This is a genomic window from Brenneria nigrifluens DSM 30175 = ATCC 13028, assembly GCF_005484965.1.
GTDB classification, from domain to species: Bacteria; Pseudomonadota; Gammaproteobacteria; order Enterobacterales; family Enterobacteriaceae; genus Brenneria; species Brenneria nigrifluens.
Genome location: NZ_CP034036.1, coordinates 1779210 through 1836880 on the forward strand (window position 1 = coordinate 1779210; position 57671 = coordinate 1836880).

The following is a 57671-nucleotide window of genomic DNA, read 5'->3' on the forward strand; positions in this document are numbered from 1 at the left end:
CTATCATGTATACAATCATTTTAGTGCCGGTTGATATTGAAGAAGACGAATTGACAAGCAACGCGCTTATCCATGTGGTAAGGCTGGCAAAAATATCCGGGGCGACGGTGCATCTTTTTCATGCGCTTCCGGATGCATCGGCATTCTTATCCGCGTATTCTTTCGGCATAAAAGAGTTTGAAAATGAGGCGGTAGTTAAAGCCAATGACAAACTGAAAGCCCTTGCTGAAACTATCGATCTTCCTTCATCCCGTTTGTCATTCAGCGTGAGTTTTGGTACGCCAAGAGATGAAGTGCTGCAGTTGGCTGAGGAAATCAATGCCGACCTGATCGTCGTGGGCTCACGTCGGCCCGATGTCAAAACCTATCTTCTTGGATCGAATGCCGCGGCTATTGTGCGGCATGCTAAAACATCCGTGTTGGTTGTTCGCTAGGCAGTACCATGCGGCTTATTCCCGTTACCTGGAATAAGCCGGTGGGTTATCTCAGTTGGCTGTCTTTACTCCCGCGCCGGTTATAACCGCTATTCCGCAGGTTTTTTTTATCGATTTCTTCCTGACACTGGATGCAATATCGCACGCCGGATAAGGCCTTGCGACGGGCCTGCGGAATTTGAACGCCACATTCATCACAGTACCGCGCGCTTTCCCCATTATTTAACTGACTACGGGCATGTGCGACGGCATCATCCACGGTAGCGTCGATTTGATCCTGAACCGCCCCGTCATTTGCCCAGCCACTCGCCATGATTACCTCCAGAGAAGAGTGAATCTTTGCTTAGTATTGGGGGTATTTTGGCCGATTCAAGGCCGTACGACCAGGCGTGGAGCAAATTATCTTCGGCGATCGCGCCGCGGCTAGAAAATAGAGAACAGCAAAACGACGGGAAAGCTCAGCGGCCAGGTTAGCCCTATCAGCAAAGATGCCAGGAGACGAATAGTCAGCGACTTATCTTTGCTTAGCAGAAACGTAACCACTAATGAAATAGTAAAACCGATGAAGTAAATGAGTTTGATTAACTCCCACAGGGGTTGATGCGGCACGTTTATTTCCTTTTTTCTTATGCGGCGGTATTCTATGCCGTTAGTATTTCATGATCAATTATTTAACCCGGAGTTTGGGAGAAGCGGAATTTGAAAATAGATACCGCTCCGCCGCCGGCGCTCACATGACGAAAATATTAAATTTTTGTTACGCTATAGACATTGTCTGAGGACTATCATAGCTTGGTATTTTATTCTATGAGAAAGGTAATAAAATGAGTGAGATATCTAGCCTGTCGTTGAAAATCCCCTTGGATTTGAAAGAGAAGATTAAAGCCGCGGCACTGGAACATGAGATTTCAATCAGTGCTGAAGTGACCGCACGGCTGCAGCGAAGTTTTGATGAGGATAACAAAGCGCCCACGCCGGCAACGGTCGATAATCAGCATACCGTAGAGGAGGTTGCGGACCGGTTGACTCAGAAAGAAATAAAGAAAATCAGAGCATTACTTAAAGACAAGACCAAAGGCTCGTCCAGAAAAAAATAGCGCCTATCTTTATAGCATGTTATGTCATGACAATCATGGTGTTAATGGGTTGTGATATAGCAATGCTATTTGCCGTTAGCTAACGGCAAAATCTGCGATATCGATCAGTAAGGTTTCCTGCATTTTTGCCGATAATGATTATTCATATCATTTGGGGAGGCAATTATGTTAATGGGAACTCTTAAAGAAACGCTGGTTTTTGTACAAGATGATAATGTTAGACTTCATCGGTATGAGATCTATAAGAGTGACTATAAAGAAGGATATTTTGCCGTTATCTATACTCAGCAGACCGTCTTTTCTCATGATGTCGCCGTGGTTACCTGGGGTATTGATAATCCATACTGGCGTTTAAAATCACATTATATTCCTAATGCCCGTATGGAATGCGAAGCTCATTGGAAAAAAACATACTTGACTTTAATCGCCTGACATAAAAAAGAATGACATAGATCATTATGTCATTCTTTTTTATCTTTGAATAATATTCCCCCCTTTTGAATTTTGATTTCAGAATTATATGTCTCATCAGACAAAAATTTTTTTAGTTATTAATAAATCTACGATTTATTATTTCCTCTTTTATTTTCATTTAATAACCTCATCTATCTTGTAAATGGGTAAGTTATAAAAAACCGATCGATTAAATAGATATGCGAGCAATGGAATATAGCCGGGAGAGATATAAAGATTATTGTCAGCGTGCCGATACACTTTTGGGTGACATTAGGATTATGGAGATTGGCAGTTTGCTCTGGCCGGCCCCGCTTCCTGTTTTCACCGTTACAAGCGTTGTTTAACGGTATAGCATCTTGGCGTGTTCTTTAGGTTTATCATTGCTTAATAAATACTCTATCCAGGGTTCATATCTTTTTTAAATATGATAAGTAAATTGGAACTATCGGTGTTTGGGGGTTGGTTATATTTTGCTCGGTCTTGCATAAGACCGAGTGGCGGCCATTGTTCCAAATACAGATGGAAAGGATGAATAAAGGAGATTTTAATGAGTTTATCCAACTGGCGTATAGGATATCGATTAGGGGCGGGGTTTTCTTTCCTGGTTTTAATGCTTCTGATTGTGGGTAGCGTTGCAATAATTAAGCTGACTGATTTTAACAATAAAATGGATGATATTGTCAAGCGGGATTATCCATTGACGGTGACAAGCAATCAGCTGATTGATGAGTTAAATGCTTTTCTCAATAATCAACAGTTGCTGCTATTGCTGAAGTCAGAAGCAGAAGTTAACCAGCAATTGGCACTTACCAAAGCAAGTTCAGTAAAAGTATCCCAATTAATGGAGTATCTGCACAAACATGTGGATGACGCTAGGTCGCTGGCGATATTGAGTTCTATCGGAGACATCCGCAGTGACTTCCTCGCCTCGGCCAATAAGCTGTCGGGGTTTGCGGTTGCGGGCGACTTGGCCGGCGCAACGGCTGAGTATTTCGATGTTACCCGCGTCGTCCAGCAGAAGTATAAGGATAAGATCGCCGAGTTGATTGAATCGCAAGATGCCAAAATGGCGGCGTCGGCGCAGGATGTCGCCGATAGCTACCGGGAAACCCGGACCCTTATGGCAATCGTCATCATTGCCAGCATCATCGCCGGGCTGATTATTGCCTCGCTGATCACCCGCAGCGTTACGTATCCGATACAGGAGGCATTGGTTATTGCGGAGAATGTCGCCAAAGGCGATTTAACCTCGCAAATCCACATCACCCGTAAAGACGAAGCCGGGATGTTGCTGACGGCGTTGCAGAATATGAATACCAGCCTGCGGCAAATCGTCAGCCAGGTGCGGGACGGTGCGGAGACGATTTCAAGCGCGGCATCGCAGATTGCGGCCGGTAACCAGGATCTTTCCGCCAGAACGGAGGAGCAGGCCAGTTCGCTGGAGGAAACGGCGTCGTCGATGGAACAGTTGACATCAACGATAAAAAATACCGCCGACAATACGCTGCAGGCCACCGAACTGGCCGCGGACACCTCGGAAACCGTGAAAAAAAGCGGCGCAATGATGCAGAAGGTGACGCAGGAGATGCGCGGCATCCGGGATTCGTCGCAGCGTATGGCCGAAATTATCGGCGTGATTGACGGTATCGCTTTTCAGACGAATATCCTGGCATTGAATGCCGCGGTAGAAGCGGCTCGGGCGGGCGAGCAGGGGCGGGGATTCGCCGTCGTCGCCAGCGAGGTTCGCGCTTTGGCACAAAGAAGCGCTACCGCCGCCAAAGAGATTAAAGAATTGATTGATGATTCCTTCAAAAAGGTTCAGGACGGTATGGGGCTGGTAGAGGAAACCGGCGTTACGATGAATTCACTGGTAAGCAATGTTCAGGGCGTTAACGGTATCATCAGTGAAATTGCTCAGGCGAGTCGTGAACAGAGCGACGGCATTAACCAGATTAACCTGGCCGTGGGGCAGATTGACACCACGACTCAGCAAAACGCGGCATTAGTTGAAGAGTCTGCCGCGGCGGCGCTCTCTCTACAGGATCAGGCGCATAGCCTCACCCAAACGGTCAGCGTGTTTAAACTGGGTGCGGCGTATATGGGAGCGGTATCAGGCAGAAAAGCGGCAACGGCGGTTCTTCCTTCTCCGGAAGAGAGCGCTCCCGTTAAAGAGAAGAAAGCGGGGGAACTGGCGGATTGGGCGGCGTTTTAAGCTAATTCGGCATTATTCCTTACCATTACTGACCGCCATTGCATAATCCAATGGCGGGTTTTTCCTGCCTGCCGCCTTTAAGGCGCTCACCGACGGCGTTTAAACGCTTTTTAATCAAGCGCCTTTTGACGCTACCGTCCGACTCCGCTGCCAGCGAATGACGTCAATCAATATAAAGAGCAGCAAACTGACGCCCATCACCGGCAAGCATACCGCCAGCAGGCAACTGATGACTGCCAGCAGCACCCTGGAGAAAAAACGCACCTGCAGGAACGCGCCGGTGAGCGTGTTAAGCGGATTATTGCCGCCCCTATGCCGTGGCCGTCGCAGCCACCACATCCGGTATCCCCAGACAATCATGGCACAGAGGCCAAGGCCGAAAGCGGCCAATAGAATCTGATTCGGTAAACCGAACAATACGCCCATATGGGCATCAACCCCCCAGCGGGTCAGTTTGGCGGCCAGCGGAAAGGTGGTGAAATCCGTTTTGTCGACGATCTCCAGCGTCGCGGGATTAATGGCAACCGCATCAACCTGTGTCGGCCAGGCGCGGTCAATTTCTGAAACTGTCCACGCCTGACCGGGTCTGGCCGCGGGTTTGATTTCGATTTTTTGGGCGTCGATACCCGCCTCTCTGGCTAGGGTCCATACCCGATCAAACATTTCAGGGGGATTATCGACGGCATGAGGCATCGGCATCGGAGCGTGATGTTCCGCGTGCTCATCCGCGGGCATCGGGTGGCTATCGGCGCCATGGTGATGGGCCGGTAGCGTCATGGGTTCGCTGATAAGCTGGGTTTGGAGCGCCGGGGTTTGCCAGCCTAGCAGGCTGCGCGCCAGCGAAATATTGCTGCCGGCCCATTTTGACCAGGTCAGGCCGGTAGCGGAGAAAAACAGCAGTCCAAGTAGCAGGCATAGCCCCATGCCGGTATGCCGGCGGCGCAAACGCCGCTTTTGCGCCGCCGGCGTCCGAGGCGCTTTTTTATTACGCCGTCTGTCCGTGGTCGTCGAATGCCGGGTTGCTCCCCAGATTAACACCCCGCCCAACGCCGCAACCCATAGCCAGGAGGCGGCAAGTTCACTGTAACTTCGTCCGATATCACCGAGTAATAATCCCCGATGCAGGTAATCAAGCCAGGTACGGAAAGGCAGGATACCGCTGGTGCCATAGACGGTTTCATCGCCGCGAATTTCCAGCGATACGGGATCGATAAAAATAGCCCGGCTTTCCGATGGCCCCAGTTCAGGGGAGGCAAACATAACCCGGGTGGTTTCGCCGGGCGCGGGCGCGGGGCGCAGGGCGGTTAATCGCGCCTGATGGTGATGCCCCAGTACCGACTGGGCGGCCAGGATCTGCGCTTCCAGCGGTTGGGGCGCGCCATGACTTTGCGTAAAAAGCTGATGCGCGTAAAGCCGGTTTTCAATTTGCGGCGTCAGCACATATAGCGTACCGGTAAGCGCGGCAATGAAAATAAAAGGCCCGACAAAAATACCGATATAAAAATGAAGACGGATAAATAAGGCGATCATCGCGACGCGCGGTGATACGGCATCTGACGGCATTATCCCGGATAACGCAGCCGCGTGGGGGGATGCCTGAGTTTTGGAATGCGGCATAAAACCTTCTGAAATCGGTTGGCAGGAAAACGACCAGAACCAACGCGATACCTGAAAAGGTATCGTTACCTGGTTTACGAGATAAATGCCCGAAGGCTTATTGACATATACTCAGCATGGGGGGGCGCGTGGCGCGGGCGAGACACATCGCGTTAGCGGGATGATGCGGGAGAAGAAGGCTATCGCCCGGGTACGGGACATATTCGGCGTTAGCGCAAGGATAATGCCGCCGACATCAGCCAACGCCGGGGTGTAAGAAAAGAGAACACAATAGCCACAGGCCGCATGATCCATCGTGGATGCGGGCAGGGGGTGGAGAGAGGGAGACGTTTGACCATGGTGCATGCCGGAGATTTGATGTCCGGCGTGATGATGATCTGCAAAAGCCGTTGCTATGCTTAAGGTCTGACTGGTATCGCGATCGCGGTGCGTCAGCATTTGTGAAATCACTGGCGCAATGGAAATGGTCAGCGTGGCGAAGATAGCGAGCCAGGCCGGAAAACGTCGCCGCAACAGGGACAAAAGCATAGCGAGATGATGTAAGCCGTATCGAATTCAGTGGCGGATACTGTACCTTAATCCGCGCGGTTTTGGTTACACAAATGTTTGTTTGCCGCTTATTCCCTGTGAATAAATAGCGGCGCGTGTTATTACATGAATATGGTCTGTCCCGTTTCATCCGTTCATGTGGCGTGAATGGATCAATTACCCGGCGCGACAAACGGAATATTCCTGCAGCCGGATAGTACGGATATCCGATATTTTATGGATAGGCATGCTTAAAAATTATTAGGACTTTTCTTAAGCAGGGCATCGGGGAGTCAGTTTTCAATTTTTTCAAGCAATAAAGTTTTACTGATGCTGTCCGGATTGAGGGATGGGTTGCTCTTTGCGAAGACGCGGGACCGGTTTATCATCGATTGGCGCTTTCGTTGCTTAAACGCTGACCTATTATGATGAACCATGCCTTTATCAAGTTGTCGGAAAGCTAACTTATCCATTAATATGGATTTAATTTGAAGCACACGTACAGGGGGAGTTGTGCTGGTTAATAAATGTGGGTTTAAAAAGCGGGCCGTCGGCCTTCGCTGGCTTTCAGCGGTCGTCGTGTTGTCGTTAAGCGCCGCGCCGGTTTGGGCATTTTCCATTGACGATGTTGCTCAACAGGCGGAGAAGTTGGCGGCGAAAGGCTTCGAGGCGCCGAAAAGCAATCTCCCGGCACCGCTCCGTGATATGAAGTTTGCCGACTATCAGCAAATTGTATTCAATCACGAAAAATCATACTGGAATACGTTGCAGACGCCGTTCAAATTGCAGTTCTATCATCAAGGGATGTATTTTGATACGCCGGTTAAAATTAATGAAGTGACTGCCACAACGGTAAAAGAGATTAAATATTCAGCAGATTACTTTAATTTTGGCCCGGTCAATCACGATCCCGAAACGGTGAAAAACCTTGGTTTCGCCGGTTTTAAAGTGCTCTATCCGATTAATAAAGCGGATAAAGACGATGAAATCGTCAGTATGCTGGGCGCCAGTTATTTCCGTGTGGTCGGTAAAGGTCAGGTTTACGGCCTGTCTGCGCGCGGGCTGGCTATTGATACCGCGCTGCCTTCCGGGGAAGAGTTTCCGCGCTTTCGCGAGTTCTGGATCGAACAGCCGAAACCGAACGATAAACACCTGGTGATCTTCGCATTGCTTGATTCGCCGCGCGCGACGGGGGCCTATCGCTTTGTGGTCTATCCGGGGGGCGACAGCGTTATTGCCGTTCAGGCTAAAGTCTTCCTGCGGGACAAAGTCGGTAAGCTGGGCGTGGCGCCGCTTACCAGCATGTATTTGTTCGGACCGAATCAGCCTGCGTCAACGCTGAACTACCGCCCGGCGCTGCATGATTCAAACGGCTTGTCGATTCACGCCGGCAACGGCGAGTGGATTTGGCGACCGTTAAATAATCCCCGGCATCTGGCGGTGAGTACCTATGCGGTAGAAAATCCGCAAGGATTTGGTTTGCTGCAGCGCGGCCGCGCTTTCTCCGCTTATGAAGATCTTGACGATCGCTACGATCTGCGTCCCAGCGGCTGGATTGAACCGAAAGGCGAGTGGGGTAAAGGTAAAGTCGAGCTGGTTGAAATTCCGACGGCGGATGAAACCAACGATAATATCGTCGCTTTCTGGACCCCGGACGTGTTGCCTGAAACCGGTAAGCCTTTGGAACTGAGCTATCTCCTGCGTTTCACCCGCGATGAAGAGAAACTGCATTCGCCGGATGTCGCCTATGTTCAGCAGACCCGTCGTTCCACCGGGGATGTAAAACAGTCGAACCTGATTCGTCAGCCCGATGGCACTACCGCTTTTATCGTCGACTTTGTCGGACCGACGCTAAAAGCGCTGAATGAGGAAACCTCCGTTACCTCTCAGGTCAGTATCGGCGAAAACGGCGAGATTGTTGAAAGCAGCGTTCGTTATAACCCGGTGACTCAGGGCTGGCGCTTGACGCTGCGTTTGCGTGTGAAAGACAATAAACAGCCAACAGAAATGCGGGCTGCGCTGATTAATGGTGAAACACCATTGACTGAAACCTGGAGTTATCAGCTACCTGCCAATGAATAAGTCAACTTCCCCCCTCGATTACATCGGGAAATTGCCCTTGCCTGCCGAGCAGGCGAGGGTTCTGCGCGAAAAGCTGTCACCGGCAGAGATTATCGATCAGTCGGCATTGCATCAGGCATTGGCCGGCGACGGCCAGGTCAAGACTCAGACGGAAGAAGATGCCGCGCTGAGTTCGGTTCAGACGCGTCTGGAAATGGCCTGGCCCGACGGCTTGAATAACGGCGGTCAACTGGGCAAGGATACGCAAGGGCGGATCGCATTGAAGGCGATGCCGACGATCGCGCGTTCCTCCATGTTTCCCGATGTCTGGCGTACTAATCCGCTGGTTCGCTGGTGGGAAAGTTTACTGGGCCGGACGGTGCCGCCTCGCCATCACACCACCCCTGAAGAAACCATCGCTGAAAACCGATGGCGCATAGTGGGGACGGTGCGGCGTTATATCCTGCTGATTCTGACGCTTTTTCAGACGGCGATTGCCACCTGGTATATGAAAACCATCCTACCTTATCAAGGCTGGGCGCTGATCGACCCATTTGAAATGGCCGGTCAGCCGTTGATGCAATCCTTCCTGCAACTGCTGCCGTATGTATTGCAGAGCGGCATTCTTGTGCTGTTCGCGGTACTGTTCTGCTGGGTTTCCGCCGGTTTCTGGACTGCCCTGATGGGGTTTCTGCAACTGCTGATCGGACGGGATAAGTACAGCATCTCTTCCACCACGGTTGGCGATGAGCCGCTCAATCCGGAACACCGTACCGCGCTTATCATGCCTATCTGCAACGAGGATGTCGCGCGCGTTTTTGCCGGCCTGCGCGCCACCTATGAATCCGTGGCCGCCACCGGGATGCTCGATCACTTCGATATTTATGTGTTGAGCGATAGTAACGATGCGGATACCTGCATCGCCGAGCAGAAAGCCTGGATGGAGCTTTGCCGGGATGTGGACGGGGCGGGACGAATCTTTTACCGCCGCCGCCGCCGCCGGGTAAAACGCAAGAGCGGCAACATTGATGATTTCTGCCGTCGCTGGGGCAGTCAGTACAGCTATATGGTTATTCTGGATGCGGACAGCGTGATGAGCGGCGAATGTCTGACCTCTCTCGTCCGACTGATGGAAGCGAACCCGAACGCGGGGATTATCCAGTCCTCGCCGAAAGCGTCGGGCATGGATACGCTGTATGCGCGTTGCCAACAGTTCGCCACCCGCGTCTACGGTCCGTTATTTACCGCCGGGCTGCATTTTTGGCAACTGGGCGAATCCCATTATTGGGGCCACAACGCCATTATCCGGGTGAAACCCTTTATCGAGCACTGCGCGCTGGCGCCGTTGCCGGGCGAGGGGTCGTTCGCCGGAGCCATTCTTTCCCATGATTTTGTCGAAGCGGCATTGATGCGCCGCGCCGGATGGGGGGTGTGGATCGCCTATGATCTGCCGGGCAGCTATGAGGAGTTGCCGCCTAACCTGCTGGATGAGCTGAAACGCGATCGCCGCTGGTGTCACGGCAACTTGATGAACTTCCGGCTGTTTCTGGTTAAAGGCATGCACCCGGTTCACCGGGCGGTATTTCTGACCGGGGTGATGTCTTACCTGTCGGCGCCGCTATGGTTTATGTTCCTGATGCTGTCGACGGCTTTGCAGGTGGTGCATACCCTGATGGAGCCGCAGTACTTTCTGCAACCCAGACAGTTATTTCCCGTATGGCCGCAGTGGCGTCCGGAGCTGGCTATCGCGCTATTCTCCACCACGCTGGTGCTGCTGTTTTTACCGAAATTATTAAGCGTGATCCTGATTTGCGCCAAAGGCGCGAAGGCCTATGGCGGCGCTTGCCGGCTGTTTATTTCCCTGCTGATAGAGATGCTGTTCTCCGTACTGCTGGCGCCGGTCAGAATGCTGTTTCATACCGTCTTTGTGGTTAGCGCTTTCCTTGGGTGGTCGGTACAGTGGAAATCGCCGCAGCGTGACGACGACGCTACCCCCTGGAAGGAAGCCTTTATTCGCCACGGTTCCCAATTAACCCTGGGACTGGTTTGGGCGATAGGGATGGCGTGGTTGGATCTGCGTTTCCTGTGGTGGCTTTCGCCGATCGTGTTCTCATTGATTCTTTCACCGTTTGTTTCGGTTTATTCCAGCCGCGCCACGCTGGGGCTGGCTTGTAAACGCGCCAAACTGTTGCTGATCCCTGAGGAATATGAGCCGCCGCGCGAACTTGTGGCCACCGATGAGTATTGTCGGTTGAATCGTCAGCGCAAGCTGGAGCATGGTTTTATTCAGGCGGTTTTTGATCCGTCAATCAATGCGCTGGCCAGCGCGATGGCCACTGCCCGCCATCGTTTCAGCCAGGCGATTGAAGCGGTACGCGAACAGAATGTCAACGATGCGCTGGGTCGCACGCCGCAGGATGTCGGCAATAACCAGCGCTTGGCGCTGTTAAGCGATCCGGTAACGATATCCCGTCTCCATTACCGTGTATGGCAGCAGCCGGAACGGTATGCCGCGTGGTCCGACTATTACCGCGAATTGCCGCCGCCGGTAATCAAGGGGTAATCGCCTTAAAACGCATAAAAAGCAACGGTGGCGCCGTTGCTTTTTTTTGCGTGTAATTTAATCGTCGATAAATTGTCAGGAACCAATGGGATACTAACAACGTCCAGCCTGCCGGGTTAATCTCCCGGCAGCTCAATTCTTGAGGAGCGGCGCTGTAGGCTTCTCCAGGAGTAAATCACGTTGAGCATCACCACCAACGCGGTAACGATAAATACCGCCCGGAAACCGTAGGTCGCGGAGATGGATGCGCCTATCACCGGGCCCGCCACATTTCCCACATCGCGAAACGACTGGTTATAACTGAATATCCGTCCGGCGACATGATTGGAGGAATGATAAATCAGCAATGTCTGCACCGCCGGCAGTAACGCCCCGTCCGCCGCGCCCAGCAGGAAACGAAGCACGCCCAGTTGCCAGGGGGACTGAACAAAGGCCATTGGAATCAATAATAAAACCGACACCACCAGCATGGCGATCAGAATGCGCTCCGGGCCGATTTTGTCGCCTAACTTGCCCAATCTCGGCGCGCTGATAAGCGCGGATACGCCGGGAATGGCGGCGATCATTCCGCTGATAAAGGCCAAGTTTTGCGTATGCCCGGCCAAATCGCGCACGAATAGCGTGAGTATCGGCGATACCGATCCCGTGGCGACCTGGATAATCAACGTAGTAATAAACAGACTTAATACCAGCCTGGGGTTTTTCAGCGAGGTCATCACCTGACGGCCGCTAAGCATATCTTTTTTACGGATGGTGGTAAAACGTTCCCGAATGTAGATCAGGGTGATCAGAAAGCAGATAAACAGCACCGCGGCGGTGATGAAAAACACCGGGCGTAAGCCATAGGTATCCGCCAGATAGCCGCCGATCAGAGGGCCGATAAGCGCACCGCTTACGGCGCCGGTTGACAGCGTTCCCAGCGCCCATCCGCTTTTATTGCGCGGAACCTGAGTGGCGATTAATGCATTGGCGTTAGGAACAAAACCGCCCAGAATACCTAGGGCGGCCCGCAGGAACAGGAATTGCCATATATTTTGCGCCAGACCCATAAGTATCATAACGATGCACATACCCAGCGCGGAGCGTAGCAGCATCAGCTTACGCCCCTTGCGGTCGGCGAGTCGTCCCCAAAAAGGAGAGGCGATGGCGGAGAAGAGAAAGGTAATGCTGAAAACCACGCCGGACCACATATTCAGCGCTTCGTGGCCGGTGACGCCAAGCTGTTCAACGTAGAGCGGAAGAAAAGGCATGACCAGACTGAATGCGGCTCCAGTGAAAAAACAGCCTAACCAGGCAACATAAAGATTACGCTTCCAATCAATAGGCTCCGTTTCTGCTGTCATAAGTTTCCGTTAACGTATTGCTGTTTTTATGGGAGAGGGCTGGCAAAAAAAGGTAAAAATCAGTTATTGCATAACAGGCTATCTATTAAGTATGAGCCGCTTAAAGGATATCGGCAAGATAATCATTATAAGCTGCTAAGAATACGACTGTTTTTCAAGAGGGCGAACGTCAGACGGGGAAGATCATCCACGCCGGCCGCCGCGGATGGTCTCTTTATCAGGGTTAATAGAGCGATGCTTCGCCGTCCGGGCGGGTTTTAAAACGGCGATGCAACCACATATACTGGTCGGGCGCCAACAGGATATTTCGCTCTACGAGCTTATTCATCCAGGTCGCGGCGGCGGCTTCGCTGGCGAGAGGTATGTCCGATTCAACCGGCTGAATCAGCAGCTCATAGCCTCTGCCTTGCGGCAGGCGGCGCGGCACAAAAGGCACAATGGCCGGTCTGGCCGCTTTGGCCAGCATATAGCTTCCCACCGTGGTGGCGGCTTTATCAACGGCAAACAGCGGTACGAATACGCTGCTGCGCGGACCATAATCATGATCGGGCGCATACCAGATAATTTCACCCTGTTTAAGCGCCCGGATCATGCCTTTCACGTCCTTCCGGTCGAGCATCGATTTGTTGGAGCGCATTCTTCCCCAGGTCTGCAACCAGTCAAGCAATTTGTTATCGTTAGGACGATAGACGCCAATGCCGGCATTATGAATACCAAAGATGCGGGCGCCCAGTTCCAGCGTCAGAAAATGCAGACCGATCAGCAATATTCCCTGCTTTTCCTCACGTAACCGCCGGATATGTTCAAGGCCTTTTACCGTAAACCAGCGCTCTATACGCCAGTCGGGCCAGAACCAGGCCATGCCGGTTTCAAGTATCCCCATCCCCACGGCTTCAAAGTTTTTTCTGACCAACTCCCTGCGTTCGGCCGGCGGCATATCCGGAAAACATAGCTCAAGATTCCGGGTGGTGATTTCAACACGGCGCGGCAGCAGGCGTATCGACAGGTGACCGAGACCGGTGCCGATACGATAAAGCAGAGGATAAGGCAGAAACACCACCAGATAAAGGATGCCGATGCCCAGCCAGGTTAACCAATAACGCGGGTGCAATAATGAACGATTAAAAACAGGGAGTTGTGTCATGGTCTCAGTATCAAATTCTGGTGCGTACAGGCACTCATACTTGCAAAAGAATAAATGGAATTTCCACTCGACAGGATAGAGTATTGCGGCACTTTCATGGGAAAACAAATTTCTGAGGCGCTCTAGCCTGATTTTCATAAAAAATAAGTGAATATATAATGATATCATCAACAACCGGCGGTTGGTAAGCGTTGACGGCATCAAGACGGATAGGCCCGGTCACCCGCTGATTCCGGACCCCGTATCTATTCGGACTCGGTATTTTAACTTCACCGTTTAAATACGCCCTGGGCGTAACGCGGTTCACTGCGCCAGTACTGGGGCGGCGCCTTTACCTGCTCCCCCAGTCTGGCCGCCGCATGCCACGGCCAGCGAGGATTAAAGAGAATGGCGCGGGCCAGGGCGACGGCGTCGGCTTCGCCGGTAGCCACAATCGCTTCAGCCTGTTCGGGTTCGGTAATCAACCCGACGGCAATGGTGGCAATGCCGACTTCCTGTTTGATGCGCTGGGCATAGGGTACCTGATAGTTTGGTCCCGGCTGGATTTGCTGCTCTGCGGACAGGCCGCCGCTGGAGACATGAATAAAGTCGCAGCCTGATGCATGTAAAGCCTCGGCGAGTTGAACGGATTGTTCCATATCCCAGCCGCAGGCTACGCCATCCGTGGCCGAGATGCGCACGCCGACCGCTTTATGCGCCGGAAATACCCGCCGAACCGCGTTATAAACGGCTAAAACCAGGCGCATGCGGTTCTGCAATGAACCGCCGTATTCATCCGTGCGGTAATTTGCCAGGGGGGACAGAAACTGGTGCAGTAAATAGCCATGCGCGGCATGAAGCTCTATCAAATCAAAGCCAAGGCGGTCCGCCCGCTTGGCTGAGTCGACGAAGGATGCGATCAGCTGGTTGATTTGCCGGGTGGTCATTGCCAGCGGGGCCGGGTCTTTTTCATTGTAGGGAATATCCGATGGCGCGACCGTCTGCCATCCTCCCCGTTCGGGGCTCAGCAGGGCGCGCCCGCTCCACGGCACGTCGCTTGACGCTTTGCGACCGGCATGGGCCAGTTGGATCCCCAGGGGAATAGCCGAGTATTTTTTTATCGCCTGAATAACGGAGCCAAGGGCCTCTTCGGTGTCCTGATCCCATAAGCCCAGGTCGTGGGATGAAATCCGGCCTTCCGGCGCCACGGCGGTGGCTTCCAGAATTAACAGCCCGGCGCCGGAATGGGAGAGATTGCCCAAATGCATGGTATGCCAGTCGGTCGCTTTGCCATCCTCCGCCGAGTATTGGCACATGGGGGCAATGATGATGCGGTTAGGGAGTGTGAGTTTACCGAGCGACAAGGGAGAGAATAGCTGACTCATACGACGACCTTGGTTGGTGATTTTCCGATGAAATCCGGAAAGCGACGATCCGGATTAATATAGAGCAATAATCTTCTAACTATAAGCGCACTATTTCATATCCCACTATCAATTTCACCTCCTGACAGCGATTGCGCTATCAGGTATGATGCCGGGCTGTTGCGCCGGTCAGGATAAATCCGGCGCTGAGCGGTAACGATTAACCTCAATGAAGACAGGAAAGTACACCATGCCAGTGTTACATAACCGGGTTTCCAATGAGGAGCTGAAAGCGCGCATGCTGGCTGAAACCGAGCCGCGTACTACAGTCTCTTTCTATAAATATTTCACGCTTGACGATCCCAAAGCGTTTCGCGATCGCCTGTATACCCGGTTTGCGCCACTCAAGGTATTTGGTCGCATCTATATCGCGGCGGAAGGTATCAATGCGCAGATCAGCGTGCCGAATAACCAGTTCGCCGCCTTTAAAAGCGTTTTGTTCTCCGCCCATCCCGCGCTTGACCAGATTCGGCTGAATATTGCGTTGGACGATGATGGAAAATCATTCTGGGTTCTGCGCATGAAAGTTCGTGACCGCATTGTGGCCGACGGCATCGATGACCCAACCTTTAATCCGGCGCAAGTCGGGCAGTATCTGCAAGCCGAACAGGTGAACGCCATGGCGGACGACCCCGATACGTTATTTGTCGATATGCGTAATCATTATGAATACGAGGTCGGACACTTTGAAAATGCGCTGGAAATCCCCTCGGATACCTTCCGCGAGCAGCTCCCGATGGCGGTGGAGATGCTCAATCATCAGCGGGATAAAAATATCGTCATGTACTGTACCGGGGGGATCCGCTGCGAGAAAGCGAGCGCTTATATGCTCCATCACGGTTTTAAACATGTTTACCATGTTGAAGGCGGTATTATCGAGTATGCCCGTCAGGCTAAAGCGCAGGGGCTGCCGCTGAAGTTTATCGGCAAAAACTTTGTCTTTGATGAACGGATGGGCGAACGAATTTCCGATGAGGTGATCGCCCATTGTCATCAGTGCGGCGCCGCTTGCGACAGCCATACCAACTGCCGTAATGAAGGCTGCCATCTGTTGTTTATCCAGTGCCCGACGTGTGCGGAAAAATATGCCGGCTGCTGTAGCGCGGCCTGTCAGCAAGAGCGGCAACTACCGCTGGAAGAGCAACGCGCCCGCCGCAGCGGCCGTGAAAACGGCATGAAGATTTTTAATAAATCGAAAGGATTGTTGCAATCCACATTAGGTATTCCTTCACCGCCCGCCGAGGGTGAGGAAAAGTAATGATAGTAAAAAGCCCTTTCATCTGTTGAAAGGGCTTTAATCGGACGTGGCGATGTTCGCTTATTTCTGACGTACGCCTTCGACGGAAATTATCAATTCAACCTCTTGAGACGCGGGCCCCAGGTCGTTGGTGATATTAAAGTCTTTCAGCTTGATGGTCCCTTCCGCTTCAAAACCGGCGCGATAGTTGCCCCAGGGATCGTTGCCCTGACCGATCAGTTTAGCGTCCAGCTTAACCGGTTTGGTTACGCCGTTTAAGGTCAGGTTTCCGGTGATATCGTACTCATCACCGTCTTTTTTCACCTCAGTAGAGGTGAAGGTGGCTTGCGGGAACTTGGACACATTCAGGAAGTCGGCGCTGCGGATATGCTTGTCGCGTTCGGCGTGGTTGGTATCGACGCTGTTGGTGTTGATGGTAACATTCACCTTATCAGCCGCGGGGTTCTTTTCATCGAAAGTAAAAGTCCCGTCAAAATCGTTAAAGCCGCCATAAATCCAGCTATAGCCCAAATGGTTGATGCGGAATTGAATAAACGCGTGCTGACCTTCCTTATCGAACTTGTAATCGGCGGCCAGGGCCGATCCGGCGGAGGCCAGCAGGGAAAAGGCCGTCAGGCCCAGTAATGTTTTTTTCAGCATTGGTATTTCTCCATAAATCCAGAAAGTTAAGGGATGTTGCGACCCAACATCCGTTTCAACGTCGAATCACCATCTATAAAGTGGTGCTTTAATGCGGCTAAACCGTGCAGTACTGACAGAACTACCACTACCCAGGCAAGATAAAGATGCACGGTGCCGGCAATATCGGCCTGGTCCGTCAGGCCGCTTACTGTAGCCGGAATAGAAAACCAGCCAAAAACTGAAATCGATTGTCCCTCTGCCGTGGATATCAGATAACCGCTGATAAGTATCGCAAACAGCACGACATAGAGGGTAATGTGCGCCAGCGCTGCGCCGATGCGGGTAAAGGTTGAATAACTGCTTAACGGCCGCGGCGGGGGAGAAATGAAACGCCAGACAACCCGGAAGATTATAACGGCAAAGAGCAATATCCCGATGCTTTTATGGATTTCGGGCGCGCGGTGATACCACACATCATAATATCCCAACGTTACCATCCATAGCCCTAGCGCAAACATGCCGTAAATGGTCAGCGCGGATGCCCAATGGAGAAGAATGCTGATATGACCGTAACGCGATGAGGTATTACGCCAAAGCATGTTGATGACTCCTTATCAGGTAACGTGAGTACTCGGCAAAATTAAACAGGTAGAGACACAAAATCAATATAAAAGTGCCAATCATAACAATAGCGTAACTTTGAACAGTTTTTTTGAATTTAAATTCATATCTTATTCAATCTGATTATTGTAATTAAGAAAGAAAATAAAAACAGGATGGCCTGATTTTTCAATAGCGATAGCGTGCGAGATTGCGGCGGACAGAAATATCAATGTTCACCATGTATTTTATTTGCTGAATAATTATGTAACGGGTAACTATCGGCGGCGGGCGTGAGTTCTTGGTTTAAATGGCTGGTCTGGGACAAAAAAAGGACAAATTGGCGGTTGGCGCTTAAAATAACAACACCGTCGGAAAGACGGTGTTGTTATGGGCGGTTGTGAAGCAAAAAATCGGTAAATCTGGTATGAAATAATAATATTAACAGCAATATCAATAGTTAATGCTTGCGATAATCAAGCGCCTGACTGTCTGTTGATTCAATCTTGGCGATGCCGGCTTCAAGTATGTATATAAGCTGTCTGGCTACATCCGTCGTTAACCATAACGTCCGGTCAACTTGCGCTTCATCTGGAGCCTGATCCGAGGTGGACAAATAGTGTAAACGGATCATCATGGCGTCATAACTGTCAACGGTACTGATGTCCCAACCTACAAGAGGATGTGTCTGAATAACTTCATTTTTTCTATCCATAAATACCCCTTATTGACTAGTTACCAACATGAGTGACTAACGAGGTTTAAGGCGGCTCCTTATTTAGAAGAGCTTTATCAGTATATCGCCGCTTATTTAATTTATGGGAAATATTTTCAAAAAAACTGCAAAAAAAAACATTGTGCGATAATTAAACAGTCCGGAACGAGCATTCATTTGTCCCAGACTGGGGTGATAAATAGGGGAAGATAACAGCGCTATTCGCTATTTAAACCGGCATTTTTCTCCAGCGTGGCGGCGAAGCGGGCAAGATGTTTTTTCATCAAGGGATCCCGATTCTCATTTTGTGATTCCAGCTTCAGATTGTGGATCAGCAACTGGTTTGCTTTTTCATCAAGACAGAAGACCAGAGATGAAAATGCAAGCTCCAATGCGTCAATTTTTCGCTGTTGTGCGCCGATCAACTCCAGCAGCTCACCGAATGTCATTGCTTCTTCTGGTTTTTCTACTGCCATAATAGCTATCCTCAGTCGTGACTAACACGGTGGTGAAATGCCCGATACCAATGGTTATTACCGTGTATAACCAAATCTTTCAACAGACTACACAACATGCCAGAACGCGACGCATAAAGCGAGAGCCGACCTTGCGGAAATATTTATGCTTCAGGTATAAACCAGTCGTCCGCGCTTTCCCAGGTTTCTTGCAAAATTTCAGATATACGCTCTTTGTCATCTTTACCGGCGCCCAGCACGGTAAGGCTATTGCCCGCCGCGTAACGAACCTGAACCGGGATATCGGGGTACTGCCGATGAATACGCCGCCCCAGTTCAGTGGTCAGCGCCTCAATGGCGCCTGCCGGCAAAGGGGATGACTTTGCTATGGTAATTTCTACACGCATCATTGCCTCCGATATTTAACTGTTTATTTATACAGTTATTAGAAAGAAAGAACAAGCGGTGAAGAAAAATTCATAGCTGATCGAATCAGGTTATACCCTAAGCGCTGCGAACGGACCAGCCAAGGCGTTGTCCGGCGAGAAAGGGAATCAATGATTCATTTCCCAGTGAAATTTCTTCCGGGAAGGTCACCGGACTGCGGTAGAGTTCAAGCCACTCCTCATTCACCGGCAAACCATAAAAATTCGGGCCGTTCAATGAACAAAATGCCGCCAGTTTGTCCAACGCATTTATTTCATCAAAAACGGTCGCGTAGGCGCTTAATGCCGCCTGGGCATTAAACACTCCGGCACAGCCGCAGGCGGATTCTTTACGGTGTCTGGCATGGGGGGCGGAGTCGGTGCCGAGAAAAAGCCGGTTACAGCCGCTGGCGACGGCATCACGCAGCGCCTGCTGGTGAGTATTTCTTTTGAGAATGGGCAGGCAGAACAGATGTGGGCGAATCCCGCCGACCAGCATATGGTTGCGGTTGAACATTAAATGCTGGGGGGTAATGGTGGCGGCAAGATACCGATTGCCGGAGACGACATACTGAGCGGCTTCTTTGGTGGTAATGTGCTCGAAGACCACTTTCAACTCGGGAAACCGCCGGCGCAGCGGTTCCATCACTGACTCGATAAATCGGGCTTCCCGATCAAAAATATCTACCGCGGGATCGGTCACTTCGCCATGAATCAACAGCGGCATGCCAATTTTTTGCATCTTTTCCAGTATCGGGTGGATAGTGGCGATGTCGGTTACGCCGTGGCTGGAGTTGGTGGTGGCATTGGCGGGATATAATTTTGCCGCGGTGAAAACGCCTTGCTCAAAGCCGCTGGCAATCTCTGCGGCGTCCAGCGAGTCGGTCAGGTAGCAGGTCATCAACGGCTGAAAATTATCCCCCTCGGGGATTGCCGCAAGAATACGCCGCCGATAGGCGATGGCGCTTGCCACGCTGGTGATTGGCGGCGTCAGATTGGGCATCACGATAGCGCGGCCGAAAAAACGACTGGTGTACGGAAGAACGGTTTCCAGCATCCTATCGTCACGTAAATGAAGGTGCCAGTCGTCAGGGCGGGGGATTTTCAAAGTATCGTGCAGTGCGGTCATGAAATGTGGCTCCGGCGGTCAGTGGGTTTAGGGACTGATACGGCGGGGAACAAGAATAAGGGCAAAGCTTCCTGAATGCATCCGTTTGTTGATGAATGCTTGAAATTAACTACGGATAGGCATTTCATACCTTATCTTTTGTAAATCAAATAAGGACTACCATGGAAATCCGCATCGTTGCCAGTTTACAGGCTAAAGCCGAGTTTATTGAAGAGGTTGGCGCCGCAGTGAAGCAAGTTGTGGCGCCCAGCCGTCGGGAGTCGGGTAACTTGCAATACGATCTGCATGCAGAGATCGGCAAGCCGGGGGCCTTTGTCTTTTTTGAGCGCTGGAAAAGTCAGGCGCAGCTGACCGAGCATGAACAGAGCGAGCACTTTCAGCGTCTGGTGTCCCGGCTTGCAGGGAAAACCAGCGCGATGGAGATAAAGCTGCTGCAATATCTGGACTGATAAAAAGGGAGATACGTTCAGCAAGCGCCATAATAAAACACCCGCCGAGTGGCGGGTGTTTTGCGTTGGCGACGCGGCGGATTATTCGCTTATTGCGGGCGGTTTGGTCGCCGGCGCCGTAGCCTGATTAACGGCCGCGTGGCCGCCGGCGGCGCCTTTGCCGGCAAACTGATACACTGGACGCTGCCAGTCGCTTTGACGCGCCGGTTCCGTCTGGTTGTCCGGGGCCGGGGCTTTCGTCATCGGCGCCGTCGCGTGAAGCTTATAGCGAGGCGCAGCGGAAGCGCCGGCGTCGGCCTGAGTTGGCTGAGCGGCCGCCTCGGCAGACGACTCGACCGCGGGGCTTGCCGCCGCCGTATCGCGCGTCGGGGAACTTGCCTCAGCTTCAGCCGCCGGCGTTTTTTCCTCCTCGACTGCCTGCGACAGAGAAATCACTGTATCCGCCGGCGTCTCCGAGGCTATTTCGACAGCCGCATCCGCCGTGCTAGCGTTAATCGGCGCCTCTGCAGCAGAAATTTCCTCGGTTGCGTCGGTTGCCGCAACGGTGGCGTCATTCTCAGCCGCCGTCTCACTAACCGTGGTTTCAACAACCGGCGTGTCCGTTGTTCGCTCCGCGGCTGATGATTCTTCCTCGGCCTGAGGCGCGGACTCTTGCGCTGCCGGCGGCACGATTTCTTCCGCCTGATCCTCTTTAGCCGCCGCGGTAATCGTCTCATCATACGCTGCGCTCGCCGGCCCCGCTTCAACCGTCGGCGTTTGCTGTGTTACGGTCTCAATAACCGGGACGGCGGCATCCACGACGGCCGGCAGCAGAGGCGTGGCGGCAGAAACGATATTCTCATCCGCTACTTGCTCCTCGGCCTGCTCCAACTGCGGGGATTGCGCGACAGGATAGCTAATCCATACTTTGCCCGACGCGATTTCCGGCGAAGCGGAGGCGTATTCCAATGATATCGGCGACTGCAATGGATAGCGTTCATCACGGTAACGACGACGACGCTGACCGCTTACGCGCAGATGACGCGGCGAACGGCGCGAACGGCGCGGCATTCCGCCATTTTCGGCGTTGTCGCCGCGGTTGGCGTCAAAGGCCGAGGTATTTTCCGCATCGTCGTTGTCAGCGATAATCTGCTCATCGACGGGATTGGACTGCGCCGGCGCCGTTTCAAACGCCAGTGCCGGCGTCGCCTTTTCAACCGCTTCATCGCTTGCAGATTGCACACGCACTTTCTGCGTCAGTTGGCGACGCTGGCGGCGCGGCATAACCTGCGCGGGCTTATCCTGTTCGGCGATGTTCTCTTCCGGTGCGTCGATCGCTGCCTCAATAACCGCGTTTTGCGCCTTCGCTTCCTGCTGCTGGCGTTTTTCATCCGGACGACGACGCTGACGTTCCGCGCGCGGTTCACGACGCGGCTGTTCGTCGATGGCGGCTTTTTCAGTTGCCTCTACCGCCGGTGTTTCAGCGACGGCTTCGGTCTGCTGACGTTTATTGCGGCGTTGATCTTCGCGTGGTTCACGATTGTCCCGTGTCCCGCGGTCGCGGCGGTTGTTGCCTTGACGGCGCGCAGGACGACGTTCCTGACGTTGCGCATCACCGGCGTTAGCCGACTCGTTTTTCTGCTCATCCGCTTTATCTACGGTTTCCACAGCCGGTTCGGCGGCGAAAATGCCTTTCAGGGCGCCGAGGAAACGGCTGACAATGCTCGGCTGGGCAGGGGCCCCTTGAGCCACAGGAGCGGCTTTTTCCACTTCCGGCACTGTCTCTTCCGTCGGCATGTCAGGCATGGTGAAGGTGGCCAGCGCCGGCTGTTCGGGCTGTTTACGTTCGACCGTCTGTTCTTCCTGCAGTTGCTGCGCTTCGGTTTCCAGCAACTGCGGCAACAGATAGCTGAGCGAGGGTTTCTCTTCGCCCTTACGCACGCGCACCACGGAGTAGTGCGGCGTTTGCATACCGTCATGGGGAACGATGATGGCGCGAACGCCGCCCTGACGGGTTTCGATGGCGTTGACCGCATCACGCTTCTCGTTCAGCAGATAAGAGGCAATCTGCACCGGAACGATGGCGTGAACTTCTTTGGTGTTTTCCTTCAGCGCTTCTTCTTCAATCAGGCGCAGAATAGACAGAGAAAGCGATTCGTTATCGCGCACGGTGCCGGTGCCGCCGCAGCGCGGGCAGACGTGGTGGCTAGATTCGCCCAGCGACGGGCTGAGGCGCTGGCGGGACATCTCCAGCAGGCCGAAACGTGAAATCCGGCCGATTTGAATGCGGGCGCGATCCTGGCGTACGGAATCCCGCAGGCGGTTTTCCACTTCACGCTGGTGGCGCACCGGCGTCATATCGATAAAGTCGATGACGATCAAGCCGCCCAGGTCGCGCAGCCGCAGCTGGCGGGCGATTTCATCCGCCGCTTCCAGGTTGGTATTGAACGCCGTTTCTTCAATATCGCCGCCGCGCGTCGCGCGCGCCGAGTTGATATCGATCGCCGTCAGGGCTTCCGTGGTGTCGATAACGATGGAGCCGCCCGAAGGCAGGCGCACTTCGCGCTGGAAGGCGGATTCAATCTGGGACTCAATCTGATAGTGGCTGAACAGCGGGATTTCACCGCTGTAAAGTTTGATTTTACTGCTGAAATCGGGGCGGCCCAGGGCGGCGATATGCTCTTTGGCGCGTTCGAGGATCTTGGGGTTGTCGATCAGAATTTCGCCGATATCCGGGCGTAGATAGTCGCGGAAAGCGCGCACAATCACGTTGCTTTCCTGGTGAATCAGGAACGGAGCCGGACGGCCTTCCGCCGCTTTTTTGATGGCTTCCCAGTGTTTCAGACGGAAAGCCAGATCCCATTGCAGCGCCTCGGCGGATTTACCCACGCCGGCGGTACGCACAATCAACCCCATGCCGTCGGGCAACTGTAAAGAGCCTAGCGCCTCTTTCAGTTCGGTTCGATCGTCCCCCTCGATACGGCGTGAAATACCGCCGGCGCGGGGGTTGTTCGGCATCAGGACCAGATAGCTGCCGGCCAGGCTGATAAAAGTCGTCAGCGCCGCGCCTTTGTTGCCTCGCTCTTCTTTATCTACCTGAACAATGACTTCCTGGCCTTCACGCAATACATCTTTGATGTTGGGACGACCATGAGAGGAGTAGTTGCTGGGAAAATATTCGCGAGCGATCTCTTTGAGAGGGAGAAAACCGTGTCTTTCGGCGCCATAATCGACAAAAGCGGCTTCAAGGCTGGGTTCAATACGGGTGATTTTACCTTTGTAGATATTCGCTTTCTTCTGTTCATGACCGGGACTTTCGATGTCCAGATCGTACAGTCGTTGACCATCAACCAAGGCAACACGCAACTCTTCCTGTTGAGTCGCGTTAATCAACATTCTCTTCATCTTTAACTTACTCGTTATTTTTACGTACATTATTGATAGAGCTGCGGACAAAAGAACCGCATGACCGGAGTGAACCGATGGCCTCGTGGCTTATCGCAGGGACGTCAACCTCCCGGTTGTCGCCTGCATGGAGGCGCATTTTTCGGTAGCCTGTATTTCCTGATGGAAAACAGCGCGTTTACTGAGGGAACAGCTTCTGAATAATGTCGCCAGATCTGATTCCATTTGCCGGCCAAGCTGCAATCCGCAGCCCGCTAACTGCTTGATATCACATTACGTCTTACGCCATTGCTGCGTGTCTGCGTCATCAGGCAAACTTAATAATTCCGCAATTTCCCTTGTTTAACTGCAAATCAGCACGGAAAACGCGAAAAGCATTATTCCATTGCTGACACTATTATAGCAAGGTGACTTTGCCCGCCAGTATAAAAGATAGTGTGCGAACCGGCGGCGGCTGAGACTGATTTCTGCCAAACCTGTGGGTGCAACGCTATCTTCATCGGTCAGACTGACAGTTAAGCACAGAAAAAGAAGTGGCGCTATCCAAGCGCTCTATTTAGAATCGCGCATCATGAAAACAGACAATCCCACAGTACAATTCGTGACGATATCCGCCGATGAGGCCGGACAACGCATTGATAACTTTCTGCATACCCGCTTAAAAGGTGTGCCTAAAAGCATGGTTTATCGCATCCTGCGCAAAGGCGAGGTGCGGGTAAATAAGAAACGGGTCAAGCCGGAATATAAATTGCTGGGCGGGGATGAAATCCGCATTCCCCCGGTCAGACAGGCCGAACGCGACGACGCGCCCGTTTCGGCCAGCCTGGGGAAAGTCGCCGCCCTGGCCGATTGCATCCTCTATGAAGATGACCACCTGCTGGTGCTCAACAAGCCTTCCGGCACCGCGGTACACGGCGGCAGCGGGCTGAGTTTCGGCGTGATTGAGGGGCTGCGCGCCCTGCGACCGGAAGCGCGTTTTCTGGAGCTTGTTCACCGCCTCGATCGCGATACGTCCGGGGTGCTGCTGGTGGCCAAAAAGCGTTCGGCGCTGCGTTCGCTGCATGAACAATTGCGCCTTAAAGAGATGCAGAAAGACTATCTGGCGCTGGTGCGCGGAGAGTGGCAGTCCCATTGCAAGGTGGTGCAGGCGCCGTTGCTTAAGAATATTCTGCAAAGCGGCGAGCGTATCGTGCGGGTCAATAGCGAAGGTAAGCCTTCCGAGACGCGTTTTAAGGTAGAAGAACGTTTTGAGATGGCGACCTTGGTCCGCGCCAGTCCGGTAACCGGCAGAACCCATCAGATCCGGGTACATACCCTGCATGCGGGCCATCCGATCGCCTTTGACGACCGTTACGGCGATCGCGACTTTGATCGTCAACTGGCGGGAACGGGGCTGAAACGCCTGTTTTTGCACGCACTGGCGTTACGCTTCGCACATCCCAATAGCGGGGAAACGCTGCGCATCGAGGCGCCGCTGGACAATCAACTGCGTCACTGCCTGCAAATACTGCGCAAGTCAAAGGCGTAGCGGGGCGATCCTTTCCGGGATAGCGGCAGGCGCGCTATCCCGTCCGCGGGTTATATCGTCAGCGGATTAATCCCTTCAACCCGCAGCATGTGCGTCAGCGCGATTAAAGGAAGGCCGACCAGCGTATTGGGATCGCGCCCCGATAATTTATCGAACAGCGTAATACCCAGCCCCTCGCTCTTAAAACTGCCGGCGCAGTTCCAGGGCCGCTCTTTTTCCAGATAGCCCTCAATTTCCTCCGGCGTCAGAGTACGAAAATGGACCTCAAAGGGTTCGACCACCTGCTGTATCCGCTGGCTTGCGCTATTGAATAGCGCCAAACCGGTAAAAAAAGTGACGCGCCGCCCGCTGGCCTGCTGCAGTTGCCGTACGGCGTTGCCCTTGTTATGCGGTTTCCCGGTAATCACGTCATTTAAGACGCAAATCTGATCGGCGCCGATAATCAGGTGATTGGGGTAGTGCGCCGCCAGCGCGCGCGCCTTGCTTGCGGCCAGTCGGGCAACCAATGTTACGGCGTCTTCGCCGGGGTACGGGGTTTCATCCACCTCCGGGGCCGCGCAGGTAAAAGGTATATTGAGTTTTTCCAGCAGCGACTTGCGGTAGGCCGAGGTTGACGCGAGAACGATCTGATACATAATTTTTTTATAAACCGTAGCGTAATGATGAAAGGCATTTTAAACTGTGCGCCGCTCCGGAAGCGAATATTGGTGAAAGGTGGTGCTTCACCGCCTTTTTCTTTGACTCTATGTCGTTACGACGTTAATATGCGCGCCCTATGCAAAAGGTAAAATTACCCCTAACCCTTGATGCGGTTCGCACTGCTCAAAAGCGTTTAGATTATGTCGGTATCTATACGCCCGAACAGGTGATGCGTGTTGCCGAGTCAGTGGTGAGTGTGGACGGTGATGTTCAGGCGTCTTTGTCTTTCAATATCGATAATCAACGCCTGGCGGTGATTGACGGTAGCGCGGATGTGAATGTCACATTAATGTGTCAGCGCTGCGGAAAGCCATTTGAGCATCAGGTCCATGCGACGTTTTGTTTTAGCCCGGTCATCAATGATGAACAGGCCGAAGCTTTACCGGAAGCGTACGAGCCGATCGAAGTTGATGAGTTTGGCGAAATCGATCTGCTGGCAATGATTGAAGATGAAATCATCCTGACCTTGCCTATCGCTCCGGTACATGATTCTGAACACTGTGAAGTGTCCGAAGCGGACATGGTGTTCGGCGAGCTGCCTGCAGAGGCGGAAAAGCCGAATCCGTTTGCCGTATTAGCCAGTTTAAAGCGTAAGTAATTTAAGGAGTAAGGTCCATGGCCGTACAACAAAACAAACCTAGCCGTTCCAAACGTGGTATGCGTCGTGCTCACGATGCGCTGACCACTTCTTCCGTATCCGTAGATAAAGTTTCCGGCGAAACTCACCTGCGTCACCACATCACTGCGGACGGTTACTACCGCGGTCGCAAGGTCATTGCCAAGTAATTCTTGCGAATTATCAGCAAGGCAATACCTTGACACGCCTAACTCTGGCGTTAGATGCGATGGGCGGGGATTTCGGTCCCTGCGTAACAGTGCCTGCTGCATTGCAGGCACTGGCTTCTAATCCAAATCTCAAGCTGATACTCGTTGGCGATCCCGCTGCGATTACTCCATTACTTGCCAAAGTCGATTCTGATTTGCGCTCCCGGTTAGAAATTCTTCCGGCCGAATCGGTTATTGCCAGTGATGCAAGGCCATCGCAGGCCATCCGCGCCAGCCGCGGAACGTCGATGCGCGTAGCGCTTGAACTGATTAAAGACGGAAAAGCGCAGGCTTGCGTCAGCGCGGGCAATACCGGCGCGTTGATGGGGCTGGCGAAGCTGCTTATCAAACCGCTTGACGGCATTGAACGGCCGGCACTGGTGTCCGTATTACCTCATCAGCAGCACGGGAAAACCGTGGTGCTGGATTTAGGCGCCAACGTCGCATGCGACAGCACCATGCTGGTTCAATTCGCGGTTATGGGGTCGGTAATGGCGGAGGAAGTGCTCGGGCTGCAAAACCCTCGGGTGGCGTTGCTGAACATCGGCGAAGAAGAGAGCAAAGGGTTGGATAACATCCGCGATGCGGCGGCCAAATTAAGAAATACGCCGTCGATTAACTATATTGGTTATCTCGAAGGTAACGAATTGCTGACCGGGAAGACGGATGTCATGGTCTGTGACGGCTTTGTGGGCAACGTCACGTTAAAGACCATGGAGGGGGTGGTCAGAATGTTTCTGTCGCTATTGAAACCTTCCTCTTCCGGCAGTGAGCGCGGGAAAAAGCAGTCCTGGTGGCTACGATGGCTGGGACGTTTGTTACAAAAACGTCTGGCCAGACGTTTCGGTCATTTGAATCCTGACCAATATAATGGTGCTTGTCTGTTAGGATTGCGGGGAACCGTAATTAAAAGTCACGGAGCCGCAAACCAACGGGCGTTTGCGGCTGCCATCGCACAGGCGGCGCAGGCGGTACAACGGCAACTTCCCGAGCAAATTGCCGTCCGCTTGAAAGCTGTATTACCCAAGAGTGATTGAGCGTACATGTATACAAAAATAATCGGAACGGGCAGTTATCTGCCTGCGCAAATCAGGACCAACGCTGATTTAGAGAAGATGGTGGATACGTCCCACGAGTGGATCGTCACGCGAACCGGGATCCGTGAGCGGCGCATCGCCGCCCCGGATGAAAATGTGGCGACGATGGGTTACCATGCCGCGCAAAAAGCGCTGGAAATGGCGGATATTGATAAATCGCAGGTCGGTTTACTGATCGTCGCCACCACATCCGCAACGCATGCTTTCCCCAGCGCGGCCTGCGAGGTTCAACGGCTGCTCGGAATTAAAGATACCATCGCCTTTGATCTGGCCGCGGCCTGCGCGGGTTTTACCTACGCTCTCAGCGTTGCCGATCAGTACGTCAAAAATGGCGCGGTGGATTATGCTTTGGTTATCGGTTCTGATACCTTGTCCCGCACGCTGGACCCTGAAGATCGCGGTACGCTGATTCTGTTCGGCGACGGCGCGGGCGCCGTTTTATTGTCCGCGTCCGAGCAGCCCGGCATTTTATCCACCCATCTGCATGCGGATGGGCGCTACGGCGAGCTGTTGACGCTGCCGCACCCCGATCGCGAGCGTCCGGAAAATCCGGCCTATCTGACGATGGCCGGCAATGAAGTGTTTAAAGTCGCCGTGACCGAGCTGGCGCATATCGTTGAAGAAACGCTGCGCGCGTCTCAACTGGAGAAAAGCGAGTTAGACTGGTTGGTGCCTCATCAGGCTAATTTACGCATTATCAGCGCCACGGCCAAAAAATTAGGCATGGGAATGGATAAGGTTGTGGTGACGCTGGATCGTCATGGCAATACATCGGCGGCTTCCGTTCCCGCCGCGCTGGATGAAGCGGTGCGCGACGGCCGGATTAAACCGGGGCAGTTGGTTCTGCTGGAAGCATTCGGCGGCGGTTTTACCTGGGGTTCCGCGCTGGTTCGTTTTTGATTAAACAGGATTTTTAAAATGACGCAATTTGCAATGGTATTCCCGGGCCAGGGATCGCAAACCGTTGGCATGCTGGCCGAACTGGCGGCGGAATACCCGGTGGTGACCGAGACGTTTGCTCAGGCTTCCGCCGTTTTAGGTTATGATCTGTGGCAGCTTACCCAGCAGGGTCCGGTTGAAGAACTGAATAAAACCTGGCAGACCCAGCCCGCGTTGTTGACGGCATCCGTCGCCCTCTGGCGCGTCTGGCAACAGCAGAACGGGGAAACCCCCGCGCTGATGGCCGGGCATAGTCTGGGTGAGTACTCCGCTCTGGTTTGCGCCGGCGTGCTGGATTTCCAGCAGGCGGTTCGCCTGGTTGAATTGCGCGGCAAACTTATGCAGGAAGCGGTGCCGGAAGGCGCCGGGGCGATGTACGCGATCATCGGCCTGGATAATGACGCCATCGTTAAAGCCTGTGACGAATCCGCACAAGGGCAGGTGGTGTCGCCGGTAAATTTTAATTCTCCGGGACAGGTGGTGATTGCCGGGAATAAAGAAGCGGTCGAGCGCGCCGGCGCGGCCTGTAAAGCGGCGGGCGCCAAACGCGCGCTGCCATTGCCGGTAAGCGTTCCTTCGCACTGCGCGTTAATGGAGCCGGCGGCGAAAAAGCTGGCGGTGGCGCTGGAGTCGGTAGATTTCAATGAACCGGCAATTCCCGTGGTCAATAACGTCGATGCGCGGATTGAAACCTCGCCGGAAGCGATTCGCAGCGCGCTGGTGCGCCAGCTTTATCGTCCGGTGCGCTGGACCGAGTGCGTCGAATTTATTGCCTCTCAGGGCGTTGAATCGCTATTGGAAATCGGGCCGGGTAAAGTCCTTACCGGTTTGACTAAACGAATCGTTGCTACCCTGACAGCGGCCGCGGTGAACGATCCTGCTTCTCTGTCGGCGGCGCTTGAAAAATAACCATGGAGAAGACAATGGGTTTTGAAGGAAAAATTGCGCTGGTAACGGGCGCAAGCCGCGGAATAGGGCGGGCTATCGCTGAGACGTTAGTCGCTCGCGGGGCAAAAGTCATTGGCACCGCAACCAGCGATAAGGGCGCTGAGGCAATCAGCGACTGGCTGGGCGAGAACGGTAAGGGTTATCGGCTGAACGTTGTCGATGTGGCTTCGGTGGAAGAAACGTTGGCGCAGATGCGCGCCGAGTTTGGCGAAATCGATATTTTGATCAATAACGCCGGCATTACCCGCGATAATCTGCTGATGCGGATGAAAGAAGACGAATGGCAGGATATTCTGGATACCAATTTGACATCGGTGTTCCGACTGTCTAAAGCTGTAATGCGCGCTATGATGAAAAAACGTTTTGGCCGTATCATTACCATCGGCTCGGTGATTGGAACGATGGGTAATGCCGGGCAGGCGAACTACGCGGCGGCAAAGGCCGGGCTGATTGGTTTCAGCAAGTCTCTTGCGCGTGAAGTCGCCTCCCGTGGTATTACGGTTAACGTTGTCGCGCCGGGGTTTATCGAAACAGATATGACTCAGACGTTGACAGAAGAACAGCGAACAGGCATTTTGAGCCAGGTTCCCGCTAACCGGCTTGGTGCCGCTAAAGAAATCGCCAGTGCTGTTGCATTTTTAGCCTCTGATGAGGCGGGTTACATTACTGGCGAAACATTGCATGTCAATGGCGGCATGTATATGATCTAAAAAGCACGACAATTATTTGCGTTATTTGCGGCGATAACCGCAAAATAGCACAAAATCGTGGTTCGACCAGCCGGGATTTTGTTGCATCTTTTTCAACATTTTATACACTACGAAAACCATCGCGAAAGCGAGTTTTGATAGGAAATTTAAGAGTATGAGCACTATCGAAGAACGCGTTAAGAAAATCATCGTTGAACAGCTTGGTGTTAAGCAGGAAGAAGTCGTAAACAATGCTTCTTTCGTAGACGACCTCGGCGCTGATTCTCTTGACACCGTTGAGCTGGTAATGGCGCTGGAAGAAGAATTTGATACAGAAATTCCAGACGAAGAAGCTGAAAAAATCACGACTGTTCAGGCAGCCATTGATTTCATTCAGGCTAACCAGCAGTAAGCGAACATATCTAGGCGGTCATTCGACCGCCTAAGTTTTTTGTCCCGCGGCGTCATATTTTCCCTCCCTGGAGGACAAGCGTGTCTAAGCGTCGAGTAGTTGTGACCGGACTGGGCCTGTTATCTCCTGTCGGCAATACGGTTGAGTCCACCTGGAGTGCTCTTCTTGCCGGTCAGAGTGGCATCAGCCCGATCGACCATTTCGATACCAGTGCCTATGCAACCCGTTTTGCCGGGCTGGTAAAGGATTTTAACTGTGAGGAATTCATTTCGCGCAAAGAAGCGCGCAAGATGGATGCCTTTATCCAATACGGCATCGCCGCCGGCATTCAGGCCATGTGCGATTCCGGTCTTGAAGTAACGGAAGAGAACGCGCCGCGCATCGGTGCGGCGATCGGTTCCGGCATTGGCGGCCTGGGTCTTATTGAAGAGAACCACAGTTCGCTGGTGAAGGGCGGTCCGCGTAAAATCAGTCCGTTCTTCGTGCCTTCAACCATCGTCAACATGGTTGCCGGGCATCTCACCATTATGTACAGATTGCGTGGCCCAAGTATTTCCATCGCCACCGCCTGTACCTCGGGTGTGCATAACATCGGCCATGCGGCGCGTATCATTGCCTATAACGACGCCGACGTCATGGTCGCCGGCGGGGCGGAAAAAGCCAGTACGCCGCTCGGCGTGGGTGGTTTTGGCGCGGCGCGCGCGCTGTCGACCCGTAACGATAACCCGCAGGCGGCAAGCCGTCCGTGGGATAAAGACCGCGATGGTTTCGTGCTGGGCGACGGTGCGGGTATCATGGTGCTGGAGGAGTACGAACACGCCAAAAAACGCGGCGCCAGAATTTATGCGGAAATCGTCGGCTTCGGCATGAGCAGCGACGCCTATCATATGACGTCGCCGCCGGCGGATGGCGCCGGGGCGGCGTTGGCGATGAAAAATACGCTGCGCGATGCGGGCGTTTCCGCATCCCAAATCGGTTATATCAACGCGCACGGCACATCCACCGCAGCGGGCGACCTGGCCGAGACGCAGGCGGTCAAATCCGTGTTTGGCGCTGATGCCGGCCGGGTATTGGTCAGCTCGACGAAATCGATGACCGGGCATTTACTGGGGGCGGCCGGGGCGATCGAGTCGATCTTCAGCATCCTGGCGCTACGCGATCAGGCTATTCCCCCGACCATCAATCTGGATAACCCGGATGAAGGCTGCGATCTGGATTTCGTCCCCCACGAGGCGCGTCAGGTCAGCAATCTGGAGTATACGTTGTGTAACTCCTTCGGTTTCGGCGGCACCAACGGTTCGCTGTTATTCCGTAAGGTGTGATCGTCAACGTCTTGTAAAAAACCCGGTTTCCGGGTTTTTTTTTGTGTTGTGACGAACCATTCGTGGTTGCCCCCCTTACCTGCGTAAAATCGGACTGGGTGACTTGTGTGCCCCTCCCGTTTGCTGGCAAGCTGACGGCATTTAGCCGAAAGGAAGAAATAGATGCAGTGGATTAATGGTCGCATACAGGAACAGTTAGCGGTATCTGATCGCGGCACCCAGTTTGGCGACGGGTGTTTTACCACCGCCAGAGTACGCGGTGGCGAGATCGTCTGGCTTGACAGGCATCAGGCTCGCTTACGGCAGGCGGCGGAACGTTTGATGCTGCCCGCCATTGACTGGCCGTTATTGCGGCAGGAGATGAACCTGGCGGCGCAAGGTCGCAGTGAAGGCATCGTTAAAGTCATGCTTACCCGGGGATCGGGCGGACGGGGATATGGCATTCAGGGCTGCGATAGCCCGACGCGGATCGTGATGCAGGCTGACTATCCCGCTCATTATTCCCATTGGCGCGAGCAGGGTATCAGCCTGCGCCTCAGTTCGGTTACATTAGCCAGAAGTCGGTTGCTGGCGGGTATAAAGCATCTGAATCGCCTGGAACAGGTTCTGATTCGTATCGATCTAGAACAGCGCGCGGCCGATGAGGTCTTGGTGCTTGACACCGCCGGGACGCTAGTGGAATGCTGTGCGGCTAATTTGTTCTGGCGCAAGGGAAATCGCGTGTATACGCCGGATTTATCCTATGCCGGGGTGGATGGCGTAGCCAGGCAACACGTCATTTCACTGCTGGCGGATTCCGCGTTCGAGCTGCATGTCGTCACCGAGCCGGTAGACACGCTGGCGGATGCGGATGAGGTGATTATTTGCAACGCATTAATGCCGATTGTTCCCGTAAACCAGGCCGAGACCTGGCGTTATCGCTCCAGAGATCTGTATCGGTTCCTGAGCACTGACCGTTAGCCTTTGGTTGATTTATGAACAGAAAGAAGATTACCATTCTGCTGCCGGCGCTATTGCTGCTGGCCCTGTTGCTGCTGTGGCAGAAAATACAGCAATTTGCCGCTTCGCCGCTGGCCATCAAACAGGAAACCATTTTTACCCTTCCGGCCGGCACCGGCCGTGAGGGATTGGAAAAATTACTGCTGGACCAGCAGGCGATCGCCGACGGAGCCCTGTTTCCCTGGCTGCTGCGCATTGAGCCGGAGCTGGCGAACTTCAAGGCGGGAACCTACCGTTTTACGCCGGCGATGACGGTGCGCGAAATGCTGGCGCTGTTATCCAGCGGCAAAGAGGCGCAGTTCGCCATTCGCTTTGTTGAGGGTTCCCGCCTGAAGGAATGGCTCGAAACGCTGCGCCAGTCTCCCTATATTAAACATACGCTGGCGGATAAAAACGTGCGCGAGATTGCCGAACAGCTGGGGATAAGGGATAAACCCAATCCGGAAGGATGGTTCTATCCCGATACCTATATGTACACCGCCAATACTGCCGACGGCGCCTTGCTGCAACGCGCCCATCAGCGCATGAAGAAAACGGTGGACGAGGTATGGAAAGGGCGTGAGGATGGGTTACCCTATAAAACGCCCGATGAACTGTTAACCATGGCATCGGTCATCGAAAAGGAGACGGCGATCGGTGCAGAACGTCCGCAGGTGGCGTCCGTTTTCATCAACCGCCTGCGCGTCGGTATGCGTTTGCAAACCGATCCGACGGTTATTTACGGCATGGGTGACGCCTATACGGGCGTGATTACCCGCAAGGCGCTGGATACGCCGACGCCCTACAATACCTACGTGATTCCCGGTTTACCGCCGACGCCGATAGCCATGCCGGGAAAAGCGTCGCTGGATGCGGCCGCTCATCCGGCTAAAACGTCGTACCTTTACTTTGTAGCCGATGGCAAAGGCGGACACAGCTTCACTACCAACCTTGCAGACCATAATCGCGCTGTAAGGCAATACCGCTCAGCGTTAAAGGAACGGGATGGACAACAGTAAATTTATCGTCTTGGAAGGTTTGGAAGGCGCAGGGAAAACCAGCGCGCGCAACGTGGTGGTCGAGACGCTGGGCGAGTACGGCGTTGATAAGGTGATTTTTACCCGTGAACCCGGCGGTACGCCGCTGGCGGAAAAGCTGCGTGAGTTGATCAAGCAGGGGACGGCCGACGAGAAGGTAACGGATAAAGCCGAAATTCTGATGCTGTATGCCGCCCGCGTCCAACTGGTGGAAAATGTGATCAAGCCGGCGCTGGCTCAGGGGAACTGGGTGATTGGAGATCGCCACGATCTCTCCTCCCAGGCCTATCAGGGGGGAGGGCGCGGCATCGACCCGCAGCTGCTGCTATCGCTGCGCGACGCGGTGCTGGGGGATTTCCGCCCGGATCTGACGCTGTATCTCGACCTGCCGCCGGCGCTGGGGCTGCAACGCGCCCGCCAGCGCGGGGAATTGGACCGCATCGAGCAGGAGTCGTTCGCCTTTTTTGAGCGAACCCGCGCGCGCTATCGGGCGTTGGCGGCGCAGGATCGCAGCATCCTCACCATCGATGCGTCGCAGCCGCTGGCAAACGTCCGCGCCGACATTCAGGCGGTATTACGCCAGTGGCTGCAAAATCAGGGATTACACCCGCGGGATGGCGTCTGATGGACTGGTATCCTTGGCTTAATGCGTCATACCGCCAGTTGATCGGCCAATACCAGGCGGGGCGGGGACACCACGCCATATTGCTGCATGCTTTATCCGGCATGGGTGAGGACTCGCTGGTTTATGCACTGAGCCGCTGGCTGATGTGCCAGCATCCGGAAGGGATGAAAAGTTGCGGCAAGTGCCATTCCTGTCATCTGATGATCGCCGGGACGCATCCTGACTGGTATGTGCTGAGCCCGGAAAAAGGCAAACAGAGCCTGGGGATCGACCCGGTGCGGGAAGTGCTGGATAAGCTGTATCAGCACGCCCGACAGGGCGGCGCGAAAGTGATATGGCTGCCGTCGGCGGAGCAGCTTACCGAAGCGGCGGCCAATGCGCTGCTTAAAACGCTGGAAGAACCGCCGCAGGGAACCTATTTTTTGTTTGGCTGCCGTGAACCCGCCCGTCTGTTGGCGACGCTGCGCAGCCGTTGCCTGTATCATTATCTGGGCGTTCCGGATGAAACGCACGGCATCCTGTGGCTGAATTCGCGCCATCGGCATGATAAGCAGGCGTTGCGCACCGCGTTAAGATTGCAGGCCGGCGCCCCGCTGGCGGCGGAGAAACTGTTGCAAGCGGAACGATGGCAGCAGCGCACGGCGTTATGCCAGGCCTTCTCCGCCGTGCTCTCCTCGCACGATCTTCTGTCGCTGACGCCGCAGCTTAATCATGATGATGCCGCCGAGCGTATTCACTGGCTGGCATCGCTGCTGCTGGATGCGGTGAAGTGGCAGCAGGGCGCGGGAGATCATCTGGTGAATCTGGATCAGCCGGCGTTGATTGAACGTCTGGCCAATGAATCCGCCAATCCCCAGCTACAGTACGAACTGCATCAATGGTTGGCCTGTCGGCAAAAGTTACTGACGATAGCCGCGGTGAACCGTGAGCTATTATTAACCGAGCGGTTGCTTGACGGCGAACAGAGCCTGTCCACGGCTGTCCAGCGGCGCTTTCATCCCTTTTCCGCATAATCGATTTCGAGTAAATAGCATCATGTTGTTAGTTGATTCCCATTGCCATCTTGACGGGCTGGATTATCAGTCATTGCATAAAGACGTCGCCGACGTACTGGATAAAGCCAAACGGCGCGACGTTGGTTTCATCCTGGCGGTTGCCACCACGCTTCCCGGATTCCGCGCCATGACGCAGCTGATCGGCGAGCGGGATAACGTCGCCTTCTCCTGCGGCGTTCATCCGTTAAATCAGGATGCGCCCTACGATTACGCCGAGCTGCGCCGGCTTGCCGCGTCCGATAGCGTCGTGGCGCTGGGGGAGACGGGGCTGGATTACCACTATCAGGAAGAGACGAAAGCGCAGCAGCAGGCATCGTTTCGCGAGCACATTCGTATCGGCAACCAGTTTAACAAGCCGGTTATCGTCCACACCCGTGCGGCGCGGGAAGATACGCTGGCGATTCTGCAAGAAGAACAGGCGGAGAAGTGCGGCGGCGTGCTGCACTGTTTTACCGAAGATTTAGCCACGGCGAAGATCCTGCTGGATATGGGCTTCTATATTTCGTTTTCCGGCATTGTGACATTCCGTACCGCGGAAGCGCTGCGCGAGGTGGCGCGTTATGTGCCGTTGGATCGGATGCTGATTGAAACGGATTCCCCCTGGCTGGCGCCGGTCCCTTTTCGAGGGCAGGAGAACCAGCCCGCCTATGTCCGGGATGTGGCGGAGTATTTGTCCGTGCTTAAAGGCGTAACGCTGGAGAGTCTGGCGGCGGCCACCACCGAGAATTTTTCCCGTCTGTTCCATATCGATTCGGCACGGTTGACCACAGGGTAATAGTGGTTGAGAATAGCCGAGTTTTTTTGGGCTGTGTAATTAATAGCGATAGATGCGCACTCTGGATAAGGCTTCTTTCTCCGGGGATGGGCGTTTTTTAGTCATATATCATTAAGAAGCTAAAATTATGCGCTTTTTAGACTTGCCGGCTTGTTGAAACGTGATAGCAGTCAAACACTGCCGGCGCTATTTATTTTACTCTGCGTAAAAATTAAAGGGGGCTAAGACACCCCGAATAGGTAAAGGGTATTTCCCCACCTTTACGCATATGAAGCATCAAGCAGTAAAAGTACTATTACTCAGGAGCACACTCAATTATGTTCAAGAATGCATTCGCAAACCTGCAAAAAGTAGGTAAGTCGCTAATGCTGCCGGTATCCGTATTGCCTATCGCAGGTATTCTGCTGGGCGTCGGGGCGGCAAATTTCAGCTGGCTACCTGCCGTTGTTTCCCACGTTATGGCGGAGGCCGGCGGGTCGGTTTTCGCCAATATGCCGCTGATTTTCGCTATTGGCGTGGCGTTGGGTTTCACCAATAACGACGGCGTATCGGCGCTGGCCGCGGTGGTGGCCTATGGCATCATGGTGAAAACCATGGCGGTGGTCGCCCCGCTGGTTCTGCATCTGTCGGCGGCGGAGATTGAATCCCAGCATCTGGCGGACACCGGGGTGTTAGGCGGTATTATCGCCGGCTCCATCGCGGCTTATATGTTTAACCGCTTTTATCGTATTCAACTGCCGGAATACCTCGGCTTCTTCGCCGGCAAACGTTTTGTGCCGATCATTTCCGGTCTGGCGGCGATCGCCCTGGGGATTGTGCTGTCATTTATCTGGCCGCCGGTGGGACGCGCCATTCAGACGTTCTCCCAATGGGGCGCCTATCAGAACCCTGTGCTGGCGTTCGGCCTGTACGGACTTGTTGAACGCTCGCTGGTGCCTTTCGGTCTTCACCATATCTGGAACGTACCTTTCCAGATGCAGATTGGCGAATTCACCAACGCCGCCGGCCAGGTGTTCCACGGCGATATTCCCCGTTATATGGCGGGCGACCCGACCGCCGGTAAATTATCCGGCGGCTTCCTGTTCAAAATGTACGGTCTGCCGGCCGCCGCCATCGCCATCTGGCACTCCGCCAAGCCAGAGAATCGCGCCAAGGTGGGCGGCATCATGATCTCTGCGGCGCTGACCTCTTTCCTTACCGGGATCACCGAGCCTATCGAGTTCTCGTTCCTGTTCGTGGCGCCGGTTCTGTATGCCATCCATGCGATTCTGGCCGGTCTGGCGTTCCCGATCTGTATCCTGCTGGATATGCGTGACGGCACCAGCTTCTCGCACGGGCTGATCGACTTTGTGGTACTGAGCGGCAACGGCAGCAATCTGTGGCTGTTCCCGATCGTCGGCCTGGGCTATGCGTTGATTTACTACACGGTGTTCCGCGTACTGATTGCCAAGCTGAACCTGAAAACGCCCGGTCGCGAAGACACGTCCTCCGAACAGGTTGCTCAGGGAGGCACCGAGAGAGCGGCGGCGCTGGTTAGCGCATTTGGCGGCAAAGAAAACATCACCAATCTGGATGCTTGTATTACTCGTTTGCGTGTGAGCGTGGCCGATGTATCAAAAGTCGATCAGGCTGGTTTGAAACAGTTGGGCGCGGCCGGCGTGGTAGTGGCCGGTTCCGGCGTTCAGGCAATTTTCGGCACCAAGTCCGATAACCTGAAAACCGATATGGACGACTATATCCGCAATAACTGAGCCGTGAGTTAAAGGGGCGAAAGTCTAATGCCGGTCACTTATGGTGGCCGGCATTTTTTTTACGGATAGTTCGACACAACAGCGTGACGTCGCTGGCGAAACATCCATTTGCGGCACAAATAGACGAAGAAGGTTGAAAGAAATGGAATATGTCACTCATACTGCCTACACGACTTTGATCTGCGCTGGTTTTAAAAAGGAAATCAATCATGGCTGAAGAAACCATTTTTAGTAAAATTATCCGCCGGGAAATTCCCGCCGATATCGTCTATCAGGATGAACTGGTGACCGCCTTTCGCGACATTGCGCCACGCACGCCAATCCATATTCTCATCGTGCCCAATGTATTGATCCCCACCGTTAATGACGCCACGAACGAACATGAAGCCGCGCTGGGGCGGATGATTACGGTAGCCGGCAAAATCGCCCGCCAGGAGGGGATTGCGGATGACGGCTATCGCCTGATTATCAACTGCAACCGGCACGGCGGGCAGGAGGTTTACCATATCCATCTGCACCTGCTCGGCGGCCGCCCGTTAGGGCCTTTGCTGGCCGAGCGGACGTAATCGCCGATGCGCAATCCGCTGAGTCAATGTCTGTCGCTACTGTTGATGCTGGGGGTGCTGGCCGGTTGCGGCGCCCCCAGGGTGCTCACCATAAATGAACGCCAGACGCTGGTGCTGGATGCGCCGCTATTGTCGGCGGGGATTACCGCCGGGAATCCTTCACTGGCTACGGTGAACGGTGAAAAACGCGCGTCTTCCGTGGTCAGCAATAGTACGCGCCGGCCGGTCACCGTACATTATCGTTTCTATTGGTATGACGACAAAGGCCTGGACGTATTGCCTTATGAAGCAGCCCGAACCCTGGTGATCCCGCCCGAGGCGGAGATCAGCGTGGTTTCGACGCGCGGCAACCCTGACGTGCGCCAGGTTCGCCTTCATCTGTTTTTATAATGGTGTGTTGAGAGAGGAAACATGAAAAAGTATCTATGGGTAGTGCTGGCGGCGCTGGTGTTGACGGGGTGTCCCAGCCGACCGCCGGAGCCCACGGAGCCGCCCGCGACGATTGAACCGGCAGAGCCGCAGGTTCCGACGCCGCCGCCGCCGGGCGAACCGGTTCCGCCGCCGCCCAAAATCCAGACGCTGAATTGGGATGCCAGCATTAATCCGCTGGTCGCCCAGATGCTGCAGGCGGGCGGCGTGGCGCCGGGCAGCATCCTGTTGCTGGACAGCGTAAAAAACAACACCAACGGGGCGTTGCCGACGGCGAAAGCCAATAGCGCGCTGTATAATGCGCTGTCGGCCGGCAATACCTTTACCCTGGTGCCGCGGGAACAGGTGAATGCCGCCAAGCAGACGCTGGGGCTGTCGGTTGACGATAGCCTGGGATCGCGCAGCAAGGCGATCGGCCTGGCCCGTTATGTCGGCGCGCAGTATGTGCTGTACAGCGACGTGAGCGGCGATGTGAAATCACCGGTGCTGGATATGCAACTGATGCTGGTGCAGAGCGGCGAAATCGTCTGGTCGGGAAATGGTGAAGTCCAACGTTGAACAACGGCTTACCGCGGTTATCAGTAAGCACTTCCCGGCGGCCGAGTCCGCCGGTTTTCATATATCTCCCGTTGGGGGATTAAGCAGCGAAAGCTGGCGTATCAGCTCGGAACAATTCAACGGGCTGGCGCGCCCGCAGTCGGCGTCCGGGCGCCTGTCGGGCAGCGATCGGCAGCGCGAGTTTCGCCTGCTGCGGCAGATGGCGGGCGTGGGGCTGGCGCCGCGTCCGCTGCTGTGGCGGGACGGCTGGCTGATTATCGAATGGGCGGCAGGCCGCGCGGCGACGCAAGCGGAGTTTTCCGCCGCGCTGAGCGATGGCGAACTGGCCGGTTATCTCGCCCATATTCATCAGCGGCCGCCCAGCGGCTATCCGCTGGCGTTGAAGCCGCTGTTCGTCCGCCACTGGCAGCAGATGGACCGCCGCCGCCGTTCACCGGCGCTGTTGCGGCTTCATCGCCATTTTCAGCGCCGTGCGCTCCCCAAGCCGCTGGCGATTGCGCCGCTGCATCTGGACGTGCATGCGGACAACCTGTTGCTGACCGATAAGCGGATGATGCTGATTGACTGGGAGTATGCGGCGGATGGCGACATCGCGCTGGAGCTGGCATTTATTGTGCGCGCCAATCAGCTGGATGGCGAAACGCAGTTGCGTTTCCTGCAACGCTATCATCAGCGGCGCCCGGGATTTTCCGTCGCTCGCCTGCAACGACATACGGCGCAATGGCTGCCGTGGGTCGATTATCTGGTGCTGATGTGGTTCGAAATACGCTGGCGGCAGACCAGGCAGGAGCGGTTTCTGCAAGCGCTGGCGCCGCTGCGCCAGCGCCTGGGAATAGGGGAGTGACGGCGCGCGTACAACATCGGCCCGCTATCGCATCTGGCTGGCATATCAATCAAATCAAGTAATCAATGAGGTTTTCCTTGGGTCCGGTAATGTTAGATGTCGCCAGCTATGAGCTGGATGCTGAAGATCGCGACGTATTAGCCCATCCGCTGGTGGGCGGCGTCATTTTATTCAGCCGAAATTTTCATGATGCGCAACAGCTGCGTGAACTGGTGCGGCAAATCCGTGCGGCGTCGCGTGAGCGTCTGGTGGTGGCGGTGGATCAGGAGGGCGGCCGGGTGCAGCGTTTTCGGCAGGGATTTACCTCCTTGCCGGCGGCCCAGGCGTTTGCCGCGTTGAACGCCGAACCGGAAGCGGGCCGGCTGGCGCAAGAGGCCGGCTGGGTGATGGCGTCGGAGATGATCGCCATGGATATTGATATCAGCTTTGCGCCGGTACTGGATATCGGTCACCAGAGCGCGGCGATAGGCGAGCGTTCGTTTCATGCGCAGCCGGAAAAGGCGCTGCTGATGGCGCAGCGCTTTATCGCCGGAATGCATGAAGCGGGAATGAAGGCGACGGGTAAACATTTCCCCGGCCACGGCGCGGTCAGCGCGGACTCGCATAAAGAGACGCCGCGCGATCCCAGGCCGCTGAATGAAATCCGCGCCCGTGATATGCTGATCTTCAGAGAGTTGATTCAGCAGCGGCGGTTGGACGCGATAATGCCCGCCCACGTTATTTATAGCGCGGCCGACCCGCGTCCGGCCAGCGGGTCGCCGTTCTGGCTCAGGCAGGTGCTGCGTCGGGAACTGGGGTTTGACGGGATAATTTTTTCTGATGACCTGTCGATGGAGGGGGCGGCGGTGATGGGGAGTTATCCGCAGCGTGCGCAGGCGTCGCTGGATGCCGGGTGCGATATGATTCTGGTGTGTAATCGCCGCGATGGGGCGATAAGTATTTTGGATAACCTGTTTGCGGTCAAGGCGGAGCGGCTAACCAGCTTATATCATCGGGGTTCATTCTCCCGCGATCGGTTGCTGGAATCGCCGCGCTGGAAGCAGGCCAATCAGGCGCTTACGGCGCTCAGCGCCCGCTGGCAAGCGCATAAAGAGAGCGGGAAATAGGTTCTTCCGCTACGCCGTCCACGACGCGGCGTAGCAAAACAGGGGTGAAGATAGCGATGATTATCTACTTGCATGGTTTTGATTCGACCAGTCCCGGCAACCACGAAAAAGTGCTGCAGTTGGAGTTTATTGATGATGACGTCCGGCTGCTGAGCTATAGCACGCTGCATCCGCGTCATGATATGCAACACCTGCTGAAGCAGGTGGATAAAATGATTCAGCAGGTCGACGATGAGCGTCCGCTGATATGCGGCGTCGGGCTTGGCGGCTTCTGGGCGGAGCGGGTTGGTTTCCTGTGCAATATCCGCCAGGTGATTTTCAATCCCAATCTTTATCCGCAGGAAAATATGGGCGGTAAAATCGATCGTCCGGAAGAGTATCTGGATATCGCGACCAAATGCGTCGCCAATTTTCGCGAGAAAAACCGCCGACGCTGCATGGCGATATTATCCCGCGAGGATGAAATGCTCGACAGCCGGCGCAGTGCGCAGGTGCTGGATGGTTATTATGAAATTATCTGGGATGAAACGCAGACGCATAAATTCAAAAATATCTCTCCCCATCTGCAACGGATAAAATTATTTAAAATGCAGGATTGAACGCCAATCGGTCATTTCCCGTTCGTCGCCGCGGCGGGTACGCCTTGGTGACGTTGTCACGACTCTCTCTTTTGTAACGACTATTTAACTGAAATAAAGATGAAATTTCAGACGGTTACACCCTCAAGCTGAAAATAAATTGATATATATCAATTTTGGTATGACCATATGACCCGGCATGTTATTCTTGCAGCAGATAACGTACTTAACTTATACGAACCCTATGTAATATAAGGATATTATTATTTTACCCTTTATTAACCATTGGTTCACAATTTAGGGGGTCATTTTGACAGTACCAAGCAAAAAAATCGTTATTGTCGGCGGGGGAGCCGGCGGACTTGAATTGGCGACCAGTCTGGGTCACAAGCTGGGCCGTAAGAAAAAAGCGCAGGTTACGCTGGTCGACCGCAATCACAGCCATCTGTGGAAACCGTTGCTGCATGAGGTCGCCACCGGATCGCTGGATGACGACATGGACGCGCTGAGCTATCTGGCTCACGCCCGCCATCATTATTTCCAGTTTCAGCTGGGCATGCTGACGGATATCGATCGCCAGCAGCAGCATATCCAACTGGCTGAAATCTGCGATGAGCAGGGCGAGGTGCTGGTTGCCGCCCGCAAAATTCCTTATGACATTCTGGTTATCGCATTAGGCAGCACCTCCAATGACTTCGGTACGCCGGGGGTAAAAGAGCACTGCATTTTCCTGGATAACCCGAAACAGGCGCGGCGTTTCCATAATGAAATGCTGAATCTGTTCCTGAAGTTCACCGCCCGGACGGATGAAAAAGAGCGGGTCAATATCGCCATCGTGGGCGGCGGCGCCACCGGGGTGGAACTCTCCGCGGAGCTGCACAACGCGGTGAAACAGCTGCACAGCTACGGCTTTGAGGGGCTGGATAAAGAGACGCTGAATGTGACGCTGGTGGAAGCGGGCGATCGTATTCTGCCGGCATTGCCCGCGCGCATTTCCGCTGCCGCCCATCAGGAACTGAGCAATATCGGCGTCAGGGTACTGACCAATACTATGGTGACCAGCGCCGAAGCGGGCGGGTTGAATACCAAAAGCGGCGAGTTTATCGAAGCCGATCTGATGGTCTGGGCCGCCGGGATTAAAGCGCCTGACGCGATGAAAGAGATCGCCGGCCTGGAAACCAACCGCATCAATCAACTGGTGGTGGAGCCGACCTTGCAGACCACCCGCGATGCCAACATTTTCGCCATTGGCGACTGCGCCTCCTGTCCGCAGGAAAGCGGCGGTTTTGTTCCGCCGCGGGCGCAGGCCGCTCACCAGATGGCATCACGCTGCCATGGCAATATTCTGGCGCTACTGAACGGCCAGACGTTGAAACCGTACGTGTATAAAGATCACGGCTCGCTGGTTTCTTTGTCCAAATTCAGTACGGTCGGCAGCCTGATGGGCAACCTGATGAGCGGTTCGGTGATGATAGAAGGGCGCATTGCCCGTTTCGTCTATATCTCGCTATACCGTATGCACCAGATTGCGTTGCACGGCTATGTTAAAACCGGCCTGATGATGCTGGTGGGCGGTATCAACCGGGTTATTCGTCCGCGCCTTAAATTGCACTGATGCTGTAATTCTTCGCCGCCTGTCTGCCGCAGGCGGTTTTATTCAGTAGCGTCCGCCCGCCAGCCCGCCATACAGTATAAAATATCGCCTATTAACCTTTCCCGTTAAGATAATTCTCAAATGATGGTTTTTTGTTATCAAAAAAAATATTTGGTTAATTAGTCTTATTGCGGGAGTTAGAAACATTGTGCAGACTTCCCACTGTTTACAGGCGGCGTAGCACGCACGTCGCACATCCTGAATGCGGGTCATTCACATTCAGGAGGAACCGGCGGGTTTATCGCGTGAAACGCGAGCTGTGCTGAATACAGGACCGCAGGTGGAATGCGTGGAAATATATTCGGGAGGTATCCTGTGAACAAATCAATGTTAGCGGGTGTAGGTATCGGTGTGGCTGCTGCATTGGGTGTGGCGGCGGTGGCGAGTATGGATGTGTTCTCATCCAAACCGCAATTTGCGCAGGTGCTGACGGCAACACCAATAAAAGAAACGGTAAAAACCCCTCGCCAGGAGTGTCGTAACGTTAGCGTTACTAATCGTCGCCCGGTTCAGGATGAACATAAAATTACCGGCTCGGTGTTGGGCGCCGTGGCGGGCGGGGTGCTGGGACATCAGTTCGGCGGCGGTCGCGGCAAAGACGTGGCGACGGTCGCCGGCGCTTTGGCGGGCGGCTATGCCGGTAATAAAGTTCAGGGCAGTATGCAGGAAAAAGATACCTACACGACGACACAGCAGCGTTGTCAGACCGTGTACGACAAATCGCAAAAAGTATTGGGTTATGACGTCACCTATAAAATAGGCGATCAGCAGGGAAAAATCCGTATGGACCGCGATCCCGGAACGCAGATCCCGGTGGATAAAAATGGCCAACTGATCCTTAACCAACAGAGCTGATGCGCGTCGGCTCGACCACTCTTTTTTTTCGCCGCCCAGATAGCGCAATTCTCCGGGCGGCGTTTTTCTTCCTATCACTCCTGACGTTTTTTGGCCTTCCGGCACTGTACCTGGTGAAACTCGATTACAGAATACGATCGTTCGGCGTTTTAAACAGCGCCTGCATATCTTCGGACATGGCGAAATTCATATTGATGTTTTTGGGCGGGATGGGCTGGGTAAACCAGCGCTGATACCATTTTTCCGCCTCGCCCGAGGTTTGCGCCTGCGCTATCGTTTCATCCATCAGCTTTTTAAAGGCGGGATCGTTTTTGCGCAGCATGCAGCCATAGGCTTCGTGCGACTGCGGCGTACCGACGATCTCCCATTGATCGGGCTTCTTCGCCTTGGCGCGCTCACCGGCCAGCAGCGGGTCATCCATATAAAAAGCGACCGCGCGTCCGCTTTCCAGCGTGCGGAAAGCGTCGCTGTGATCCTTGGACGAGATAATGCGCATCTGAAGATTGTTTTTATCATTCAACTGGTTGAGTAAAATTTCGTTGGTGGTGCCGGCGGTGGTGGTGACCGGTTTTCCTGACAGATCCTGAAAATCATTGATACCGCTTCCCTTTTTGACCAGCAATTTCCCCCCGACGATAAAGATGGAGTTGGAGAAAGCGACCTGTTTCTGCCGTTCCGCATTATTGGTGGTGGAGCCGCATTCAAAATCAATGGTGCCGTTTTGCAATAGCGGAATACGCGTCTGTGAGGTGATGGGCAGCATTTTCACCGTCAGATTGGGTTCATTGAGCTGTTTTTTCACCGCCTCGACAATCGCATTCGCGTACTCCTGGGAGTAGCCGACGACTTTCTGCTGATTATCATAATAGGAGAAGGGCACGGAAGATTCACGATGCCCGACGACAATGGTAGCGCTGTCCTTGATTTTTTTGAGCGTGTCGGACGGAATCGCCCCGTTTTCGCTGCCGGCGTCCGCGCCATAGGCCGCGTGGCAGGCAAGCCCGATCAGAATCAGTGATACCCGTGTTGCTATTTTCATTATGTTCTCCGTGGTGATGTTTGAATTGTAGCCCTGGTGTGCGGCGAATGCGGTGGCATCTATATGGGGCGCGGGATTTCAGGGTTATAAAGCAATATTAGTGCCATATGTCGGCCTCGGACAGGCGGCGGCGACGTATGCCGGGCGATGGGCGGCGAAAGGCGGGCGCGATATCGCCATAACGGCGGAAACATGAGGTCAGATAGCGGGGAGGATAAGGGCCGAGCGCTACGCTGCACTATCAGGGAGCGCTGATATGCACCACACGCAGGGAGAATACCGCCGGAGGGGCATACCAGGGATAGCCTTTCCGGCACCAATGGGTTAATCGCGTAACAGAATCTCCGCCCAACGGGCCAGTCCGGCGGTGACCGAGCCGAAGTCGTCGCCGCCGGCGAGGGGGACGCCGGGCAGCAACCGCGCTATTGCCTGGCGCAGCAGCGGCGAACGGGCGCTGCCGCCGGTCAGATAGATAACCTGCGGACGGGTCTGGCTGCTCTTTAGCGCCAGTTCGATCTGCTGCTGAATGCGCAGCAAAGGCTGAGCGATGGCAGCGCTAAGCTGGCTATTGTCGATGGCGGCGGTCACGCCCGGCTCGACAAAGTGCAGGTCGGCGCTGGCGAGTGCGGCGTCGGATAAGATGATTTTGCTCTCTTCCGCCAGTTGCACCAGACGATAGCCCAGCCGCTGGCGCCACACGGTCAGCAAACGTTTTACCGCCTCGGGCTGCCGGGCGTCGCGTATCATTTCGTTGATTAGCGTTCGGCACGCCGGGCTGTAAAAGTCTTTCTGCGCGGGGATATCGTTAATCGCCACCGCATTCCACCAGGGCAGCGCGGGAAGGGGGATGCCTTTCTCCGTCAGGCCGTTCAGTCCCAGCAGCGGCATCAACTGCCTGAAGGCCAGCATGATATCCAGATCGTTGCCGCCCACCCGGCAGCCGCTGTGCCCCAACAGGCTTTGCTGCCGATCGCGCCGCCGATGCCAATCGGGACCCATCAGCAGCATTGAGCAGTCGGTGGTGCCGCCGCCGATATCCACCACCAGCACGCGGGTCTCTTTATCGAGACTGGCTTCGAAATCCAGCCCGGCGGCGACCGGTTCAAACTGAAACATCACCTGCTGAAAACCGGCGCGCCGGGCGGCGCGTTGCAGAATACCCAGCGCCTGCCGGTTGGCCTCTTCCCCGCCGCTGCTCTGGAAGTTAACCGGGCGGCCGATAACTGCCTGTGTAATGGATTGATCAAGCTGTTGTTCCGCCTGTCGGCGAATATGCAACATCATGGCGCAGACCAGATCTTCGAACAGGGCGATCTGCTGAGGTTTCAGGCCGCTGGCGCCAAGAAAAGACTTGGGTGACTTAACGAACCAGGTTTCCTGCGGGTCGGCGATATAGTGCCGCAACGCGTCCCGTCCGAACTTCACGCTGTCCGGCTGAACGCGGATATCCTCGTCGCGGTTATAGCCGATGGCGCGCCGCAGCAAGAGGGCGCTTTCGCCGCTGGTTTCGACCTGGTGATGGCGCCACAGCCATTCGCTGACGGCTTCGCGCACCGGGGCGCAGAGCAGCGAGGATAAATAAGGGGCGTCGTTTTCCAGCGGCACCAGCCGTGGCGTGCCGTCTCGCACCACCGCCACGGAACAATTGGCCGTGCCATAGTCAAAACCGATAAACATCCTGAATTACCCATGCCATGAAAAAAGGTGGGGACTTTACTGCGTTACTCTCCGGGTTGTAAAGGGGGATGTGTACCGCTCAGGGAAAAATTGGCTGAAAGGCATTGGAGGGCAATGTATCTGGCACAAGTCTGCCATAGCCGCCCGAATACTTGGAGCGGGCGGCTATGAGGTTACTGCGCGGCGTCCCGACCGGAAGCGGAGCGCTCCTCGCGCCGGCAGGCCGGCACGGCGTCGCAGTAGCGCGCCATCAGCTTCAGCGTGACCCCGTTGCTCCAGCCGAAGCCGTCTTGCAGCGTATATTCGCCGCCGCCTCCACCGCTGCCGAACCCTGCGCCTTCCACCACATATTTTTCCACCAGCTTATGCTCGGCGTCATACAGCTTTTGCACATTGACCAGGAAACGGGTGCCGATGGCCTGCGCCAGCGCGTCCTGACCGTAGCGGCTGAAGCCCTCGACCGCGACCCATTGCAGCGGCGCCCAACCGTTCGGCGCGTCCCACTGCTGGCCGGTATTGACGGTGGTGGTGGTCAACCCGCCCTCTTTCAGCAGCTGTTTGCGCACCGCCTCGCCGGTGGCGGCAGCCCGATCGCGCGGCGCGATATTGACATACAGCGGGAATACCGCGGCCGCGGTGATCGGCTGCGTTATTGCCTTCCGGCGCCAGTCATAGTCGCTATAGTAGCCGTCCTGTTGATTCCACAGATAGCGGTTGACGGCCTGCCTGCGCTCATCGGCGACGCGCAGGAAGTGCGCCGCTTCCCCTTGATTGCCGGCGGCTTCGGCGCCGCGCGCCAGCGTCTGCTCCAGATGAAACAGCAGCGAATTCAGGTCCACCGGAATAATATCGGTGGTGTGGATGGTGGAGAGATCGCGGGGATCGCGCAGCCAGCGCGAACTGAAGTCCCATCCCGACGCGGCGCCGGCGCGCAGATGGCGGTAAACCTCGGCCGCGGGGCGATCTGCCGCCTGGGAGGCGGTGGTAATGTCTTCCATATAGGATTCGGTGCGCGGCGTATCGCGCTCATCCCAGTAGCGGTTCAGCACGCTGCCGTCGTCAAGGCGCACCACGCGATCGCCGGCCTGTCCGTTCGGCAGCCCCACGCTGCCGCGCATCCAGTAGTGGTACTCTTTTTTTAACTGCGGCAGGTAATGCGCGTAGACCTTATCTCCCTGATGCTGCGCCAGCAGTTCCACCATAAACGAGAAGAAGGGCGGCTGTGAACGACTGAGATAGTAGCTGCGGTTGCCGTTGGGAATATGGCCGTAGCGGTCGATTTCGTGGGCGAAGTTGTCGGTCATATTGCGCACCAGCGTCCAGTTGCCGCTTTCCGCCAGACCCAGCATGGTGAAATAGCTGTCCCAATAGTAAATCTCGCGAAAACGTCCGCCGGGCACCACGTAGCTATGGGGCAGCGGCAGCAGCGAGTCGTACGCTTGCACCTGCCGGGTGGTGCGCGTCAGTACGCCCCACAGGCCGTCAATATGCTGGCGTAGCGTCTGCCCGGCGGGCGGGACGTAGGCTTCGCCTTCTTGCGGCAGGGTAAAGTTGCTCTCGACGAAGCGTCGCAAATTGAAGCCGGGCGACGGTTTCTGCCGCGTATAGGCCTCGAGGATGGCGGCTGGGTTCCGGTTCGGCACGGCGTCGGCAAAGGTTTTCTGATCGGGGAACAGCTTGGCCCTTTGCACGTCGCTGAACAGCGGCCCCAGCAGCACATCGGGCGGCTGAGGAGCCGCCATCGCCGCGCCGGGCCGGCTGATTGTCGTCGCTTGTTGCGTCGCCGGCGCAGCGAGCGTGGAAAATGAAATGCCGAGGCTTAGCGCCAGAGCAAGGGGCGGCAGAGACGTTTTTATGCCACGCGAGGAAACGGAAAACATACGCAAATCTCCTTGTTTACGGCCGGTAGGACAGAACGCTGCATTCGGCAGTGAAATGCAACTTACTGAATAATTAAGCGTAGTCGGTCTGCGCCGGCGATTGCCGCTGACGGCGGTAAAGTGAGGCGCAGTTCAAATTTTTCGCGGAGGGTTGCGGATGGAGCAGGGCGGCGGTTTGGCATTGGGCGGCGACGCCCAATGCCATAGGGGGATCTGAGGGCTATGCCGCCAGCGTATGCTGCGCCATATTGCTTAACAGCGACTGGATAAACTCGATGCGCTGCGGCCGGGCGCTTAAATCCTTGATGAATTTCAGCCGCGTCGGGCCATCCAGACGGTAAACGCCGGGGTTATGCTGCAGCAGACCGATCAGGTGGGTCGGATCGACGCGGTTCTGTTGGCTAAATTCGATAAATCCGCCTTTTTCATGGCCTTCGATGCGTTTAATCCCCAGCGATTGCGCCTGCTGGCGCAGCGCCGCCACCTGTAACAGATGGCGTGCGGCGTCCGGCAACAGGCCGAAACGGTCGATAAGCTCCACTTTCAGCTCTTCCAGCTCGTGCGGGCGTTTGGCACTGGCGATGCGTTTGTAGAATGAGAGCCGGGTATTGACGTCAGGGATAAAATCTTCCGGCAATAGAGCGGGCAGGCGCAGTTCCACCTCGGTCTGGCTGCCGATCAGGTCTTCCAGCGAGGGTTCGCGGCCGGCCTTCAAGGCCTCGACGGCGCTCTCCAGCAGCTCCATATAGAGCGAAAAGCCGACGCTGGTCATCTGCCCGCTCTGATCTTCGCCCAGCAGTTCGCCCGCCCCGCGGATTTCCAGATCGTGGGTGGCGAGGGCGAAGCCCGCCCCCAGATCCTCCAGCGACGCGATCGCTTCCAGCCGTTTGTGCGCGTCGCCGCTCATCGCTTTGGGATGCGGCGTCAGCAGATAGGCATAGGCCTGATGATGGGAGCGCCCGACGCGGCCGCGCAGCTGGTGGAGCTGCGCCAGCCCGAAGCGGTCGGCCCGTTCAATGATGATGGTATTGGCGCTGGGAATATCGATGCCGGTTTCAATAATGGTGGTGCACACCAGCACGTTGAAGCGCTGATGATGGAAATCGTTCATCACCCGTTCCAGATCCCGTTCGCGCATCTGGCCGTGGCCGATGGTAATGCGCGCCTCCGGCACCAGCTCCGCCAGACGCTGGGTGGCCTTTTCGATGTTTTCCACATCGTTGTAGAGGTAATAAACCTGACCGCCGCGCAGGATTTCACGCAGGATGGCCTCGCGCACCACCAGATGGTCGTATTCGCGCACAAAGGTTTTCACCGCCAGGCGGCGCGCCGGCGGGGTGGCGATAATCGACAGATCGCGCATGCCGCTCATGGCCATATTCAGCGTGCGGGGGATTGGCGTGGCGGTCAGGGTGAGAATATCCACGTCGGCGCGCATCGCCTTGATGCGTTCCTTGTGGCGCACGCCGAAGCGGTGTTCCTCATCCACCACCAGCAGCCCCAGATCGCGCCAGCGCACATCGCTCTGCAACAGCTTATGGGTGCCGATCAGAATATCGACCTTGCCTTCCTGGGTTTCTTGCAGAATCTGGGTCTGTTCGCGCGCGCTGCGGAAACGGGAGATCATCTCGATTTTAACCGGCCAGTTGGCGAAGCGATCGCGGAAATTGTCGTAGTGCTGCTGCGCCAGCAGGGTGGTGGGCACCAGCACCGCCACCTGTTTATGGTTTTCCACCGCCAGAAAGGCGGCGCGCATCGCGACTTCGGTTTTACCGAAACCCACGTCGCCGCACACCAGGCGATCCATCGCCAGCGGCCGGCACATATCGCTCAGCACCGCATTGATGGCCTGAGCCTGATCGGGGGTGGTTTCAAAAGGGAAGCTCTGGCAGAAAAGCTGATACTGTCCTTTGTCGTGCCGAAAGGCGAAGCCGCTTTTGGCGGCGCGCCGGGCGTAGACGTCCAGCAGCTCGGCCGCCACGTCGCGCACTTTTTCCGCCGCTTTCTGCCGGGCGCGCGACCAGGTGTCGCCGCCCAGTTTGTGCAGCGGCGCGCTGTCGTCCGCGCCGCCGGCGTAACGGCTGATCAAATGCAGCGAGGAGACCGGCACGTAAAGCTTATCTTCCCCGGCATAGGTGAGAATCAGGTATTCGGCCTTAATGCCGCCCGCCTCCAGGGTGGTCAGGCCGGCATAGCGTCCCACGCCGTGTTCCAGATGCACCACCGGCTGGCCCGGCCGCAGTTCCGCCAGATTACGAATCAGGGTGTCGGTGTTTATCGCCCGGCGGCTATCCTGGCGCCGCCGGCTGACGCGCTCGCCCAGCAGATCGCTTTCGCAAATCAGCGCCCGCTGGCGCAGCGTATCGATAAAACCGTGCTCGCTGGCGCCGATAAGCAGCGAGGCGCGCTGCGCTTTGGCTTGCTGCAGGCTATCAATCGGTTGGGGATTGAGCTTGATGCGCGCCAGCAGCTCTTGCAGGGTTTCGCGCCGGCCCTCGCTTTCCACGGAAAAGATCACCGGCCCGTCAAACCGCTCGATAAAACGGCGCAGGGTATCCAGCGGGGCTTTGTGCTGCGGCTGGACGGCCAGATCGGGCAGCGGCAGATAGCCAAGATTCACATTGGCGGCTTTATCCGCCAGGGTATCGGTGCGCAACTGCACCCGCGGCCAGGCTTTAAGTTCGGCAAACAGGCCGTCGACCCGCAGCCATAGCGACTCCGGCGGCGGCAGCGGACGCATTGGATCGACCCGCCTGCTCTCATAGCGCTGCTGAATATCCTGCCAGAAGCGTTCGGCGCCCTGTTCGATATCGCCGGTGTTGACCACCAGCGTGTCGGAGGGAAAGTAGCTGAACAGCGAGGGCAGCGGCTGATTGAAAAACAGCGGCTGCCAGTATTCGATACCGGCGGGCCAGCTGCTTTTACTTACCTGCTGGTAAATGTGTTCCGCATCGCGACGCACCTCGAACTGCTCGCGCCACTGGCTGCGGAACAGTTCGATGGCGCTTTTGTCGGTGGGGAATTCGTGAGCGGGCAACAGATTGATCTGCGGCACCTCATTTAACGTGCGCTGGGTGTCGACGTCGAAAAGCCGCAGGCTGTCGATTTCATCGTCGAAAAAATCAATGCGGTAGGGCTCTTCGCTCCCCATGGGGAACAGATCGAGCAGCGCGCCGCGCGTGGCGTACTCCCCGTGCTCCATCACCTGGTCGACGCTGCGGTAGCCCGCCTGCTCCAGTTGGGAACGCAGCCTGTCGCGCGACAGACGCTGGCCTTTTTGCAGTATCAGCGCATGGCCGTGCAGAAAGGTATGCGGGCATACCCGCTGCATCAGGGTGTTGACCGGCAGGATCAGCACGCCGCGCTCCATCAGCGGCAAGCGGTACAGGGTGGAAAGACGGTTGGAAATAATTTCCTGATGGGGAGAAAAACTGTCGTAAGGCAGGGTTTCCCAATCCGGCAAGGCCGTGACGGTCTGGGCGGTAAATTGCTGAATTTCATCGCGCAGGCGTAAGGCATTCTGCATATCGGGGGCGATAAGCACCACCAGTCCGGCATGGCGGTCAATAATCTCTGCGCATTCCACGGCGCAGGCGGCGCCGGTTAATTGTCCCAGCAGGCGTTGCTCGCCCGATTTGCGCGGCAACGAATAACGGTATTTTTCAGGCATAATCTGATTATCAGGTCTCTACCCCGTCGTCCGCTAAGAAAAAGCCGGAGAGTGGGGGTATTAGGGTTCCATAAAGCGGTACTACCCTTTATTATCCTTGATCACTTTGCTTTGGCAACCATATCCAGACGGATTTCATGTATCAACCTGTCGCATTATTTATTGGCCTGCGTTATATGCGCGGCCGCGCATCAGACCGCTTCGGGCGGTTTGTCTCCTGGTTATCGGCCATTGGCATCACCCTCGGGGTAATGGCGCTGGTAACCGTACTGTCGGTTATGAACGGTTTTGAGCGCGAACTGGAGGAGAATATCCTGGGGCTGATGCCGCAGGCGTTGATTACCAGCGCGCAGGGATCGCTCGATCCGCAAACTTATCCCGCTTCGTCGCTGGATGCGCTTCAGGGCGTTAACCGCACGGCGCCCCTGACCACCGGCGAGGTGGTGCTGCAAAGCGCCCGCAGCGTCGCCGTGGGGGTTATGCTGGGCATTAACCCCGACGAAGCGGAACCGCTGTCGCGCCATCTGGTGAACGTGCGGCAACAGCAGCTCCAGCCGGGGCAATATCAGGTTATTCTCGGTGAACAACTGGCGTCGCAGCTGGGGGTAAAGCGCGGCGAACAGCTGCGCCTGATGGTGCCCAGCGCCAGCCAGCTCACGCCGATGGGGCGCATCCCCAGCCAGCGGCTGTTTACCGTGGCGGGCACTTTTTCCGCCGGCAGCGAGGTCGACGGTTATCAGCTGTTGGTCAATCAGCAGGACGCCTCGCGGCTGATGCGCTACCCGGCGGGCAATATCACCGGCTGGCGTCTGTGGCTTGACCAGCCGCTGGCGGTGGATACCCTGAGCCGCCAGACATTGCCGGACGGGCTGGTGTGGAAAGACTGGCGTGAGCGCAAGGGCGAGTTGTTCCAGGCGGTGCGGATGGAAAAAAACATGATGGGACTGCTGCTGAGCCTGATTATCGCCGTCGCCGCCTTCAATATTATTACCTCACTGGGTCTACTGGTGATGGAAAAACAGGGCGAGGTCGCCATTCTGCAAACGCAGGGGTTGACCCAACGTCAGATTATGACGGTGTTTATGGTGCAGGGGGGCAGCGCCGGGATCGTCGGGGCCTTATTAGGCGCGCTGCTGGGCGCGCTGCTGGCCAGCCAGCTCAATACGCTGATGCCGATGCTGGGATTATTGCTGGACGGCGCGGCATTGCCGGTGGCGATAGAACCGCTACAGGTGGCCGCCATCGCGCTGACCGCCATGATCATCGCCCTGTTATCTACGCTGTATCCGTCGTGGCGCGCCGCCGCCGTTCAACCCGCTGAGGCTTTACGTTATGAATGATTTACTGCTGTTGCAGTGCAATGACCTGTGCAAGCGCTATCAGGAAGGCAAACTGTCGACGGATGTGCTGCGCAACGTCTCCTTTGAGATGCGCAGCGGGGAAATGATGGCGATTGTCGGCAGCTCGGGTTCCGGCAAAAGTACCTTATTGCATCTATTGGGCGGGCTGGACTCGCCCACTTCCGGCGAGGTGATTTTTAAAGGCCAGCAGATGAGCCGGCTTTCCGCGGCGGAAAAGTCCGCGCTGCGCAACCGCGAACTGGGCTTTATTTACCAGTTCCACCATCTGTTGCCGGATTTCACCGCGCTGGAAAACGTCGCCATGCCGCTGTTGATCGGCCATGTGCCGGCGGCGCAGGCGCAGGAAAAAGCGCGCGAAATGCTGGCGGCGGTCGGTTTGGAGACGCGCAGCCATCACCGGTCGGCGGAGCTGTCCGGCGGGGAACGCCAGCGCGTCGCCATCGCCCGCGCGCTGGTGAACAGTCCGTCGCTGGTGCTGGCGGACGAGCCGACCGGCAACCTCGATCAGCGCACGGCGGATACGATTTTTGAACTGCTGGGCGAACTGAACGCGCGCCAGGGGACGGCGTTTCTGGTGGTTACCCATGATTTACAGCTGGCGGGCCGCCTGAACCGGCAGTTGGAAATGCGCGACGGCCGGTTGCAGCAGGACGTGACGCTGATGGGAGTGCCGCAATGACCTTTCCTCCGCTTTCCCTGCTGATCGGCCTGCGTTTCAGCCGCGGCCGGCGGCGCGGCGGCATGGTTTCGCTGATTTCGGTGATTTCGACGGTGGGTATCGCCCTGGGCGTGGCGGTGCTGATCGTCGGTTTAAGCGCGATGAACGGTTTCGAGCGCGAGTTGAACGAGCGTATTCTGGCGGTGGTCCCCCACGGCGAAATCGAACCGGTTAACCAACCCTTTGACGGCTGGCGGTCGATTCTGCCCAAAATCGAGCAGGTGCCCGGCGTGGCGGCGGCGGCGCCCTATATCAACTTTACCGGTCTGCTGGAAAACGGCGCCAATCTGCGGGCTATTCAGGTGAAAGGCGTCGACCCGCGGCAGGAGAGCCGGCTCAGCGCCTTACCCCGTTTTGTGATGAACAACGCCTGGGCAAATTTTCGCGCCGGGGAGCAGCAGGTGATTATCGGCCAGGGCGTGGCCAAGGCGCTGAACGTCAATGAGGGCGACTGGGTGACGGTGATGATCCCCAACAGCGATCCGCAGATGAAGCTGATGCAGCCGAAGCGTATCCGGCTGCAGGTCAGCGGCATTCTGCAGCTCAGCGGCCAGCTCGACCACAGCCTGGCGCTGGTGCCGCTGGCGGACGCGCAGCGCTATCTGGATATGGGGGAGAGCGTAACGGGGATCGCCATTAAAGCCACGGATGTCTTTAGCGCCAATAAGCTGGTGCGCGATGCGGGCGAGGTCAGCAACGCCTATGTAAAAATTCGCAGCTGGATCGGCACCTACGGCTATATGTACCGTGATATCCAGATGGTGCGCACCATTATGTATCTGGCGATGGTGCTGGTGATCGGCGTGGCCTGCTTCAATATCGTCTCCACGCTGGTGATGGCGGTAAAAGATAAAAGCGGCGATATCGCGGTGTTGCGCACCCTGGGCGCCACGGACGGGCTTATCCGCGCTATATTTGTCTGGTATGGCTTGCTCGCCGGGCTGCTGGGCAGCGTGCTCGGCGTGGTCGTGGGGGTGATTGCGACGCTGCAACTGACCAATATCATTCGCGCCATTGAATCGGTAACCGGTCATCGCTTTCTGTCGGGCGACATCTATTTTATTGATTTTCTGCCGTCGGAGCTGCACGTTATCGATGTTGTCAGCGTGCTGGCGACGGCGCTGGTGCTGAGTCTGATCGCCAGCTGGTATCCGGCGCGCCGCGCCAGCCGGATCGATCCCGCGCGGGTATTGAGCGGGCAGTAACCTGTTATATCCACACTCGGCGTCGTGCGGGGTGGGAATTGTGTCATCAACCAGTAAGGGGCGGTCATGTACTACTACGGTTTTGACATGGGCGGTACAAAGATCGCGCTGGGCGTATTTGATGCCGAACTGAACCAGATTTGGCACAAGCGGGTCGCCACGCCGCGCAACAGTTATGAAACCCTGCTCAATACCCTGGTTGAGCTGACCAGGGAGGCCGACGCGCAGACGGGAACGGAAGGTAAAATCGGCATCGGCGTGCCGGGCATGCAGACCGGCAATAACGGCGCCCTGTTTACCGCCAATCTGCCGGCGACCATGGGACGGCCGTTAGGGCAGGATCTGAGTCATCTATTACAGCGCGAGATCCGCATCAACAACGACGCCAACTGCTTTGTCCTCTCCGAGGCCTGGAATGCGGAATTCCGCGCCTACCCGGTGGTGCTGGGGATGATCCTGGGCACCGGCGTCGGCGGCGGCCTGGTGGTGAACGGCCGCCCGGCGGACGGGCGCAACGGCATCACCGGCGAGCTCGGCCATTTCCGCCTGCCGTGCGACGCGCTGGATATTCTCGGTGAGGACATCCCGCGCGTGAAATGCGGCTGCGGGCAGTCCGGCTGCATCGAAAACTATATTTCAGGCCGCGGCTTCGAGTGGCTGTACGCCCACTATTATCAACAGCCTCTGCCGGCCGTGACCATTATCCGCCACTATCGCGCGGGGGATGCCAATGCGCTGGCGTTCGTCGATCGCTTTATGGATCTGCTGGCGGCCTGTTTAGGCAATCTGTTGACCCTTATCGATCCCCACCTGCTGGTGCTGGGCGGCGGATTATCGAATTTCGATGAAATATATCAGATATTGCCCACGCGTTTGCCCGCGCGACTATTGCCGATTGCCAAACCGCCGCGCATCGAAAAGGCGCGCTATGGCGATGCGGGCGGCATTCGCGGCGCG

General features: G+C 55.5%; 54 protein-coding genes (1 of these 54 only partly in view). 35 read left to right on the forward strand and 19 right to left on the reverse strand.

Features of this window, described 5'->3' with window-relative positions; translation table 11 throughout:
* The first annotated feature begins 5 nt into the window (after positions 1-5).
* Positions 6-434: a universal stress protein gene (locus tag EH206_RS08215; RefSeq protein ID WP_009112313.1), complete on the forward strand. Its 429-nt coding sequence runs from the start codon at positions 6-8 to the stop codon at positions 432-434.
* Positions 435-480: 46 nt separating this feature from the next.
* Here the strand turns inward: EH206_RS08215 and EH206_RS08220 are convergent, their stop codons facing one another.
* Together EH206_RS08220 and EH206_RS08225 are read right to left on the reverse strand one after the other, a co-directional pair.
* Positions 481-747 (reverse strand): DksA/TraR family C4-type zinc finger protein, encoded by a 267-nt coding sequence (locus EH206_RS08220; protein ID WP_009112314.1) that lies wholly within the window; start codon positions 745-747, stop codon positions 481-483.
* A gap of 110 nt (positions 748-857) precedes the next feature.
* Positions 858-1043, reverse strand: a complete 186-nt coding sequence (locus EH206_RS08225; protein ID WP_009112315.1) for a GhoT/OrtT family toxin — start codon at positions 1041-1043, stop codon at positions 858-860.
* A gap of 215 nt (positions 1044-1258) precedes the next feature.
* On the opposite strand from EH206_RS08225, the gene EH206_RS08230 reads away from it, so the two are divergent.
* The 3 genes from EH206_RS08230 (at position 1259) to EH206_RS08240 (ending at position 4199) form a co-directional block, all read left to right on the forward strand.
* Positions 1259-1531, forward strand: coding sequence for a hypothetical protein (locus EH206_RS08230; RefSeq protein ID WP_009112316.1), 273 nt, complete (start codon positions 1259-1261; stop codon positions 1529-1531).
* Positions 1532-1696: 165 nt separating this feature from the next.
* Entirely contained in the window at positions 1697-1963 is a 267-nt protein-coding gene (locus EH206_RS08235; protein WP_009112317.1) for a hypothetical protein, read from the forward strand.
* A 571-nt stretch (positions 1964-2534) separates the two neighbouring features.
* Positions 2535-4199 (forward strand): methyl-accepting chemotaxis protein, encoded by a 1665-nt coding sequence (locus EH206_RS08240; protein ID WP_009112318.1) that lies wholly within the window; start codon positions 2535-2537, stop codon positions 4197-4199.
* 114 nt (positions 4200-4313) lie between these two features.
* Here the strand turns inward: EH206_RS08240 and EH206_RS08245 are convergent, their stop codons facing one another.
* A complete protein-coding gene (locus EH206_RS08245) occupies positions 4314-5816 on the reverse strand; it encodes a PepSY-associated TM helix domain-containing protein (protein ID WP_009112319.1) in 1503 nt (500 codons plus the stop codon).
* A 111-nt stretch (positions 5817-5927) separates the two neighbouring features.
* Complete coding sequence (locus tag EH206_RS08250) at positions 5928-6344, reverse strand: DUF2946 domain-containing protein (RefSeq protein ID WP_009112320.1); 417 nt, start codon at positions 6342-6344, stop codon at positions 5928-5930.
* A 513-nt stretch (positions 6345-6857) separates the two neighbouring features.
* Between EH206_RS08250 and EH206_RS08255 the strand changes: the two genes are divergently transcribed.
* Positions 6858-8426, forward strand: coding sequence for a glucan biosynthesis protein G (locus EH206_RS08255; protein WP_009112321.1), 1569 nt, complete (start codon positions 6858-6860; stop codon positions 8424-8426).
* The gene (mdoH, locus tag EH206_RS08260) at positions 8419-10968 is read left to right on the forward strand and encodes a glucans biosynthesis glucosyltransferase MdoH (RefSeq protein WP_009112322.1); all 2550 of its coding nucleotides are present in this window, start codon (positions 8419-8421) and stop codon (positions 10966-10968) included. The genes EH206_RS08255 and mdoH overlap by 8 nt, the downstream gene beginning before the upstream one ends.
* Positions 10969-11084: 116 nt before the next feature.
* On the opposite strand, the gene mdtG is transcribed toward mdoH, so the two are convergent.
* The 3 genes from mdtG to EH206_RS08275 all read right to left on the reverse strand — a co-directional run bounded on the left by mdtG (position 11085) and on the right by EH206_RS08275 (position 14819).
* Complete coding sequence (mdtG, locus tag EH206_RS08265) at positions 11085-12311, reverse strand: multidrug efflux MFS transporter MdtG (RefSeq protein WP_009112323.1); 1227 nt, start codon at positions 12309-12311, stop codon at positions 11085-11087.
* Between the two features lie 223 nt (positions 12312-12534).
* Positions 12535-13455, reverse strand: a complete 921-nt coding sequence (locus EH206_RS08270; protein ID WP_040343059.1) for a Kdo(2)-lipid IV(A) acyltransferase — start codon at positions 13453-13455, stop codon at positions 12535-12537.
* A gap of 269 nt (positions 13456-13724) precedes the next feature.
* The gene (locus EH206_RS08275; RefSeq protein WP_009112325.1) at positions 13725-14819 is read right to left on the reverse strand and encodes an NADH:flavin oxidoreductase/NADH oxidase; all 1095 of its coding nucleotides are present in this window, start codon (positions 14817-14819) and stop codon (positions 13725-13727) included.
* Positions 14820-15048: 229 nt separating this feature from the next.
* Between EH206_RS08275 and trhO the strand changes: the two genes are divergently transcribed.
* Positions 15049-16116 carry an oxygen-dependent tRNA uridine(34) hydroxylase TrhO gene (gene trhO, locus EH206_RS08280; RefSeq protein ID WP_009112326.1) on the forward strand — a complete coding sequence of 356 codons (1068 nt, stop codon included), beginning with the start codon at positions 15049-15051 and terminating at the stop codon, positions 16114-16116.
* A gap of 60 nt (positions 16117-16176) precedes the next feature.
* Here trhO and EH206_RS08285 read toward each other — a convergent pair whose 3' ends face one another.
* The 6 genes from EH206_RS08285 to pyrC all read right to left on the reverse strand — a co-directional run bounded on the left by EH206_RS08285 (position 16177) and on the right by pyrC (position 20061).
* On the reverse strand, positions 16177-16752 hold the full coding sequence (locus tag EH206_RS08285) for a YceI family protein (protein WP_040343760.1): 576 nt from the start codon (positions 16750-16752) through the stop codon (positions 16177-16179).
* Positions 16753-16781: 29 nt separating this feature from the next.
* Positions 16782-17336: a cytochrome b gene (locus tag EH206_RS08290; protein ID WP_009112328.1), complete on the reverse strand. Its 555-nt coding sequence runs from the start codon at positions 17334-17336 to the stop codon at positions 16782-16784.
* A 461-nt stretch (positions 17337-17797) separates the two neighbouring features.
* On the reverse strand, positions 17798-18052 hold the full coding sequence (gene bssS / locus EH206_RS08295; protein ID WP_009112329.1) for a biofilm formation regulator BssS: 255 nt from the start codon (positions 18050-18052) through the stop codon (positions 17798-17800).
* Positions 18053-18270: 218 nt separating this feature from the next.
* A complete protein-coding gene (locus EH206_RS08300) occupies positions 18271-18528 on the reverse strand; it encodes a hypothetical protein (RefSeq protein ID WP_009112330.1) in 258 nt (85 codons plus the stop codon).
* 143 nt (positions 18529-18671) lie between these two features.
* Positions 18672-18914, reverse strand: coding sequence for a DNA damage-inducible protein I (dinI, locus tag EH206_RS08305; RefSeq protein ID WP_009112331.1), 243 nt, complete (start codon positions 18912-18914; stop codon positions 18672-18674).
* Positions 18915-19011: 97 nt separating this feature from the next.
* Positions 19012-20061 carry a dihydroorotase gene (pyrC, locus tag EH206_RS08310; protein ID WP_009112332.1) on the reverse strand — a complete coding sequence of 350 codons (1050 nt, stop codon included), beginning with the start codon at positions 20059-20061 and terminating at the stop codon, positions 19012-19014.
* A 161-nt stretch (positions 20062-20222) separates the two neighbouring features.
* On the opposite strand from pyrC, the gene EH206_RS08315 reads away from it, so the two are divergent.
* Complete coding sequence (locus tag EH206_RS08315; RefSeq protein WP_009112333.1) at positions 20223-20510, forward strand: putative quinol monooxygenase; 288 nt, start codon at positions 20223-20225, stop codon at positions 20508-20510.
* 81 nt (positions 20511-20591) lie between these two features.
* On the opposite strand, the gene rne is transcribed toward EH206_RS08315, so the two are convergent.
* The gene (gene rne / locus EH206_RS08320; RefSeq protein WP_009112334.1) at positions 20592-23894 is read right to left on the reverse strand and encodes a ribonuclease E; all 3303 of its coding nucleotides are present in this window, start codon (positions 23892-23894) and stop codon (positions 20592-20594) included.
* A gap of 571 nt (positions 23895-24465) precedes the next feature.
* On the opposite strand from rne, the gene rluC reads away from it, so the two are divergent.
* Positions 24466-25422: a 23S rRNA pseudouridine(955/2504/2580) synthase RluC gene (rluC, locus tag EH206_RS08325; protein ID WP_009112335.1), complete on the forward strand. Its 957-nt coding sequence runs from the start codon at positions 24466-24468 to the stop codon at positions 25420-25422.
* A 50-nt stretch (positions 25423-25472) separates the two neighbouring features.
* Here rluC and EH206_RS08330 read toward each other — a convergent pair whose 3' ends face one another.
* A complete protein-coding gene (locus EH206_RS08330; protein ID WP_009112336.1) occupies positions 25473-26057 on the reverse strand; it encodes a Maf family protein in 585 nt (194 codons plus the stop codon).
* Between the two features lie 140 nt (positions 26058-26197).
* Here EH206_RS08330 and yceD point away from each other — a divergent pair, with 140 nt between their 5' ends.
* The 22 genes from yceD to EH206_RS08440 all read left to right on the forward strand — a co-directional run bounded on the left by yceD (position 26198) and on the right by EH206_RS08440 (position 45164).
* Positions 26198-26719, forward strand: coding sequence for a 23S rRNA accumulation protein YceD (yceD, locus tag EH206_RS08335; protein WP_009112337.1), 522 nt, complete (start codon positions 26198-26200; stop codon positions 26717-26719).
* Positions 26720-26736: 17 nt separating this feature from the next.
* Positions 26737-26907 (forward strand): 50S ribosomal protein L32, encoded by a 171-nt coding sequence (gene rpmF / locus EH206_RS08340; RefSeq protein ID WP_009112338.1) that lies wholly within the window; start codon positions 26737-26739, stop codon positions 26905-26907.
* A gap of 29 nt (positions 26908-26936) precedes the next feature.
* Positions 26937-27983 carry a phosphate acyltransferase PlsX gene (plsX, locus tag EH206_RS08345; protein WP_009112339.1) on the forward strand — a complete coding sequence of 349 codons (1047 nt, stop codon included), beginning with the start codon at positions 26937-26939 and terminating at the stop codon, positions 27981-27983.
* Between the two features lie 6 nt (positions 27984-27989).
* Complete coding sequence (locus EH206_RS08350) at positions 27990-28943, forward strand: beta-ketoacyl-ACP synthase III (protein WP_009112340.1); 954 nt, start codon at positions 27990-27992, stop codon at positions 28941-28943.
* Positions 28944-28961: 18 nt separating this feature from the next.
* A complete protein-coding gene (gene fabD / locus EH206_RS08355) occupies positions 28962-29891 on the forward strand; it encodes an ACP S-malonyltransferase (protein ID WP_009112341.1) in 930 nt (309 codons plus the stop codon).
* Between the two features lie 14 nt (positions 29892-29905).
* Positions 29906-30640 (forward strand): 3-oxoacyl-ACP reductase FabG, encoded by a 735-nt coding sequence (fabG, locus tag EH206_RS08360; protein WP_009112342.1) that lies wholly within the window; start codon positions 29906-29908, stop codon positions 30638-30640.
* 154 nt (positions 30641-30794) lie between these two features.
* On the forward strand, positions 30795-31031 hold the full coding sequence (acpP, locus tag EH206_RS08365) for an acyl carrier protein (protein WP_005970506.1): 237 nt from the start codon (positions 30795-30797) through the stop codon (positions 31029-31031).
* 80 nt (positions 31032-31111) lie between these two features.
* Positions 31112-32353, forward strand: coding sequence for a beta-ketoacyl-ACP synthase II (fabF, locus tag EH206_RS08370; RefSeq protein WP_009112343.1), 1242 nt, complete (start codon positions 31112-31114; stop codon positions 32351-32353).
* Between the two features lie 162 nt (positions 32354-32515).
* On the forward strand, positions 32516-33313 hold the full coding sequence (gene pabC, locus EH206_RS08375) for an aminodeoxychorismate lyase (protein WP_009112344.1): 798 nt from the start codon (positions 32516-32518) through the stop codon (positions 33311-33313).
* Positions 33314-33327: 14 nt separating this feature from the next.
* The gene (mltG, locus tag EH206_RS08380; protein WP_009112345.1) at positions 33328-34350 is read left to right on the forward strand and encodes an endolytic transglycosylase MltG; all 1023 of its coding nucleotides are present in this window, start codon (positions 33328-33330) and stop codon (positions 34348-34350) included.
* Positions 34337-34993, forward strand: a complete 657-nt coding sequence (gene tmk / locus EH206_RS08385) for a dTMP kinase (protein ID WP_009112346.1) — start codon at positions 34337-34339, stop codon at positions 34991-34993. Before mltG ends, tmk begins: the two co-directional genes overlap by 14 nt.
* On the forward strand, positions 34993-36006 hold the full coding sequence (gene holB, locus EH206_RS08390) for a DNA polymerase III subunit delta' (protein ID WP_009112347.1): 1014 nt from the start codon (positions 34993-34995) through the stop codon (positions 36004-36006). Before tmk ends, holB begins: the two co-directional genes overlap by 1 nt.
* 22 nt (positions 36007-36028) lie before the next feature.
* Complete coding sequence (locus EH206_RS08395; RefSeq protein WP_009112348.1) at positions 36029-36823, forward strand: metal-dependent hydrolase; 795 nt, start codon at positions 36029-36031, stop codon at positions 36821-36823.
* 317 nt (positions 36824-37140) lie between these two features.
* Positions 37141-38574: a PTS glucose transporter subunit IIBC gene (gene ptsG, locus EH206_RS08400; protein ID WP_009112349.1), complete on the forward strand. Its 1434-nt coding sequence runs from the start codon at positions 37141-37143 to the stop codon at positions 38572-38574.
* A gap of 209 nt (positions 38575-38783) precedes the next feature.
* The gene (hinT, locus tag EH206_RS08405) at positions 38784-39140 is read left to right on the forward strand and encodes a purine nucleoside phosphoramidase (protein ID WP_009112350.1); all 357 of its coding nucleotides are present in this window, start codon (positions 38784-38786) and stop codon (positions 39138-39140) included.
* 6 nt (positions 39141-39146) lie between these two features.
* Complete coding sequence (locus EH206_RS08410; protein ID WP_009112351.1) at positions 39147-39530, forward strand: YcfL family putative periplasmic lipoprotein; 384 nt, start codon at positions 39147-39149, stop codon at positions 39528-39530.
* A gap of 21 nt (positions 39531-39551) precedes the next feature.
* Positions 39552-40127: a penicillin-binding protein activator LpoB gene (gene lpoB / locus EH206_RS08415; RefSeq protein ID WP_009112352.1), complete on the forward strand. Its 576-nt coding sequence runs from the start codon at positions 39552-39554 to the stop codon at positions 40125-40127.
* Positions 40108-40971 carry a phosphotransferase gene (locus tag EH206_RS08420; RefSeq protein WP_009112353.1) on the forward strand — a complete coding sequence of 288 codons (864 nt, stop codon included), beginning with the start codon at positions 40108-40110 and terminating at the stop codon, positions 40969-40971. The genes lpoB and EH206_RS08420 overlap by 20 nt, the downstream gene beginning before the upstream one ends.
* Positions 40972-41048: 77 nt before the next feature.
* Positions 41049-42077, forward strand: a complete 1029-nt coding sequence (gene nagZ / locus EH206_RS08425) for a beta-N-acetylhexosaminidase (protein ID WP_009112354.1) — start codon at positions 41049-41051, stop codon at positions 42075-42077.
* A gap of 56 nt (positions 42078-42133) precedes the next feature.
* Positions 42134-42676, forward strand: coding sequence for an alpha/beta hydrolase YcfP (gene ycfP / locus EH206_RS08430; protein WP_009112355.1), 543 nt, complete (start codon positions 42134-42136; stop codon positions 42674-42676).
* Between the two features lie 289 nt (positions 42677-42965).
* The gene (locus tag EH206_RS08435) at positions 42966-44270 is read left to right on the forward strand and encodes an NAD(P)/FAD-dependent oxidoreductase (protein ID WP_009112356.1); all 1305 of its coding nucleotides are present in this window, start codon (positions 42966-42968) and stop codon (positions 44268-44270) included.
* Between the two features lie 354 nt (positions 44271-44624).
* Complete coding sequence (locus tag EH206_RS08440; RefSeq protein WP_009112357.1) at positions 44625-45164, forward strand: glycine zipper 2TM domain-containing protein; 540 nt, start codon at positions 44625-44627, stop codon at positions 45162-45164.
* Positions 45165-45288: 124 nt separating this feature from the next.
* On the opposite strand, the gene EH206_RS08445 is transcribed toward EH206_RS08440, so the two are convergent.
* From EH206_RS08445 to mfd, 4 genes are all read right to left on the reverse strand, one after another.
* Positions 45289-46203, reverse strand: coding sequence for a glutamate/aspartate ABC transporter substrate-binding protein (locus EH206_RS08445; RefSeq protein ID WP_009112358.1), 915 nt, complete (start codon positions 46201-46203; stop codon positions 45289-45291).
* A gap of 324 nt (positions 46204-46527) precedes the next feature.
* Positions 46528-47880 carry a molecular chaperone gene (yegD, locus tag EH206_RS08450; RefSeq protein ID WP_009112359.1) on the reverse strand — a complete coding sequence of 451 codons (1353 nt, stop codon included), beginning with the start codon at positions 47878-47880 and terminating at the stop codon, positions 46528-46530.
* 173 nt (positions 47881-48053) lie between these two features.
* Positions 48054-49760 (reverse strand): alpha,alpha-trehalase TreA, encoded by a 1707-nt coding sequence (gene treA / locus EH206_RS08455; RefSeq protein WP_009112360.1) that lies wholly within the window; start codon positions 49758-49760, stop codon positions 48054-48056.
* A 220-nt stretch (positions 49761-49980) separates the two neighbouring features.
* Positions 49981-53430: a transcription-repair coupling factor gene (gene mfd / locus EH206_RS08460; protein WP_009112361.1), complete on the reverse strand. Its 3450-nt coding sequence runs from the start codon at positions 53428-53430 to the stop codon at positions 49981-49983.
* A 137-nt stretch (positions 53431-53567) separates the two neighbouring features.
* Between mfd and lolC the strand changes: the two genes are divergently transcribed.
* The 4 genes from lolC to nagK all read left to right on the forward strand — a co-directional run.
* Positions 53568-54770 (forward strand): lipoprotein-releasing ABC transporter permease subunit LolC, encoded by a 1203-nt coding sequence (lolC, locus tag EH206_RS08465; RefSeq protein ID WP_009112362.1) that lies wholly within the window; start codon positions 53568-53570, stop codon positions 54768-54770.
* Complete coding sequence (gene lolD / locus EH206_RS08470; RefSeq protein ID WP_009112363.1) at positions 54763-55470, forward strand: lipoprotein-releasing ABC transporter ATP-binding protein LolD; 708 nt, start codon at positions 54763-54765, stop codon at positions 55468-55470. Before lolC ends, lolD begins: the two co-directional genes overlap by 8 nt.
* On the forward strand, positions 55467-56714 hold the full coding sequence (gene lolE, locus EH206_RS08475) for a lipoprotein-releasing ABC transporter permease subunit LolE (RefSeq protein ID WP_009112364.1): 1248 nt from the start codon (positions 55467-55469) through the stop codon (positions 56712-56714). The genes lolD and lolE overlap by 4 nt, the downstream gene beginning before the upstream one ends.
* A 66-nt stretch (positions 56715-56780) precedes the next feature.
* Positions 56781-57671, forward strand: partial view of an N-acetylglucosamine kinase gene (nagK, locus tag EH206_RS08480; RefSeq protein ID WP_009112365.1) — the 5' portion only. 27 nt of this gene lie beyond the right edge of the window; 891 of the gene's 918 nt are visible here — the first part of the coding sequence; its start codon is at positions 56781-56783; the stop codon falls past the right edge of the window.

What these genes read in the sequence shown, in the direction of transcription:
- EH206_RS08220 (WP_009112314.1), bottom strand. Translation starts at nt 747, where the DNA reads ATGGCGAGTGGCTGGGCAAATGACGGGGCGGTTCAGGATCAAATCGAC.
- fabD (WP_009112341.1), top strand. Translation starts at nt 28,962, where the DNA reads ATGACGCAATTTGCAATGGTATTCCCGGGCCAGGGATCGCAAACCGTT.
- EH206_RS08275 (WP_009112325.1), bottom strand. Translation starts at nt 14,819, where the DNA reads ATGAGTCAGCTATTCTCTCCCTTGTCGCTCGGTAAACTCACACTCCCT.
- EH206_RS08250 (WP_009112320.1), bottom strand. Translation starts at nt 6,344, where the DNA reads ATGCTTTTGTCCCTGTTGCGGCGACGTTTTCCGGCCTGGCTCGCTATC.
- holB (WP_009112347.1), top strand. Translation starts at nt 34,993, where the DNA reads ATGGACTGGTATCCTTGGCTTAATGCGTCATACCGCCAGTTGATCGGC.
- lpoB (WP_009112352.1), top strand. Translation starts at nt 39,552, where the DNA reads ATGAAAAAGTATCTATGGGTAGTGCTGGCGGCGCTGGTGTTGACGGGG.
- EH206_RS08350 (WP_009112340.1), top strand. Translation starts at nt 27,990, where the DNA reads ATGTATACAAAAATAATCGGAACGGGCAGTTATCTGCCTGCGCAAATC.
- EH206_RS08410 (WP_009112351.1), top strand. Translation starts at nt 39,147, where the DNA reads ATGCGCAATCCGCTGAGTCAATGTCTGTCGCTACTGTTGATGCTGGGG.
- mdtG (WP_009112323.1), bottom strand. Translation starts at nt 12,311, where the DNA reads ATGACAGCAGAAACGGAGCCTATTGATTGGAAGCGTAATCTTTATGTT.
- rne (WP_009112334.1), bottom strand. Translation starts at nt 23,894, where the DNA reads ATGAAGAGAATGTTGATTAACGCGACTCAACAGGAAGAGTTGCGTGTT.
- bssS (WP_009112329.1), bottom strand. Translation starts at nt 18,052, where the DNA reads ATGGATAGAAAAAATGAAGTTATTCAGACACATCCTCTTGTAGGTTGG.
- EH206_RS08215 (WP_009112313.1), top strand. Translation starts at nt 6, where the DNA reads ATGTATACAATCATTTTAGTGCCGGTTGATATTGAAGAAGACGAATTG.
- treA (WP_009112360.1), bottom strand. Translation starts at nt 49,760, where the DNA reads ATGTTTTCCGTTTCCTCGCGTGGCATAAAAACGTCTCTGCCGCCCCTT.
- rpmF (WP_009112338.1), top strand. Translation starts at nt 26,737, where the DNA reads ATGGCCGTACAACAAAACAAACCTAGCCGTTCCAAACGTGGTATGCGT.
- EH206_RS08290 (WP_009112328.1), bottom strand. Translation starts at nt 17,336, where the DNA reads ATGCTTTGGCGTAATACCTCATCGCGTTACGGTCATATCAGCATTCTT.
- pabC (WP_009112344.1), top strand. Translation starts at nt 32,516, where the DNA reads ATGCAGTGGATTAATGGTCGCATACAGGAACAGTTAGCGGTATCTGAT.
- trhO (WP_009112326.1), top strand. Translation starts at nt 15,049, where the DNA reads ATGCCAGTGTTACATAACCGGGTTTCCAATGAGGAGCTGAAAGCGCGC.
- EH206_RS08330 (WP_009112336.1), bottom strand. Translation starts at nt 26,057, where the DNA reads ATGTATCAGATCGTTCTCGCGTCAACCTCGGCCTACCGCAAGTCGCTG.
- mltG (WP_009112345.1), top strand. Translation starts at nt 33,328, where the DNA reads ATGAACAGAAAGAAGATTACCATTCTGCTGCCGGCGCTATTGCTGCTG.
- EH206_RS08240 (WP_009112318.1), top strand. Translation starts at nt 2,535, where the DNA reads ATGAGTTTATCCAACTGGCGTATAGGATATCGATTAGGGGCGGGGTTT.
- EH206_RS08315 (WP_009112333.1), top strand. Translation starts at nt 20,223, where the DNA reads ATGGAAATCCGCATCGTTGCCAGTTTACAGGCTAAAGCCGAGTTTATT.
- EH206_RS08300 (WP_009112330.1), bottom strand. Translation starts at nt 18,528, where the DNA reads ATGGCAGTAGAAAAACCAGAAGAAGCAATGACATTCGGTGAGCTGCTG.
- ycfP (WP_009112355.1), top strand. Translation starts at nt 42,134, where the DNA reads ATGATTATCTACTTGCATGGTTTTGATTCGACCAGTCCCGGCAACCAC.
- EH206_RS08235 (WP_009112317.1), top strand. Translation starts at nt 1,697, where the DNA reads ATGTTAATGGGAACTCTTAAAGAAACGCTGGTTTTTGTACAAGATGAT.
- EH206_RS08245 (WP_009112319.1), bottom strand. Translation starts at nt 5,816, where the DNA reads ATGCCGCATTCCAAAACTCAGGCATCCCCCCACGCGGCTGCGTTATCC.
- hinT (WP_009112350.1), top strand. Translation starts at nt 38,784, where the DNA reads ATGGCTGAAGAAACCATTTTTAGTAAAATTATCCGCCGGGAAATTCCC.
- tmk (WP_009112346.1), top strand. Translation starts at nt 34,337, where the DNA reads ATGGACAACAGTAAATTTATCGTCTTGGAAGGTTTGGAAGGCGCAGGG.
- lolC (WP_009112362.1), top strand. Translation starts at nt 53,568, where the DNA reads ATGTATCAACCTGTCGCATTATTTATTGGCCTGCGTTATATGCGCGGC.
- mfd (WP_009112361.1), bottom strand. Translation starts at nt 53,430, where the DNA reads ATGCCTGAAAAATACCGTTATTCGTTGCCGCGCAAATCGGGCGAGCAA.
- lolD (WP_009112363.1), top strand. Translation starts at nt 54,763, where the DNA reads ATGAATGATTTACTGCTGTTGCAGTGCAATGACCTGTGCAAGCGCTAT.
- EH206_RS08270 (WP_040343059.1), bottom strand. Translation starts at nt 13,455, where the DNA reads ATGACACAACTCCCTGTTTTTAATCGTTCATTATTGCACCCGCGTTAT.
- acpP (WP_005970506.1), top strand. Translation starts at nt 30,795, where the DNA reads ATGAGCACTATCGAAGAACGCGTTAAGAAAATCATCGTTGAACAGCTT.
- ptsG (WP_009112349.1), top strand. Translation starts at nt 37,141, where the DNA reads ATGTTCAAGAATGCATTCGCAAACCTGCAAAAAGTAGGTAAGTCGCTA.
- EH206_RS08445 (WP_009112358.1), bottom strand. Translation starts at nt 46,203, where the DNA reads ATGAAAATAGCAACACGGGTATCACTGATTCTGATCGGGCTTGCCTGC.
- EH206_RS08395 (WP_009112348.1), top strand. Translation starts at nt 36,029, where the DNA reads ATGTTGTTAGTTGATTCCCATTGCCATCTTGACGGGCTGGATTATCAG.
- yegD (WP_009112359.1), bottom strand. Translation starts at nt 47,880, where the DNA reads ATGTTTATCGGTTTTGACTATGGCACGGCCAATTGTTCCGTGGCGGTG.
- fabG (WP_009112342.1), top strand. Translation starts at nt 29,906, where the DNA reads ATGGGTTTTGAAGGAAAAATTGCGCTGGTAACGGGCGCAAGCCGCGGA.
- yceD (WP_009112337.1), top strand. Translation starts at nt 26,198, where the DNA reads ATGCAAAAGGTAAAATTACCCCTAACCCTTGATGCGGTTCGCACTGCT.
- dinI (WP_009112331.1), bottom strand. Translation starts at nt 18,914, where the DNA reads ATGCGTGTAGAAATTACCATAGCAAAGTCATCCCCTTTGCCGGCAGGC.
- lolE (WP_009112364.1), top strand. Translation starts at nt 55,467, where the DNA reads ATGACCTTTCCTCCGCTTTCCCTGCTGATCGGCCTGCGTTTCAGCCGC.
- EH206_RS08230 (WP_009112316.1), top strand. Translation starts at nt 1,259, where the DNA reads ATGAGTGAGATATCTAGCCTGTCGTTGAAAATCCCCTTGGATTTGAAA.
- rluC (WP_009112335.1), top strand. Translation starts at nt 24,466, where the DNA reads ATGAAAACAGACAATCCCACAGTACAATTCGTGACGATATCCGCCGAT.
- mdoH (WP_009112322.1), top strand. Translation starts at nt 8,419, where the DNA reads ATGAATAAGTCAACTTCCCCCCTCGATTACATCGGGAAATTGCCCTTG.
- EH206_RS08420 (WP_009112353.1), top strand. Translation starts at nt 40,108, where the DNA reads ATGGTGAAGTCCAACGTTGAACAACGGCTTACCGCGGTTATCAGTAAG.
- pyrC (WP_009112332.1), bottom strand. Translation starts at nt 20,061, where the DNA reads ATGACCGCACTGCACGATACTTTGAAAATCCCCCGCCCTGACGACTGG.